Annotated in this window: 54 protein-coding genes (1 of these 54 only partly in view); 24 read left to right on the top strand and 30 right to left on the bottom strand. The window is 52.7% G+C overall.

From position 1 onward, the window contains the following. Positions 1–534: 534 nt before the first annotated feature. The gene (locus tag SGR01S_RS21685) at positions 535–1,386 is read left to right on the top strand and encodes a helix-turn-helix domain-containing protein (RefSeq protein WP_061808566.1); all 852 of its coding nucleotides are present in this window, start codon (positions 535–537) and stop codon (positions 1,384–1,386) included. Here SGR01S_RS21685 and SGR01S_RS21680 read toward each other — a convergent pair. The 4 genes from SGR01S_RS21680 to SGR01S_RS21665 all read right to left on the bottom strand — a co-directional run bounded on the left by SGR01S_RS21680 (position 1,376) and on the right by SGR01S_RS21665 (position 6,279). Then, positions 1,376–3,157, bottom strand: a complete 1,782-nt coding sequence (locus SGR01S_RS21680) for an ATP-binding response regulator (RefSeq protein WP_037424668.1) — start codon at positions 3,155–3,157, stop codon at positions 1,376–1,378. The two genes, SGR01S_RS21685 and SGR01S_RS21680, sit on opposite strands and share 11 nt — an antisense overlap. Next, complete coding sequence (locus SGR01S_RS21675; protein ID WP_037424670.1) at positions 3,154–3,648, bottom strand: putative pterin-binding protein; 495 nt, start codon at positions 3,646–3,648, stop codon at positions 3,154–3,156. The genes SGR01S_RS21680 and SGR01S_RS21675 overlap by 4 nt, the downstream gene beginning before the upstream one ends. Positions 3,649–3,954: 306 nt before the next feature. Further along, positions 3,955–5,307 (bottom strand): glutathione-disulfide reductase, encoded by a 1,353-nt coding sequence (gorA, locus tag SGR01S_RS21670; RefSeq protein WP_061808565.1) that lies wholly within the window; start codon positions 5,305–5,307, stop codon positions 3,955–3,957. A gap of 129 nt (positions 5,308–5,436) precedes the next feature. After that, a complete protein-coding gene (locus SGR01S_RS21665; RefSeq protein ID WP_061808564.1) occupies positions 5,437–6,279 on the bottom strand; it encodes a 23S rRNA (adenine(2030)-N(6))-methyltransferase RlmJ in 843 nt (280 codons plus the stop codon). A gap of 135 nt (positions 6,280–6,414) precedes the next feature. Between SGR01S_RS21665 and SGR01S_RS21660 the strand changes: the two genes are divergently transcribed. Next, the gene (locus SGR01S_RS21660; RefSeq protein ID WP_061808563.1) at positions 6,415–6,819 is read left to right on the top strand and encodes an ASCH domain-containing protein; all 405 of its coding nucleotides are present in this window, start codon (positions 6,415–6,417) and stop codon (positions 6,817–6,819) included. 12 nt (positions 6,820–6,831) lie between these two features. On the opposite strand, the gene SGR01S_RS21655 is transcribed toward SGR01S_RS21660, so the two are convergent. Continuing rightward, on the bottom strand, positions 6,832–7,731 hold the full coding sequence (locus SGR01S_RS21655; protein WP_037424675.1) for a LysR family transcriptional regulator: 900 nt from the start codon (positions 7,729–7,731) through the stop codon (positions 6,832–6,834). A gap of 110 nt (positions 7,732–7,841) precedes the next feature. Between SGR01S_RS21655 and SGR01S_RS21650 the strand changes: the two genes are divergently transcribed. The 6 genes from SGR01S_RS21650 (at position 7,842) to SGR01S_RS21625 (ending at position 15,250) form a co-directional block, all read left to right on the top strand. Continuing rightward, complete coding sequence (locus SGR01S_RS21650) at positions 7,842–9,278, top strand: amidase (protein WP_061808562.1); 1,437 nt, start codon at positions 7,842–7,844, stop codon at positions 9,276–9,278. A gap of 91 nt (positions 9,279–9,369) precedes the next feature. Next, complete coding sequence (locus SGR01S_RS21645; RefSeq protein WP_061808561.1) at positions 9,370–9,831, top strand: HIT family protein; 462 nt, start codon at positions 9,370–9,372, stop codon at positions 9,829–9,831. 4 nt (positions 9,832–9,835) lie between these two features. Next, complete coding sequence (locus SGR01S_RS21640) at positions 9,836–10,225, top strand: TonB family protein (RefSeq protein WP_061808560.1); 390 nt, start codon at positions 9,836–9,838, stop codon at positions 10,223–10,225. A gap of 122 nt (positions 10,226–10,347) precedes the next feature. Continuing rightward, complete coding sequence (gene prlC / locus SGR01S_RS21635; protein ID WP_061808559.1) at positions 10,348–12,390, top strand: oligopeptidase A; 2,043 nt, start codon at positions 10,348–10,350, stop codon at positions 12,388–12,390. An 8-nt stretch (positions 12,391–12,398) separates the two neighbouring features. Further along, a complete protein-coding gene (gene rsmJ, locus SGR01S_RS21630) occupies positions 12,399–13,151 on the top strand; it encodes a 16S rRNA (guanine(1516)-N(2))-methyltransferase RsmJ (RefSeq protein ID WP_061808558.1) in 753 nt (250 codons plus the stop codon). 200 nt (positions 13,152–13,351) lie between these two features. After that, entirely contained in the window at positions 13,352–15,250 is a 1,899-nt protein-coding gene (locus SGR01S_RS21625; RefSeq protein WP_061808557.1) for a bifunctional metallophosphatase/5'-nucleotidase, read from the top strand. A gap of 58 nt (positions 15,251–15,308) precedes the next feature. On the opposite strand, the gene SGR01S_RS21620 is transcribed toward SGR01S_RS21625, so the two are convergent. The 8 genes from SGR01S_RS21620 to uspA form a co-directional block, all read right to left on the bottom strand. Continuing rightward, complete coding sequence (locus tag SGR01S_RS21620) at positions 15,309–15,908, bottom strand: KpsF/GutQ family sugar-phosphate isomerase (RefSeq protein WP_061808556.1); 600 nt, start codon at positions 15,906–15,908, stop codon at positions 15,309–15,311. Continuing rightward, a complete protein-coding gene (locus SGR01S_RS21615) occupies positions 15,908–17,545 on the bottom strand; it encodes an FGGY-family carbohydrate kinase (RefSeq protein ID WP_061808555.1) in 1,638 nt (545 codons plus the stop codon). The genes SGR01S_RS21620 and SGR01S_RS21615 overlap by 1 nt, the downstream gene beginning before the upstream one ends. Positions 17,546–17,555: 10 nt before the next feature. Further along, a complete protein-coding gene (locus SGR01S_RS21610; RefSeq protein ID WP_061808554.1) occupies positions 17,556–18,509 on the bottom strand; it encodes an ABC transporter permease in 954 nt (317 codons plus the stop codon). 1 nt (position 18,510) lies between these two features. Next, positions 18,511–19,500: an ABC transporter permease gene (locus SGR01S_RS21605; protein WP_037426864.1), complete on the bottom strand. Its 990-nt coding sequence runs from the start codon at positions 19,498–19,500 to the stop codon at positions 18,511–18,513. Beyond that, positions 19,493–20,992 carry a sugar ABC transporter ATP-binding protein gene (locus SGR01S_RS21600; protein WP_061808553.1) on the bottom strand — a complete coding sequence of 500 codons (1,500 nt, stop codon included), beginning with the start codon at positions 20,990–20,992 and terminating at the stop codon, positions 19,493–19,495. Before SGR01S_RS21600 ends, SGR01S_RS21605 begins: the two co-directional genes overlap by 8 nt. 240 nt (positions 20,993–21,232) lie before the next feature. Then, positions 21,233–22,219: an autoinducer 2 ABC transporter substrate-binding protein gene (locus SGR01S_RS21595; protein WP_061808552.1), complete on the bottom strand. Its 987-nt coding sequence runs from the start codon at positions 22,217–22,219 to the stop codon at positions 21,233–21,235. A 339-nt stretch (positions 22,220–22,558) separates the two neighbouring features. After that, positions 22,559–23,902, bottom strand: a complete 1,344-nt coding sequence (gene gdhA, locus SGR01S_RS21590; RefSeq protein ID WP_061808551.1) for an NADP-specific glutamate dehydrogenase — start codon at positions 23,900–23,902, stop codon at positions 22,559–22,561. Between the two features lie 322 nt (positions 23,903–24,224). After that, the gene (gene uspA / locus SGR01S_RS21585) at positions 24,225–24,671 is read right to left on the bottom strand and encodes a universal stress protein UspA (protein ID WP_061808550.1); all 447 of its coding nucleotides are present in this window, start codon (positions 24,669–24,671) and stop codon (positions 24,225–24,227) included. A gap of 619 nt (positions 24,672–25,290) precedes the next feature. On the opposite strand from uspA, the gene uspB reads away from it, so the two are divergent. Further along, a complete protein-coding gene (gene uspB / locus SGR01S_RS21580) occupies positions 25,291–25,626 on the top strand; it encodes a universal stress protein UspB (RefSeq protein ID WP_061808549.1) in 336 nt (111 codons plus the stop codon). 73 nt (positions 25,627–25,699) lie between these two features. On the opposite strand, the gene pitA is transcribed toward uspB, so the two are convergent. Continuing rightward, positions 25,700–27,202 (bottom strand): inorganic phosphate transporter PitA, encoded by a 1,503-nt coding sequence (gene pitA, locus SGR01S_RS21575; RefSeq protein WP_061808548.1) that lies wholly within the window; start codon positions 27,200–27,202, stop codon positions 25,700–25,702. A 301-nt stretch (positions 27,203–27,503) separates the two neighbouring features. On the opposite strand from pitA, the gene SGR01S_RS21570 reads away from it, so the two are divergent. The 4 genes from SGR01S_RS21570 (at position 27,504) to SGR01S_RS24280 (ending at position 32,267) form a co-directional block, all read left to right on the top strand. Next, positions 27,504–28,703 (top strand): BaiN/RdsA family NAD(P)/FAD-dependent oxidoreductase, encoded by a 1,200-nt coding sequence (locus SGR01S_RS21570; RefSeq protein ID WP_061808547.1) that lies wholly within the window; start codon positions 27,504–27,506, stop codon positions 28,701–28,703. A 730-nt stretch (positions 28,704–29,433) separates the two neighbouring features. Continuing rightward, positions 29,434–30,471 carry a GNAT family N-acetyltransferase gene (locus tag SGR01S_RS24085; RefSeq protein ID WP_061808546.1) on the top strand — a complete coding sequence of 346 codons (1,038 nt, stop codon included), beginning with the start codon at positions 29,434–29,436 and terminating at the stop codon, positions 30,469–30,471. A 30-nt stretch (positions 30,472–30,501) separates the two neighbouring features. After that, on the top strand, positions 30,502–31,866 hold the full coding sequence (locus SGR01S_RS24080; protein WP_082797650.1) for an FAD-binding oxidoreductase: 1,365 nt from the start codon (positions 30,502–30,504) through the stop codon (positions 31,864–31,866). 179 nt (positions 31,867–32,045) lie between these two features. Then, entirely contained in the window at positions 32,046–32,267 is a 222-nt protein-coding gene (locus tag SGR01S_RS24280; protein ID WP_147284279.1) for a hypothetical protein, read from the top strand. Positions 32,268–32,302: 35 nt separating this feature from the next. On the opposite strand, the gene SGR01S_RS21555 is transcribed toward SGR01S_RS24280, so the two are convergent. Further along, a complete protein-coding gene (locus tag SGR01S_RS21555) occupies positions 32,303–32,749 on the bottom strand; it encodes a universal stress protein (RefSeq protein ID WP_061808544.1) in 447 nt (148 codons plus the stop codon). 355 nt (positions 32,750–33,104) lie between these two features. Here SGR01S_RS21555 and SGR01S_RS21550 point away from each other — a divergent pair, with 355 nt between their 5' ends. From SGR01S_RS21550 to SGR01S_RS21540, 3 genes are read left to right on the top strand one after another with little or no spacing between them, the layout of a single operon-like run. Next, positions 33,105–33,410, top strand: a complete 306-nt coding sequence (locus SGR01S_RS21550; RefSeq protein ID WP_037426231.1) for a DUF406 family protein — start codon at positions 33,105–33,107, stop codon at positions 33,408–33,410. 32 nt (positions 33,411–33,442) lie between these two features. After that, the gene (locus SGR01S_RS21545; RefSeq protein ID WP_051922626.1) at positions 33,443–33,742 is read left to right on the top strand and encodes a hypothetical protein; all 300 of its coding nucleotides are present in this window, start codon (positions 33,443–33,445) and stop codon (positions 33,740–33,742) included. Positions 33,743–33,769: 27 nt separating this feature from the next. Next, positions 33,770–34,105, top strand: a complete 336-nt coding sequence (locus SGR01S_RS21540; RefSeq protein WP_061808543.1) for an SMR family transporter — start codon at positions 33,770–33,772, stop codon at positions 34,103–34,105. Here the strand turns inward: SGR01S_RS21540 and SGR01S_RS21535 are convergent. Beyond that, positions 34,102–34,524 carry an Lrp/AsnC family transcriptional regulator gene (locus tag SGR01S_RS21535; RefSeq protein ID WP_061808542.1) on the bottom strand — a complete coding sequence of 141 codons (423 nt, stop codon included), beginning with the start codon at positions 34,522–34,524 and terminating at the stop codon, positions 34,102–34,104. The genes SGR01S_RS21540 and SGR01S_RS21535 overlap by 4 nt on opposite strands. Positions 34,525–34,669: 145 nt before the next feature. On the opposite strand from SGR01S_RS21535, the gene ctlX reads away from it, so the two are divergent. Then, positions 34,670–35,596: a citrulline utilization hydrolase CtlX gene (gene ctlX, locus SGR01S_RS21530; RefSeq protein WP_061808541.1), complete on the top strand. Its 927-nt coding sequence runs from the start codon at positions 34,670–34,672 to the stop codon at positions 35,594–35,596. Positions 35,597–35,610: 14 nt separating this feature from the next. Here ctlX and SGR01S_RS21525 read toward each other — a convergent pair whose 3' ends face one another. The 9 genes from SGR01S_RS21525 to SGR01S_RS21485 all read right to left on the bottom strand — a co-directional run bounded on the left by SGR01S_RS21525 (position 35,611) and on the right by SGR01S_RS21485 (position 44,634). Next, positions 35,611–36,222: a helix-turn-helix transcriptional regulator gene (locus SGR01S_RS21525; RefSeq protein WP_037426222.1), complete on the bottom strand. Its 612-nt coding sequence runs from the start codon at positions 36,220–36,222 to the stop codon at positions 35,611–35,613. Between the two features lie 2 nt (positions 36,223–36,224). Continuing rightward, positions 36,225–37,859: a PglL family O-oligosaccharyltransferase gene (locus tag SGR01S_RS21520; RefSeq protein ID WP_061808540.1), complete on the bottom strand. Its 1,635-nt coding sequence runs from the start codon at positions 37,857–37,859 to the stop codon at positions 36,225–36,227. Between the two features lie 24 nt (positions 37,860–37,883). Continuing rightward, complete coding sequence (locus SGR01S_RS21515; protein WP_037426215.1) at positions 37,884–38,423, bottom strand: fimbrial protein; 540 nt, start codon at positions 38,421–38,423, stop codon at positions 37,884–37,886. A gap of 17 nt (positions 38,424–38,440) precedes the next feature. After that, complete coding sequence (locus SGR01S_RS21510; protein WP_037426250.1) at positions 38,441–39,445, bottom strand: fimbrial protein; 1,005 nt, start codon at positions 39,443–39,445, stop codon at positions 38,441–38,443. 14 nt (positions 39,446–39,459) lie between these two features. Next, on the bottom strand, positions 39,460–40,074 hold the full coding sequence (locus SGR01S_RS21505) for a fimbrial protein (protein WP_061808539.1): 615 nt from the start codon (positions 40,072–40,074) through the stop codon (positions 39,460–39,462). Positions 40,075–40,085: 11 nt separating this feature from the next. Next, complete coding sequence (locus SGR01S_RS21500) at positions 40,086–40,841, bottom strand: fimbrial biogenesis chaperone (RefSeq protein WP_082797649.1); 756 nt, start codon at positions 40,839–40,841, stop codon at positions 40,086–40,088. A gap of 19 nt (positions 40,842–40,860) precedes the next feature. Next, positions 40,861–43,362, bottom strand: a complete 2,502-nt coding sequence (locus tag SGR01S_RS21495; protein WP_061808538.1) for a fimbria/pilus outer membrane usher protein — start codon at positions 43,360–43,362, stop codon at positions 40,861–40,863. A gap of 97 nt (positions 43,363–43,459) precedes the next feature. Continuing rightward, on the bottom strand, positions 43,460–44,017 hold the full coding sequence (locus SGR01S_RS21490) for a fimbrial protein (RefSeq protein WP_061808537.1): 558 nt from the start codon (positions 44,015–44,017) through the stop codon (positions 43,460–43,462). An 86-nt stretch (positions 44,018–44,103) separates the two neighbouring features. After that, on the bottom strand, positions 44,104–44,634 hold the full coding sequence (locus SGR01S_RS21485; protein ID WP_006317526.1) for a fimbrial protein: 531 nt from the start codon (positions 44,632–44,634) through the stop codon (positions 44,104–44,106). Between the two features lie 763 nt (positions 44,635–45,397). Here SGR01S_RS21485 and SGR01S_RS21480 point away from each other — a divergent pair. The 5 genes from SGR01S_RS21480 (at position 45,398) to fetB (ending at position 48,868) form a co-directional block, all read left to right on the top strand. Next, positions 45,398–45,811 carry a YuaE family lipoprotein gene (locus SGR01S_RS21480; RefSeq protein ID WP_037425084.1) on the top strand — a complete coding sequence of 138 codons (414 nt, stop codon included), beginning with the start codon at positions 45,398–45,400 and terminating at the stop codon, positions 45,809–45,811. Positions 45,812–45,813: 2 nt separating this feature from the next. Next, positions 45,814–46,950: an FKBP-type peptidyl-prolyl cis-trans isomerase N-terminal domain-containing protein gene (locus SGR01S_RS21475; RefSeq protein ID WP_061808536.1), complete on the top strand. Its 1,137-nt coding sequence runs from the start codon at positions 45,814–45,816 to the stop codon at positions 46,948–46,950. A 15-nt stretch (positions 46,951–46,965) separates the two neighbouring features. After that, positions 46,966–47,247: a FaeA/PapI family transcriptional regulator gene (locus SGR01S_RS21470; protein ID WP_037425078.1), complete on the top strand. Its 282-nt coding sequence runs from the start codon at positions 46,966–46,968 to the stop codon at positions 47,245–47,247. A gap of 183 nt (positions 47,248–47,430) precedes the next feature. Continuing rightward, positions 47,431–48,108 (top strand): iron efflux ABC transporter ATP-binding subunit FetA, encoded by a 678-nt coding sequence (gene fetA / locus SGR01S_RS21465; protein WP_037425075.1) that lies wholly within the window; start codon positions 47,431–47,433, stop codon positions 48,106–48,108. Beyond that, entirely contained in the window at positions 48,095–48,868 is a 774-nt protein-coding gene (gene fetB / locus SGR01S_RS21460; RefSeq protein WP_061808535.1) for an iron efflux ABC transporter permease subunit FetB, read from the top strand. Before fetA ends, fetB begins: the two co-directional genes overlap by 14 nt. A gap of 83 nt (positions 48,869–48,951) precedes the next feature. Here fetB and SGR01S_RS21455 read toward each other — a convergent pair whose 3' ends face one another. From SGR01S_RS21455 to SGR01S_RS24275, 3 genes are all read right to left on the bottom strand, one after another. Continuing rightward, the gene (locus SGR01S_RS21455; RefSeq protein ID WP_061808534.1) at positions 48,952–49,788 is read right to left on the bottom strand and encodes a TIM barrel protein; all 837 of its coding nucleotides are present in this window, start codon (positions 49,786–49,788) and stop codon (positions 48,952–48,954) included. 46 nt (positions 49,789–49,834) lie between these two features. Further along, positions 49,835–51,262 carry a sugar porter family MFS transporter gene (locus tag SGR01S_RS21450; protein WP_037425065.1) on the bottom strand — a complete coding sequence of 476 codons (1,428 nt, stop codon included), beginning with the start codon at positions 51,260–51,262 and terminating at the stop codon, positions 49,835–49,837. A 117-nt stretch (positions 51,263–51,379) separates the two neighbouring features. Next, positions 51,380–51,580 (bottom strand): hypothetical protein, encoded by a 201-nt coding sequence (locus SGR01S_RS24275; protein ID WP_130382313.1) that lies wholly within the window; start codon positions 51,578–51,580, stop codon positions 51,380–51,382. 245 nt (positions 51,581–51,825) lie between these two features. On the opposite strand from SGR01S_RS24275, the gene SGR01S_RS21445 reads away from it, so the two are divergent. Together SGR01S_RS21445 and iolB are read left to right on the top strand one after the other, a co-directional pair. Beyond that, positions 51,826–53,331, top strand: a complete 1,506-nt coding sequence (locus SGR01S_RS21445; protein WP_037425063.1) for a CoA-acylating methylmalonate-semialdehyde dehydrogenase — start codon at positions 51,826–51,828, stop codon at positions 53,329–53,331. A gap of 156 nt (positions 53,332–53,487) precedes the next feature. Next, positions 53,488–54,309, top strand: a complete 822-nt coding sequence (gene iolB, locus SGR01S_RS21440) for a 5-deoxy-glucuronate isomerase (RefSeq protein ID WP_037425061.1) — start codon at positions 53,488–53,490, stop codon at positions 54,307–54,309. A gap of 46 nt (positions 54,310–54,355) precedes the next feature. Here the strand turns inward: iolB and SGR01S_RS21435 are convergent, their stop codons facing one another. Both SGR01S_RS21435 and SGR01S_RS21430 read right to left on the bottom strand, forming a co-directional pair. Then, a complete protein-coding gene (locus tag SGR01S_RS21435; RefSeq protein ID WP_037425059.1) occupies positions 54,356–55,192 on the bottom strand; it encodes a MurR/RpiR family transcriptional regulator in 837 nt (278 codons plus the stop codon). Positions 55,193–55,388: 196 nt separating this feature from the next. Continuing rightward, positions 55,389–56,852, bottom strand: the 3' portion of a protein-coding gene (locus SGR01S_RS21430) for a bifunctional 5-dehydro-2-deoxygluconokinase/5-dehydro-2-deoxyphosphogluconate aldolase (RefSeq protein WP_061808533.1). 465 nt of this gene lie beyond the right edge of the window; the window shows 1,464 of its 1,929 coding nt (coding positions 466–1,929); its start codon lies beyond the right edge, outside the window — the gene reads right to left on this strand; the stop codon is at positions 55,389–55,391.

Here is a 56,852-nt window from a genome sequence, read left to right as displayed (position 1 = left end):
GGTCTGCTGTCGCAAAACTACCAGGACAACAGCGTCAACGCTGGTTTCACCTGGCGTTTCTAAAGATATCTGTCTGAGTGGTTACATGGGGTCAGCTTGCTGGCCCCATTTTTTTGTATTAACTCACGTACTCTGTGATGACCGTGGAGAGAGTTGGTGGGCGCATCGCGTTGCCGTTAAAAGGGCAATAAAAAACCGGGACCCTTGCGGATCCCGGTTCAAAACTGGGTAAAACAGATTAGCGCTTACGGCCCAAGTTTCGGAGAGAGTCTGGTGCATACATTCTCTCAGAATAACAACCGAAACGAGCTTTCCCTGGTGTCATTATGATTATTAGTGGTGCATTTTTACTGTTGTTATATTTTTATTGTGGTGTTGCTGTGTGTCTCTTCTGGTACCATGTTTGACTATATAATGTGGTATGTCAAGCAATGTTTAGATTGTACATTGTATGATATACCAGTTTTGGATCGCTTTTTTGCACGGCAAGTATGAAAACGACTGAAAAAACAGCAAAAAAAATCGAAGGAAAAAATGGATAATAATCACCAGAAATTCGATTCACAGTCGATTGCAAACCGGGTCAGAGAACTGTTTGTACATTATGGGATTGGTAAACGTCAGCATGCTAAAGAGCTCAGTCGGATTCTGGATCTCAGCTTTTCACATGCGCACCGTAAGCTGAAAGGGCAAAGCCCTTGGACGCTGGAACAAATTAGCAATGTCGCGGCGGCATTAGGGGAAAACCCAGCGGCGATAGTAGATACGGGCACGGAAAATGACATCTCTGCACAAACTGTTGCACGGGATGCCATCTTTTATGTCGGAGGCGTGGAATTAGCCTGCGTCGGCTATATCGGCCATGAGTTGGTTGGCGGGCGGACATCGGAATATGTCGCGTTACAACAGGCCGGGCAGTGGTGTCTTTATCGTTCAGATGATGCACCGCAAGGGCAGCGTTATTGTGTGGAACTGATTGAGCTTCGTCCTGCTGCCGTAGAAGACGAGCGGTTAAGTATTGCGGTACTCGACGACTCACACCAGGCAGCTGATGAACTGGCAAAATACCTTAACGGGCGTGGCTTCCATGCTGTCGCTTTTTACGATGTCAGCAGCTTCTGTTTGGCACTGCAACAAAGCCTGTTCGATGGATATGTGGTCGACTGGTTGATTGGTCAGGAAACCGCGGTTCAGTGCATCGAAACCATCCGTGCTTCGGACAACCCGGATGCGCCGGTTCTGGTGCTCACGGGCCAGTTGGGTACCGATCAGCGCGAATCGGAAATCGCCAGGGCAATGCGTGACTATGACGTGTTGGGTCCATATGAAAAGCCAGTGCGACTCCATGTTATTGAAGCCGCACTGTTGCGGTGTTTTAATCTTTAACCAGCAGTGAAGCCAGCGTCGTTGACAATGCGTCAAGCCGTACTGGCTTCATTAAATAGCTGTCGAACAGCGCCCGCTGCTCGGCAGATAGCTGTTCCGGGGTATAGGCGCTGATGCCGACAATCGGAATATGCCGATTGGGTCCACGCTGATTACGCAGTTGTTTAGCTAACGCAGCGCCATCAATACCCGGCATTTGCAGGTCTAACAGCAACGCGTCATAAGGACGCCTAAGCAGCTTTTGCAGCGCCCGTTCGGGTGAGTTGCACAGTTCATGTTGATAGCCCAGTTTGTCCAGCAGCGCCGCAAAGGCGTCACCCACGGATTTATTGTCATCCACCACTAAAATATGTTGCTGATTCTGTCTTAGGCTGCGGTGGTGCCGTGGTTTTTCGCCTTGCTCCTCGTCGTCGCTAATGTCGACAGGAATACTGACGATAAAGGTACTGCCTTTTTTGATCTCGCTGTAGACAGTGATCGTGCCATTGAGCAATGTCACCAGCCCATGCACAATCGCTAATCCCATGCCTACGCCACCATACTGGCGGGTATGAGATTGATCCAATTGAGTGAAGGGCCTGAATATTTGGTCAAGCATCTCCTTTTCGATACCAATGCCGGTATCAGTCACCTCAATAATCAACGAATTACCCGTGGGTTGGCGTCGTAGGCAACTATGCAGTGTGATGGTACCGCTTTCGGTATATTTGTACGCGTTAGTCAGCAGGTTAACGATAATCTGCCTGATGCGCAGTGGATCGGAATGAATCTGCAGATGGCCGCATTCAATTTCGCACAACAGCGTCACCTGTTCTTTCTGACTCAGCGTATTGATTTCATTCGCCGTTTCTTCGATCAGCCGTTGAGCGTCGAACGGTGCGAGACGCAGCTCCATCATTCCGCTGTCCAAATGGGCATAATCGGTTAGGTCTTTCATCTGGCTTTCAATTTGCTGCGCAGCAATCTCCAACCGTTGGAAAGTATCCGCATGTTCGGCCGACACCTTGGTGTTCACCAGCACATCAATGGCAGACATAATGCTCTGCAGCGATGTCCGTAGTTCGTGGCCAATGGCACCCAGAAAGGCATTTTTGGTGCGGGTGGCTTTTTCCGCCTCTATGGCTTTGGCTTGTTGCCGGATAGTCAGGCGCTGCTGGCGGAACATAATCAGCGTAATAGCAATGAGCGCAATCACTGAAAACATCACGATCACCAGACCATAAAAAATGATGTGTCGTTTTTCGATATAGTCTTCGTAGGCGGCGGTGCGCTGTTTCACTTCTGCGTGATCGGTCAGGTTGGCCATTTCAATCGAGTAGGGCTTTATTTGCCTCATGGCCTGCGAAATAAGTGAGAAATCAATCTTCGGACTGTTCAGCAAATTATCAATCTGATCCATTTTCCGGCGCATATGTGCGACAACCTCGGGGTAACCCGGTTCGGCGTACAGAGGTTGGGTCGACTCAGACACCGTTTCCAACACATAAAAACGGGAATAAAGGATTTCAAATTTAAGTCGCAGATCTTCGCTATCTACTTGTGGTGCGTTTTTCTGCTGTTCGACCAGCGTTTCAAACTCGGCTAGCTTGATAGAGAATTTTGCGATCGACCAGGAATAATTTTCCTGCGTGCCCGCAATAGCATACAACCCTTTTTTTGACAGTGTTGCGCTGTAGTAATACAGCGTCACCGCGGAGGCAACCAGAAAAAGGGCAGCAAAAATAGCCGGGATTGCCAGCCTGCTGCTGTTTTTAAACCCTGTGAGTTTCATTTAATCACGATCCTGTCCACTTGCCAGATAAAGCGTGAGTTGTAGAGCGGGGAATTCAACTCAGGCCCTGCGGCATCCCTGGGATAAACCAAAAACAGCGGTCCGAAGTTTCTGATCTTCAGCATTTCGCCGTCCATCTTGTAGGCCAAAATCATATTGTATTTCTCGACGTCAGACAGCGGCACGTCGATGTAGTAATCGTTTAACGCATAAAATGTCAGCGTACTGCCCTTGGCACCGACTCGCGCCAAAATGTCTGCCACGGAAATTCCTTCGAACTTTCTTTGCGGCGTCCAGGAGGTTGACGTGGTGATGCTGTGCACTGGCATTGCCAACAGTTGCTTATCGGTAAACAGATAGCTTTTCTTTACCGGGTCGGTGGTGTTTTGGATGTTGCCCGAGACTTCCAGAGTAAAACTCAGCGCGCTGGATTGGACGACCATCAACGCAAAAAATGCCAACGTGATGTTTTTGAATAGCTTGAACAGCATCGGGGTTCTCCAGTGTCGCGGATGCTTACATGAGCTCCGCCCATTGATCAGGCAAAATAATGGCAGAAAATAACAGTTTGTGTTGAAGGGAATGGTAAAGAGCACGAAAAGAAAAGGCCAGGGATTATCCTGGCCTCAGATATCTGACAGAGTTCTTTAGTTAAAAGTCCTGATGCAGGTACTAATAAAAACAAAGAATCATGTCTTGCGGTTTACCCCAAACATCCGAAAACCACGTTTTTCGGGTGTTTGTCATCAGATCAGGCCAAGGATTATCCTGGCCTTGGTTTACGCTGATTTTAGCGCTTAGCGCATGGTAACGAACTCTTCCGCGGCGGTCGGGTGAATCGCGACAGTGTTGTCGAAGTCTTTCTTGGTGGCACCCATTTTAATCGCCACGGCGAAGCCCTGAAGGATCTCGTCCATACCGAAGCCGATACCATGCAGGCCGACGATTTTCTCTTCTTTACCCACGCACACCAGTTTCATGCGGCACGGCTGACGGTGCTGCGTTACGGCGCTGTACATGGCGGTGAAAGAAGACTTATACACTTTCACGTTGTCCGCACCGAATTTCTCAATGGCTTCCGGCTCGGTTAAGCCAATGGTGCCGATCGGCGGGTGGCTGAACACGACGGTAGCGATGTTGCTGTAATCCAGGTGCTCTTCCGGCTTGTTGTTAAACAGGCGTTCGGACAGGCGGCGACCGGCGGCCACGGCAACCGGGGTCAGTTCAACGGCACCGGTGTTATCACCCACCGCATAAATGCCTTTAACGTTGGTATTCTGGTATTTATCGACGTCGATATAGCCTTTTTCGTTGGTTTTTACCCCAGTAACGGCCAGGTTCAGATTATCGGTCGCAGGTTCGCGGCCAATCGCCCATACCAGGCTGTCGACGGTGCATTCTTTGCCGTTTTCCAACTGCAGCGTCAGGCTACCGTCGGCGTTTTTGACGATGGCTTTCGGTACCGATTCGGTGTGCAGGGTTGGCCCTTCGGTATTCATGACTTCCACCAGCGTCTCGACAATCATCGGATCGAAAGTCCGCAGCGGTGCGTGTTTACGCACGAACAGGTGCGTTTCAGCCCCCAGTGCGTTCAATACACCGGCAATTTCCACCGCGATATAGCCCGCACCCACGATGGCAACGCGTTTTGGCATGGCATCCAAATCGAAGAAACCATCGGAGTCGATACCGTATTCTGCGCCTGGAATGTCCGGGTGGCTCGGACGCCCGCCGGTAGCGATCAGGATATGATCGGCGGTGATTTTCTCACCATTGACTTCAACGGTGTGGGCGTCGATAAAGCGTGCAAAGCCCTTGATCACGTCGACTTTGTTTTTGCCCAACACGTTGTCGTAAGAATTATGGATACGGTCGATGTAAGCGGTGCGGTTAGCGACCAGCTTTTTCCAATCAAACGCGTTGACGGTGGTATCGAAACCGTAATCTGGGCCGTACATATGAATGGCCTCGGCGATCTGTGCCGCGTGCCACATGACTTTTTTCGGTACACAACCCACGTTGACGCAGGTGCCGCCCAGTTCTTTGGCTTCAATCAATGCGCATTTCTGGCCATACATGGCTGCCCGGTTGATCGATGCGATGCCGCCGCTGCCGCCGCCAATTGCTAGATAATCGTAATGTTTGGTCATCTGGGATTTCCATGAATTGTGTGAATCGAAGAGCGTAAGAGTTTAACGCCTGATGCAGGTTTGTCGCAAAGATTGCGTCAATGGCTGTGATAGGTGGGGGAAAGGCGCGGCTGGCCGCGCCCCGGAAGCTTATTCCGGCACCACCCAGTTCACCAAATGGTGGCCATGGCCCGACGGCACCAATATTTTGTGCAGCCATGGCAGCACGTTTTTCATCTGTTGTTCCAACTTCCACGGCGGATTAATCACGATCATGCCGGAGGCCGTCATCCCGCGTTGGTCGCTGTCGGGTTTTACCGCCAGTTCGATCTGCAGAATATTGCGGATACCGGTGGCTTCCAGTTCTTTCAGCATACGTTTGATCTGCTGGCGCATGACCACCGGATACCACAGCGCGTAGGTGCCGGTGGCAAAGCGCTTGTGGCCTTCCTGCAGGCCTTTGATTACATCCTGGTAATCGGTTTTCATCTCGTACGGCGGGTCCATCAGGATCAGTCCGCGGCGTGACAGTGGCGGCAACTGTGACTTCAACTGTTGGTAGCCATCGGCGCGTTGCACTTTGGCGCGTTCGTCCTTTTGGAACTCACCGCGCAGCAGTGGGAAGTCGCTCGTATGCAGTTCGGTCAGGTGGATTTTATCTTGCGGGCGTAGCAACTGGCGGGCAATCAGAGGCGAGCCAGGGTAGTAGCGCAGCTTTTCGGTACGGTTAAAGTGGTGCACTACACTCATGTAGGCCGCCAGTTCTTCCGGCAGATCGTCACGTTGCCACAGCAGACCGATGCCTTCCAGGTATTCCCCGGTACGCTCGGCATGCTCACCGCTGAGCTGATAGCGCCCTGCACCGGAGTGGGTATCCAGATACAGGAAGGGCTTCTCTTTTTCTTTCAGCGACTCAATGATCAGGCTCTGAACGATGTGCTTGAGCACGTCGGCGTGGTTGCCGGCGTGGAAACTGTGGCGGTAACTTAACATGGCTTGTGGTAATTCCTTGTGCTCCCGACGGAGCGTGCTGAACAGAATAAAGGCTTATATTCTGCACAGTATAAACTGTCTGGACGGGAAAAACTGAAATGCGTTGCCGCAGGCCTTCTATAAGGGAACAGGACGATGACAGAACAGGCTATTTTGGCTAACTATTCAGGTGCAGCGCGCTGGTCATTCGGTGATAGCCCGGCGTTGGCGGATGAGCTGCTGCAATTGGTGCTCGACGGGCAAAAAACCGCAACCTGTGGCTCCTATACTGCCTATCAACAAGAGAAAGGACCGGTAATCGGGGATTACAATGTAATCCTTAATGGCCGGGGCGAGCCGGCCTGTGTTATCAGAACGCTCTCACTGAAGCTGATCCGTTATTGTGATGTTAGCGCCGAGATGGCGGCGTTGGAAGGTGAGGGGGATAAAAGCCTGGCTTTCTGGCGACAGGGGCATCGGGAATTTTTCACACGCGAAGGTACTTTTTCGTCACAGATGTGGCTGGTGTTTGAAGAATTTGAGTTAGTTGAAGTGCTATAGCCATGCCGTGAACTACTCCAGAGAAGTAACCACCTGATCGCGTAGCCAGCTATGGGCCGGGTCGAGGTGAGAGCGTTCATGCCAGACCATCACCATGTCATAGCCGGGTAGTTCAAGCGGTACCGGCCAGGTGCGCAGATCGCCCAGCAGTTCACCCAGCATGCGTGAAGGCAGCATAGCCACCATGTCGGATCTCGCCAGCAGGGTGGGGATAAACAGAAAATGTGGCAACGACATCACGACGCGTCGTGTTAATCCCTGCGCTTCCAATAACGTATCGATCTGGGTACGAAAACCGCCACCGTCCTGTGAGATCATGACAAATTCAAGTTGGCAAAATTGCTCCAGCGAGGGCGGTGTCTGCAATAACGGATGGTCACGACGGCCTACCAGCAGGTAATTCTCGTGAAACAGCTGGCGATGACGTAGTTCTGCGGGTGCTTCTTCGCGGGCCAGAAAACCCAGATCGATCACACCGTCGGCCAGATCGCGACTCATGGTTTTGGGTGATGCCTCACGGATCGCCAGACGGGATTGTGGTGCTGCCAACCGCAGTTTAGGCAACATCGGTAGCAGAATGGCATATTCGGCCGCGTCGGCGGCAGCCAACTGCCAGGTCATTTCGGCCTGCAGGGGATCAAACGGCTGTTCTGCTGCAACCAAACGGCCAAGATCGGCCAGCGTCTGGCGCAGCGGCGTCAACAGGCCGAGTGCGCGAGCTGTGGGTAACATACCGCGTGAGCCAGGCAACAGCAGGGGATCATGGTAAATTTCGCGCAGTTTGGCGAGCTGAATACTGACCGAGGGTTGGCTCAGGTTAAGGCGTTCTGCTGCCCGGGTCACACTGCGTTCCGTGAGCAGCACCTCCAGTGTGACCAACAAATTGAGATCGACTCGCTTTAAATTGTTGATAACTATTCCTCACATTAAACCTATCAATTTCAACTATAGCGCTGATCCTTCTACCGTGGAATGGATGTCGGAAAGCCGACGAAACGACTACGGATGATAAGGACGAGACGATGAAACTGAGCGAGTACGTTAACTACGATGCATTGGGGTTAGCCGAACTGGTACAGCGCGGCGAAGTCAGTGCGCAGGAGCTGCAACAGACCGCGCAGACCGCGGTTGAGGCGGTGAACCCAACGATTAATGCGGTGATAGAACATTGGTCGCAACCGCAACCGGAGGGTGAGGGCCCACTGTCAGGCGTGCCTTTCCTGATTAAGGATATCGCCATCAGTATGGCCGGGAAGTGTCTGGAGCTGGGTAGTCGATTGGCGCAGGGCAATATCGCGGCGGCTGACAGTTATCTGATGAGCAATATTCGTCGGGCTGGGCTGGTCACCTTCGGCCGCACCACCACACCGGAGATGGCATTCAGCACCACCACTGAAGCGGTGCTTTACGGCGCGACACGCAATCCCTGGAATCCGGACTTCAGTGCCGGCGGCTCCAGCGGCGGTGCTGGTGCGGCAGTTGCCGCTGGGATCGTGCCTATCGCTCATGCCACTGACGCCGCTGGATCGATCCGGGTGCCTGCCTCGTCGAATGGGCTATTCGGCCTTAAGCCGACACGTGGCCGGGTATCACATGGGCCGGCGATGGATGAAGTCTTCAACGGTTTTGGTGTCCAACTGGGGCTGAGCCGTACGGTGCGCGACAGCGCGGCCTTACTGGATGCCCTGCAACATCCGCATCCCGGAGAACCCTATTACACCTCACCACCGGCACAGCGTTGGCTGTCGCAGGTAACGTCTGAACCTGGCCGACTGCGCATCGGCATGATGACTCAGGCCTGGAACGGCGGGAAAACCGATCCACACATCGCCCAGGCCACGGCCGAGACTGCCGTGCTGCTGAGTGAGTTGGGTCATCAGGTTAGCGAAGTGGATATGGCGATAGGCGTCAGTTGGCAGGAGCTGGTGTGTGCTAATGCACAAATCTGGTGCGCCAATCTGGTCGGTTGGGTGGACGGTTTGAGTCAGGCGACAGGGCGGCCTATATCAAGCGAAACGCTGGAGCCGGAAACGCTGGCCTGTTACCGCTACGGTTTGGCTGCCAGCGCCGTGGATATGGTTGCAGCCCTTGAGGTACGTAACCGGGTGACTCGTGCCGTCGGGGCTTATTTTCAGCAGTACGACCTGCTGCTGACCCCGACCCTGCCCGACTTGCCATGGCGGCTCGGCCGTTACGGCACAGGGACAGCGGACATGAGCGGCCTGGAATGGACGGCGCACTTATTCGATCACTCGCCGTTTACGCCGGTATTTAATGTGGCTGGCGTACCGGCGATGTCGGTGCCCTTGGCGCACGAGAAGCAACACAATCTGCCGATAGGCATGCAATTTGTTGCTGGTTTTGGTCGAGAAGATTTGCTGCTGCAACTGGCTGGCCAATTGGAGCGGGCTGCGCCCTGGCAGCAGCGACGTCCCGCGATTTGGGCGGGAAATGCATAGCTATTGCAGTCAAACGGCAAATTATCCGCTATGTTGCTGAAAGACTTTTTGCGGTGGGCCGGGTGGCTCGCCGCAGCATTCAGGAGGCGTGATGAGCTGTGTATTTTGTGAAATGGTGGCAGGCAGGGTGCCATGCCATAAAATTTGGGAGGACGACAGCCATATGGCGTTCCTTTCCATCTACCCGAATACCGAGGGTTTCAGCGTAGTGATCCCCAAAGCACATCATTCCAGCTACGCCTTTGCCGTACCGGACGAGGTGCTGAGCGCACTGATGCTGGCGACCAAGCGAGTCGCGCAGTTGCTTGACCGGGCGTTTGATGACGTAGGCCGTTGTGGCATGGTGTTCGAGGGTTTTGGCGTTGATCACTTGCATGCCAAACTGATCCCGATGCACGGTACCGCCGCACTGGAGCAGTGGCAGCCGATTGAGTCGAAATCGGTGAAATTTTTCGACCGCTATGAAGGCTACCTGTCTTCTCATGATGCCGCGCGTGCCGATGATGATCATCTGGTCGCGCTGGCGGCGAAGATCCGTTCTCATCAGGACTGAATGGATGAAAACGGAGATAAAAGGGCTGTGTGCAGCCCTGCTTTATCTGGCGGCATTTCAGGCCCAGGCGGACGAGAGTTGTGCAACCGATAAGCCGGACAATCCTCCGCGCAATCTGTTTGCGGAATTATCCGTCGACCCCGATAAAACGCGGCAAGAGGAGAACAACCAAGGATTTATGGTGCTGTGTTACGACATTGATGAGGCGGGCAAAGTGCAAAATATCCGGGTGATGGAAGCACAGCCCGAGCGCATGTTTGATAAAGCCGTTTTTATCGCAATGAGCAAATGGCGCTACCCGACCAACGAGCCGATCAAGGACCACCGTATTACCCTTCGCTTTAAGCATGATGACAAAGCTAAAGTGACGCCGAGCACGGTACCGTTCCGCTAGATGGCACTATCTATCAACGCTCAGCCATTGATTTTCCTGCTGCTTGGCTCCATGTTAGATATTCATACGCATTTTAAGGCCTGCCCGCTGCGGCGGGCCCCAACGCTAATCAGGACTGCCCTATGACAAATCCGTTGCTGACCCCGTTTTCCCTGCCGCCGTTTTCCGCTATTCGCCCTGAAGATATCGTGCCTGCGGTGCAATCCGCGTTGGCCGATTGCCGCGCTGCGGTAGAGCGCGTTGTCGCGCAGCCGGGGCCATTCACCTGGGATAACCTGTGTCAGCCATTGGCGGAGTCTGACGATCGCCTGTCGCGTATCTGGTCGCCGGTGGGGCATTTGAACTCGGTAAAAAACAGCCCGGAACTGCGTGCCGCCTATGAGCAGGCGCTGCCGTTGCTGTCTGAATACGGCACCTGGGTGGGGCAGCACGAAGGGCTGTACCAGGCTTATCGCAGCCTGAAAGAAGGCGCTGCATTCAATGACCTGACCGCGCCACAGCGTAAGTCGGTAGAAAATGCGCTGCGTGATTTTGAGCTGTCAGGTATCGGCCTGTCACCGGAAAAACAGCGTCGCTACGGCGAGATCGTCGCGCGTCTGTCCGAGTTGGGTTCCACTTACAGCAACAATGTGCTCGATGCCACCATGGGCTGGAGCAAGCTGATTACCGATCAAGCCGAGCTGAGCGGCCTGCCGGAAAGCGCGCTGGCCCAGGCTCAGGCGATGGCGCAGGCCAAAGAGCAGGACGGCTGGTTGCTGACGCTGGATATGCCGAGCTATTTGCCGGTACTGACCTACGGCGACAACCGTGCGCTGCGTGAAGAAATGTATCGCGCGTTTGCTACGCGTGCTTCCGATCAGGGGCCGAATGCCGGTAAGTGGGACAACAGCGAAGTGATGGCGGAAACGCTGGCACTGCGCCACGAACTGGCCCAGTTGTTAGGCTTTGACAGCTACGCTGACAAGTCGTTGGCGACCAAAATGGCGGAAAACCCGGAGCAGGTGCTCGGCTTCCTCAGCGATCTGGCCAAACGTGCTCGTCCTCAGGCAGAGCAAGAGCTGGCCCAGCTACGCGCCTTTGCCAAACAGCATTACGGCGTGGATGAGCTGGAAGCCTGGGACATCACCTATTACGGTGAAAAACAGAAACAACACCTGTTCTCGATCAGCGACGAGCAACTGCGCCCGTACTTCCCGGAACAGCGCGTAGTGGAAGGGCTGTTCGAAGTGGTCAAACGCATCTACGGCATCACTGCCAAAGAGCGCAAGGATGTCGATACCTGGCATCCCGAAGTGCGCTTCTTTGACCTGTTCGATGCCAACGGTGAACTGCGCGGCAGCTTCTACCTTGACCTGTATGCGCGTGAAAACAAGCGCGGCGGGGCGTGGATGGACGACTGCGTCGGCAGCCTGCGTAAGGCTAACGGCGAGCTGCAAAAGCCGGTCGCTTACCTGACCTGTAACTTCAACCGTCCGCTGGGCGACAAGCCGGCGCTGTTCACCCATAACGAAGTGACCACGCTGTTCCACGAGTTCGGCCACGGTTTGCACCACATGCTGACCCAGATCGACACCGCAGGCGTTTCCGGCATCAGCGGTGTGCCATGGGATGCAGTCGAACTGCCAAGTCAGTTTATGGAAAACTGGTGCTGGGAGCCGGAAGCACTGGCGTTTATCTCCGGTCATTATCAGAGTGGCGAACCGCTGCCGAAAGAGATGCTCGACAAGCTGCTGGCTGCCAAAAACTACCAGGCGGCGCTGTTCATTCTGCGTCAGTTGGAATTCGGCCTGTTCGACTTCCGTATGCATGCTGAATACAGCCCGGAAAAAGGCGCGCAGATCCTGCCAACATTGGCGGAAGTGAAGAAAATGGTGGCGGTGGTGCCTTCACCAAGCTGGGGCCGTTTCCCACATGCTTTCAGCCATATCTTCGCTGGCGGTTACGCGGCGGGCTATTACAGCTACCTGTGGGCGGAAGTGCTGTCGGCGGATGCCTATTCGCGCTTTGAGGAAGAGGGGATTTTCAACGCTGAAACCGGTAAATCCTTCCTCGACAACATCCTGTCGCGTGGCGGTTCGGAAGAGCCGATGGAACTGTTCAAACGCTTCCGTGGCCGTGAGCCGCAGCTGGATGCTATGCTGCGCCATTACGGTATTAAAGGATAACCCCACCGGTGAGCGTGTGTTTATTGTGTGAAGAAGGCGCCGATCCTGGCGCCTTGTCTATTCTGGCGCAGCGCTGGCAGTTAACTTCGGACGACGAGGCGCTGATGGCGCTGGTCTTGACGCCCGAACGGCTGGAGCTGCGTAAGCGTGACGAACCTAAACTCGGGGCGATCTACGTCGATTTCGTCTCCGGCACTATGGCCCATCGGCGCAAATTTGGCGGCGGGCGCGGTGAAGCGGTGGCGAAGGCGGTCGGCATCAAGGGCAGTTACCGGCCTGACGTGGTGGACGCCACCGCCGGTCTGGGGCGCGATGCCTTTGTGCTGGCGTCTCTGGGCTGCCGGGTGCGGATGCTGGAACGTAACCCGGTGGTGGCGGCATTGCTGGATGACGGGTTGCAGCGCGGCTATCAGGACGCAGAGATCGGCCCATGGTTGCGCGAACGCATGACGCTGTTGCATGCCTCCAGTCTCACGGCGCTAGGTGATATCGATCCACGGCCAGAGGTGGTGTATCTCGATCCGATGTACCCGCACAAGCAGAAAAGTGCGTTGGTGAAAAAGGAGATGCGGGTGTTCCAGTCGCTGGTGGGCAGCGATGATGACGCCGATGGCCTGCTGGAACCGGCGCGTCGCCTGGCGACCAAGCGCGTAGTGGTGAAACGCCCGGATTACGCCCCGCCGTTGGCTAACGTACAGGCACATGCGGCGTCGACAACCAAGAGTCACCGTTTCGATATCTACATGCCCTATCCCGGTTAATTTGGGCGCAGCATGCTGCGCCCCTGCAAGCCGCCTTGATACAACGCCAATTATTTAGGGCATAGAGATAGAGGGTGAAATAGGGAGGTATTCATTGATCCACCTCCCAATTTTATTTTTTACCTTGCAAAGATACTGGCAAGCTTGTGTCCCAGATCGCATGATTCCTTTTCGTTTCCCTTCCTATAATTAAATAAATAATGAAAAAGACACTCCTTGCTGTTTTGCTTTGCCTGGGTACCTCTGCGATGGCCTCTGAACCTGTCAATATCACCATTCTTGGCACCTCTGATCTGCACGGCACCTTTGTGCCCTGGGATTATTCTACCGACACCGCCAATCTGGCCGGCAGCCTGAGCCAAATTGCCACTCAGGTGCATCAGGTGCGCGCCCAGCAGCCGAACGTGATTCTGGTAGATGCCGGTGACACCATTCAGGGCAACTTTGTCGAGACCTTTAAGAACGACAAAACCAGCCCGATGATCCTCGGCTTTAACGCGCTGAACTATGACGTCTGGGTGATGGGCAATCACGAATTCGACTTCGGCCTCAAACCGCTTTCCACTTCACTCAATCAATTCAAAGGCACGGCACTGGCCGGCAATATTCTATGGGACAGCGGTAAACCCTACCTGCCGGCGTATAAAATTATCGAACGCCAGGGGGTGAAAATCGGCATTATCGGCATGGATACGCCGATGACCGCGGAATTCGCCAAAGGCACCGACCGGGTGAAAGGGCTGAACTTTACCGATCCGGTCCAGGCAGTGAAGCAAGTGATCCAGCAGATCCAGGGGCAGGTGGACGCCATCGTGCTGGTGGCACACATGGGGATCGACAACGAGAATCAGCGGCCGGGGACCGGCGTGGGCGATATTGCCCGGGCTAACCCGGAACTGGCGGCGATCGTCGCCGGGCATATGCACGTAAAAGTCGATAAAGAAGTGATTAACGGTGTGATCGTCACCGAACCGGACAAATATGGTCGTGCGCTGTCACGCATCGATCTGCAGTTTGAGCAGCACAACGGCAAGTACGTGCTGATCAACAAAGACAGTTACACCTACCCGATCAAAGGCATCACGTCGGATAAAAAGCTGGAAGAGATTTACCAGCCATACCACAAGATCCTGCGGGCCAATGCCAACCGGCCGATCGCCCAGCTCAGCGGCCAGGATCTGGTGCCGCCGGATGCGGTGAAGGGCATTCCACAGGTGCACGTACAGGATACCGGCATCAGCAAGCTGTATCAGGAAGCCGGGCATTACTATGCGCCGCAGGCGCAGGTGATCGCGTTGCAGATTGATAACGACCGGCCGAAGCTGAACGTCGGTACCATCACCGCCAAGGACATTGCCTTCAACTACCAATATGCTGGTGGCGAGATCACCGTTTATCAGCTCAGCGGCAAAGAACTGAAGAAGTACATGGAATGGTCGGCGGGTTACTTCAATCAGCTGCATGACGGCGACGTGACTTACAGTTTTAACCCGCAGCGCCGCGCGTCGAAATACTCGACCAATGATTTCTTCGATGGCGTGACCTACAAAATCGACCTGCGCCAACCCGCCGGACAGCGTATTCGTGATCTGCAAATGGCCGATGGCACGCCGGTGACGGACAGCACCCCAATCCGTCTGGGGATGAACAGCTACCGTATGGGGCACCTGACGCAAAAAGGCGGCGCACTGGAAGGTATGCAGTTCCCGGTGTTGTCAGACAGCAAGGTGGATTACGGTGAAGAGGCCGGTACCATCCGCAATCTGACCATTCGTTATCTGACCGAGGTGAAAAAAGGACAGTATCAGGGGCAGGCGGTGCAGCGCTGGCAGTTGGTCGGGCTGGAAGGTTATGATCGTGAGCGCAAAATCGTCGAAAAACTGCTGAACGACGGCAAAATCAGCGTACCCACCAGCGAAGATGGGCGTTACGGCAACGTGGCGTCATTCAACGTGAAAGGGTTGCTGTTCAGCGAGCCGAAAGCGCGTCAGCAGCAACAGGCCGCGCTGCAGGCGCAGTTGAGTGCCGCCAGCGATCCGCTGGTTAAAAAGCGTTTGAGCGATCAGTTGGTGATTATCGAGGCGATTAATCCGGCCTGATGAACTCTGCATGGGTAAGGGCTCAGCATGCTGGGCCCTTACCATAACCGACCAGCAGTTAATGCCCCTGCAGTAAACGCTTGCCGACATCACCACCCGGATGAACTGCCAGCAGCGTTTCTTTGTTGTAGCCACTGCGTTCCATCAGGCAGGCACAGGCCGCATCGAAAATCGCCAAAACCAGCACGATAGAAGTAGTTGCCAGCATATTCAGTGGATCTATCTCATTTTCTACCCCGGTGCGGATCACCAGCTGTGCTGCCTGGGCGATAGCCGAATCCGGATTCTCCGTCACACCAATCAGCGGCACACCCTTGGCCTGCAGCGTCGGCAACAGTCGGGTCAACTCGTCGGAATTGCCGCCGCGCGAAATCAAAATCATCAGATCATCACTGCGCAGAAAACCCAAATCGCCATGCGCCGCGTCGGTGGCATTCAGGTAAATCGCCGGTCGTTCCACGCAGGCTAGCATATGGGCAATCTTGCGCGCCGCGATGCCAGAAGTACCGACGCCGGTGACCACAATTTTTCCCCGGCACTCCGACAGTAGAGTCAGCAGCCGTTGCCAGGTCTGTGGGTCGATGCGCTGGCCCAATTGTGCCAGCTCCCGGCTGTAGATTGCCCAGGCCTGCGTTGCACGTTGCCATTCCTGCTGCATCAGGCGTCCTCCTGCATCAGTTGGCGGTATTTCATATGGTCGTTATACAGCTCATGGAACACGCGGTATTTACGATCGTAATAGCGTTTGATCTTGTTGGTTTGCGGCGTCACGGTTTTACCGATACGGCTCATGGCACTCATCGCTTCCGGCAGGCTGTCGAATACCCCGGCCGCCACGGTGCCCATCATCGCGCCACCCAACAGCATCGCCTCGCTCTCCTCCGGCAATAGCATGGCACAGCCGGTAGCATTGGCATGTTCCTGCACGAAAATCGGGTTCTTGGTGCCGCCGCCGCTGGCCATGATGGTATCGATGCTGTAACCGCTTTGGTTCATGGTTTCGATAATATGGCGGGTACCGAGCGCTATGGCCTGGATGGTGGCCAGATAGTGCAACGCCATGTCTTCCGGGGTGCGTGACAGCTTCAGCCCGGTCAGGGTGCCGGTTAGCGTCGGATTGGCACGCGGCGAGCGGTTGCCGTGGAAATACGGCAGCATATGAATGTCTTTGGTCAGATAGGCAATATCCTCCGGCTCGCCCGCCATACGGCGCAGCAGGGCATTCAGCACCTCATAGATGGTCTGCCCCTGGGTTTTTGCCTGCGCCAGCAGCTCCTGATAACAAGGATGTGACTGGATGATGTGGTCAATCAGCGCGCCGGTGGCGGACTGCCCGCCTTCGTTCAGCCAGTATTCCGGCAGAATGGCCGAGTAATACGGCCCCCATACGCCGGGGATAAAGCGTGCGGTACGCGACATCGCCATATGACCGGTCGAGGTGCCGCCGATCAGTGCGACGCGGCGATTAAAGTCCGCCACTTCACCGGAAGCCCCGGTAGCCCCCAGCGTGCCGAGAGTGCCGGCGTGGGCATCAATGATCGACACGCTGACCGCGGTGCCGGCAATCAACCCCATCTCACTGGCGGCGCGCTGGGTCAGGCCGTGGCCCAGCGGTTCACCCATCATTTTGACGTCGCTGCCAATTTTGGCGGCGTCGTGTTCCAGTACGTCTTCCAGTCCAATCTGTTTGAAATAGCTTTTGTCCCAGCGCTGTTCATGGCCGAGATAAGTCCATTTGCACACCGTCGAACACAGCGAACGGGTGGCGTCCTGAGTGGCGCGCCAGGTGAGGAAGTCCGGCAGATCAAACAGGTAACCGGCGTTGGCCCAGGTGGTTGGCATATGCTGCTTCAGCCACAGCATTTTGGGGGTCTGCATTTCCGGCGAGATGATACCGCCGACGAAATCCAGCACCCGGTGTTTGGTGGCGTTAATACGCTCGGCCTGGGTGATAGCCCGGTGATCCATCCACACGATAATGTTCTGTTCGGTACGGCCGGAAGGGCTGATGGTCAGCGGCTTCCCCTCTTTGTCCAGCACCACCAGCGAGCAGGTGGCGTCGAAACCCAGCCCTTTAACCTGAATCGGGTTGATGTCGGCCTGATTGACCGCATCACGCACCGCGTTGCACACTGCCTGCCAGATATTGTCCGAGGACTGTTCAACAAAGTCGGCCTTCGGCCGATACAGGTCGATAGACCGGCTGGCCTGCCCAACCATATGGCCGTTGAGATCGAATACCCCAGCGCGCGCACTTCCGGTGCCGACATCTACGCCAATAAAATAGCTCGCCATTATTTTTCTCCTAGGCTTTTCGATTCTGTAACGCGATAAACAAGATCAGCACCGCGCCCCACAGGGCCATGGTCAGATAGCTGCTGACGCCCAGCAGGTTGAGGCCGCTCTCCAGCATTTGCAGCACAATCAGTGCCAGCACCAGGCCAAGTACCCGGCCAAACCCGCCGTCCGGGTTAATCCCACCCAGCACCGAGGCCAGAATGGTCACCAGCAAATAGGATTCGCCGTAGCCGGCCTTGGCCGAGTTGAACTTGGCCATCATCAGCAACGCCGCACCCCAGCCGAGCAGCGCGGACAGCACATACACCGCGATTTGCACCCGGGCGGTGTTCACCCCGCTGAAGCGGGTAGCCTGCTCGTTGGAACCGATTAAATACAGGCTGCGCCCCAGCGTGGTGTGCTCCAGCAACAGCCACAGGCCAACGGCGACCAGCAGGAATAGCAGCAGCGCCACCGGAATGCCGAGCAGGCTGCCATTACCGAGATACTGAATGGCCGCCGGGAAGCCGGAGATCACCGCGCCGTTGGACAACAGAATATTCAGCCCGGTGATCAGCGTCATGGTGCCGAGTGAGGCGAGGATCGGTGAAACGCCGACCCAGGCAACCAGCACGCCATTAAGCGCGCCAATGGCGACGGCGACCAGCAGCCCGGCGAGCAGTGCCAGCACCAGAAACAGCGGCTGATCCGGGTGGCTGACGATAATTGCCGCCATCACCAGAGAGCAGGCGTTGGCCCCGGCGATAATCGACAGATTGATGCCGCCGGTGAGCATGGTAATACCCATGCCGAGCGCCAGCATGCCGAGGATCGGTAACTGTGAGGCGATCGACTGGAAATTCCCCAGACTGAAGAAACGCGATCCTAGCAGCCCGGCGAACAGCAGCCCCACGACGATAATGATCGCGCTTTGCAGACGGATGATCCGATCATTCGGGATCAGACGGGTTAACTGGGTCATGTCATAGCTCCTTGGCCAGCTTACGTTTTTCATTCCAGGCGGTGCTGCTGATGCTGATCAAAATGATCGCGCCGCTGAACACTTGGTGCCAATAGGCCGATACGCTAAGCAGCGTCAGACCGTTCTGCAGGAACGCCAGCAGCACCACGCCCAGTAGCGTACCGGTCAGCGAGCCGCGACCGCCGGTCATGCTGGTACCGCCCAACACCACCGCCGCCAGCACCGTCAACTCAAAACCTAGTAAGGAGTTGGGTGCGACCGACTGGGTGATCTGCGCCTGCACCACGGCGGCAATGCCCGCCAGAATGCCCATGTAGCCGTAAACGTAGAAGTGCAGTCGCAGCAGGTTCAACCCCAGACGCGATGCCGCATCGCGGTTGCCGCCCATGGCGAAAATCTGGCGGCCAAGGCGGGTGAAGTTCATCAGCACGCCGGTGACGATAATCACCGCCAGCAGGCACAATAGCGGCAGCGTCAGGCCGTAGTCATAGCCGTCGGCACCCTGGAACGAGAACCAGCTGATGCCGTCCATAAACCAGTCGGGGAAACCGTACAGCCAGGTGCCGTTGGTGGTGTACACCAGCAGGCCGTAGAACAGGTTTAGCGTGGCGATGGTGATGATAATTGCCGGCACTTTCAGCCAGTAGACCAGAAAACCGTTCACCAGCCCGAGCAGCAGGCCGACGCCTATCGCCAGAGCGAACGCCAGCGGGAAACCGCCGCCGTGCTGGATCACCCAACTGGCCATCACGTACTGGGCGATAGCGGTGATCGCCGGGAACGAAATGTCGATGCCACCGGCAATTAGCACCACGAACAGGCCGCAGGCGAGAATGCCGAGAATGGCATAGCTGGTGGCCACATCGGTCAGGTTGCCCAGCGTCAGAAACTCGCTGGTGCTAACGCTTAGGCCGATGGCCAGCAGCAACACCAGCAGGCCAAGATAAAATTCGTGCCGCCCGGCCAGGCGGGCCAGTAATGACTTATCCATTCACCACCTCGGCGATCTGTTGTTCGGTACTCTGGTGCGGCGAAAACTCGGCGATCAGCTCGCCTTTACGCATCACCATCACCCGATGGCTGTTGTAATAGGCTTCCGGGATCTCGTCGCAGATCATCAACACCGCCATGCCGAGCGCGGCCAGATCTTTGGCGATCTGGTAGATCCCCTCTTTGTTGGCGATATCTACCCCAACGGTGGGGGAGTCGAGGATCAGGATCTTCGGCTGCGTGGCCACCCACTTGGCAATAGCGATACGCTGGGCGTTGCCGCCGGACAGGGTTTTGACCGGTAGCGCGCTGTCGGAAACCTTAATGTTCAGATCGCGGATCAGCCGGTTAACCAGTTCTGTCGCTTTGGCGTGATCCAGCAGCCCGATCGGGGTATGCAGTTGATCAAACACCGTGACAATGGTGTTGTCGTAGATTGATTGCTCCATGATCAAGCCTTGCGTCAGACGATCCTCAGACACATAGCCAATGCCCTGTCGCACCGCTTCACGGTTGTTATGCAGACGTACCGGCTGGCCGTCAATCCTGATTTCACCGCTGTCCGGGCGTGTCATGCCGAACAGGCTAAGGCACAGTTCAGTACGGCCCGCGCCAAGTAATCCGACGATCGAGACGATCTCGCCGCCGTGCAGTGACAGATTGATATTCTGATATTTTCCGTGTCGGCTCAGGTTACGCACTTCGAGCAGCGGCGCACTCTCGGCTGTGGGCCGTGGGGGTAACTGGCTGTAGTGGAAGCGTTGGCCAGTCATCAGGAACGCCAGCTCATGGCTGTCCAGTTGGCTTGCGGGATAAGTTCCGACCAGTTTGCCGTCGCGCATCACGCTGATACGGTCGGCGACTTCCATCACTTCGTCCAGCCGGTGGCTGACAAATACCACGCAGATGCCTGCCGCTTTCAGCTCGTTGACCACCCGCAGCAGGCCGTCGACCTCCTGACGTGTCAATGAGGCAGTAGGCTCATCCATGATCACCAGCCGCGCTTCGGCGGCAATGGCACGGCAAATCGCCACCAATTGGCGATCGGCAATCGACAGCTTTTCAACTTTCTTGTCGGGATCGATATGCACGCCGACACGCGCCATAGCATCCAGCGCCGTCTGACGCATCACCCGTTTGCGTACCCAGAAATGGCCGCCGGGCAGGTAGCGGTGAATGGCAATATTTTCCGCCACCGTCAGATTGGGGAATAACGACAGATCTTGATAAATCACCTGAATACCATAATAACCAGACAGCTGCGGCGTCAGGGAATGAAAGAGTTTTCCTTCCAGTGAAATATTGGCGCCTTTTTCCGGCTGATAAACGCCGGAAATAATTTTAATTATGGTGCTTTTGCCACAGCCATTTTGCCCGGCCAGGCAGTGCACTTCGCCAATATTCAGCGTCAGGTTGATCTGGTCCAGTGCCAGTACGCCCGGAAACTTTTTACTGATATTTTCCAGGCTTATAAATGCGGTGGATAAGGTCATGGCATTAACCTATGCAGGTTCTTATACCCGTCATCTTTCAAGTTCCAGCGTTGTTATCTGCACTTGCTCACCCCAGTTACTTAACTTTTGTAAGCGCCTGGAGATGAGCAAGCTGGCCGTCTAGCTGCAATTTGAAAGCTATAGGGTATTGTTATAATAGTGATTGAAACTCGGGGCGCGATAGGCTGCGCACCGACGTTATTTAATGATTTTCCCGGTGTGGCGCAATATTACTGAAGGTTAGAAGCCCAGCGATTTGGCATTATCTTTAGTTACTTCAAGAATTTTATTAAACCGAATCACTTTCTTATCCATATCGACGTCGGCTTTACCCAAACCTTCAATCGACAAGTCTTTGGTCACTTCCTTACCCTGCAACAGTTGATCGGCCACCGTCACCAGCGCATAACCGGCGTCTTTCGGATCCCACAGCAGCGCTTTCTTGATGTCGCCGCGCATCAGGTAAGGGGCGGCCTGCGCCGGCATGGCGATGCCGACCACGGCAATCTTGTCCTTGGCGCGTTTCTTGGCGACCGCCTGACCGGCACCAATCGGGCCGAGGGAGCCGAAACCGATAATGCCTTTCATCTGCGGGTAGGTTTTCATCAAATCCAGCGTGGTGGCGTAGGATTTGTCGATGCTTTCCGCCACCGGCAGACGTGACGTCACTTCGAACATGTCCGGATATTTGGCTTTCTGGTACTTGATGGCGGAATCCGCCCAGGCGTTATGCAATGGCACGGTCAGCGAGCCAACATAAATGGCGTAGCCGCCTTTGCCGCCCATGTCTTTTGCCAGTTCATCGACGTTGGCCTGCGCATACTTCTCACTGTCGATGGTTTCAATGTCCCACTGGCCAATCTGCTGATCCGGTGATTCATGGGTCAGTACCACGATGCCTTTCTCACGTGCTTTCTTCAGTACCGGCTCCAGTACCTTGGCGTCGTTAGGTACTACGATGATGGCGTTAACGTTTTTGGCGATCAGATCTTCAATCACTTTGACCTGTGCGGCGGGATCTGGCGTAGAAGGCCCGGTCTGATAGGCATTCACGTCGAGCTTTTTTGCCGCGTCATTGACGCCGACTTCCATACGGTTGAACCAGGGAATGCCGGTCACTTTGGCAACCACGGCAATTTCGAACTTTTCAGCAGCTAAGGCAGGTGTTGTCGATAACATGCACGCAGAAACCACACATGCATTTAATAATGCGAGGTTAAATTTCATTTCGCTGTACCTTTTTTATCTGTAGGGGTGGTTGTTTTTCCACCTGAGCAGATTACAAAGGAAAGGAAGAGGGGACGTAACCCGAAGTGGAAAATTGTGAGCCATGCACATTGAGGTAAAATTATGGCGGTTTTAATGTTAATTAAATGTTTAATAATTTCGTAGTGGTAATTTTACTACGTAAAAACATCATTAAATTAACATTTAATTAAATTTAAATTAACAAAATAAAAACAAGGTGAGTATCAATGCGGGGATTTTTTGCGGTAAAAATGCCGACCTGATGGTCGGCATTGAAGCATTTAACTGTTGTGTGAACAGGATCACTTTACGGCGATGTTAGAGCACACCTTGTGCCAGCATAGCGTCGGCTACCTTGACGAATCCCGCGATATTGGCACCGTGTACGTAGTGAGTTTGCTTCCCTTCACCGCCGTATTCCACGCAGGCTTGATGAATATCCGCCATGATATGTTGTAAACGTACATCCACTTTCTCTGCCCGCCAGCTAATACGTGCGGCATTCTGAGCGATCTCTAAGCCAGACGTCGCCACGCCGCCGGCGTTGGCAGCCTTGCCTGGGGCAAACAGCACGCCAGCGTCCAGGAATGCATCAGTGGCTTGAATGGTGGTCGGCATATTGGCGCCTTCAGCCACGGCTTTCACGCCGTTGCGGATCAGCATCTGCGCGGCGTCCAGATCCAACTCATTTTGGGTGGCGCACGGCAGGGCGATATCCACCGGTACACTCCAGGGCTGCTGACCGGCCAGGTAGGTCAGGCCGCGCTCGCGGGCATAGTCTTCTACACGCCCATAACGCTGATTCTTGATCTCCACCAAATGGGCCAGTTTTTCGGTAGTGAAACCGGCTTCATCGACCAGCGTACCGCCAGAGTCAGAAACGGTGATCACCCGTGCATCCAGTTCCAGCGCCTTCTCAATAGTGTACTGCGCCACGTTGCCTGAACCGGAAACGGCAACTCGCATGCCTTCAAAACCTAGCCCATGGCGTTGCAGCATGGCATCGGTGAAGTAAACCAGCCCATAGCCGGTGGCCTCTGGGCGAATCAGACTGCCGCCAAATGACAGCCCTTTGCCGGTAAACACGCAGGCAGTGTTGTTGGACAGTTTTTTCATCATACCGCTCATAAAGCCAACCTCACGGCCGCCGACACCGATGTCACCTGCAGGTACGTCAGTATCTGGCCCCAGATGGCGATACAGCTCTGTCATCAGTGCCTGGCAGAAACGCATGATCTCCGCCTGGCTTTTTCCTTTTGGATCAAAGTCAGAACCGCCTTTACCCCCGCCCATGGGCAAGGTGGTCAGCGCATTTTTGAAGGTCTGCTCAAAGCCAAGGAATTTAAGAATCGACAAATTCACTGATGGGTGGAAGCGCATACCACCTTTGTATGGCCCGATGGCGGAGTTGAACTGCACGCGCCAGGCGCGGTTGACCTGAACTTGCCCGCGATCGTCCACCCAACTGACACGAAACTGGATGGTGCGCTCTGGTTCCACTAAGCGTTCCAGTAGAGCATATTCGCGATAGCGTGGGTTGCGCTCGATAAATGGCCACAGCGAAGTGAAGACCTCTCTGACTGCCTGCAAATATTCCGGCTGATGGGGGTTATGGTGCTGTAACGAAGACAGGAATGACTCTACCGATACGGTATTTTCCATGGATAGCTCCTTTATACCCGTTGTCTTTCAGGCTGTAGCGTTGTGATCTGTGCTCGTGACTCCCTGGTTACTTACCTAGGTAAGCGCCTGAAGATTCACGAGCTGGCGATCTGGCTACAGCCCGAAATTCAGAGGGTAATACTATGAAATTTCCCCCACTATTTTTATAGATATTGGTTTGGGTAAAGCGTGGGGAATGATGTTGTGTCTTTAGCGACTATATCATTGGAGGGCGGTTGATTATCAAGCGATTAATGATAGCTGCGGAACGAAAAACGCCCGCAAAAGCGGGCGTAGGGTAATTAAGTTAGTGTGTGCTTACTTATGATTTGGGTTTTTCGTCTTCGTCACGCAGCGGCACGATCAACATGTCGATATGTACGGTGTTGATCAATTGGCGTGCGGAGGACATCAGCTTGCTCCAGAAATCCTGATGGTGACCACAGAGTACCAGGTCCATATCGTATTTCTTGATGGCATCGACCAGCACCTGTGCCAAATCGCCACTGCCGCTCAGGGTTTCAGTAATCGGATAGCCGGCATTTTGTGACAATTCGGTCAACGCGTGGTGCGTTTCTTCCGAGATACGTTTCTGCATGTCGCCGAGATTAACGTCGATCAGGCCGGTATACAGGTCGGAATAGTTAACATCTACGTGGATCAGGGAAACTTTGGCGTTGTACGGGCGCGCCATAGATACGGCTTTTTCCACCAGAATTTTACTCTCTGGGGATAGGTCTACCGCGATCAGAATGTGTTTGTAAGCCATGAGAATACTCCTTCCATATAATGCCGATTAAAAGGTTAGCAGGCATTCAGCGTACCAGCCTGGCGCTTCAGGTTTACCTGCATTTTATCATTCAGATAACATAATGATATGTTGGGGCGATCACACTGCACCGCATCAAAAAATCTCTTTATCTCTGCTCAGTCAGTTTTACACCCACCAGGCAGGAAATCCTACCGCCCATAGGGTTGTGTAAAGGTTGACCGATTGAAATATAAGCATTCTTGAACAGAGTATAGTCCCAAATACCTCTTTGGGCAGAGGAAAAGACCGTCAGTGCTCTCTAGGGTGGTTATCAGTTATAACCAATAGGCGGATGACAAAATGGTGGGTTGCGGTAAATTTTATCTACTGCTCAGGCCAGTTTGTGTTTCGTTAACCTACAATAATGACTATAGGCCTTATCATTTCTCCTCTGAGCTAAACCTGCGCGATATGCACCCGCATGGCGATAGGTTGTCTCCAGAGGCGGTGGGTTATGCGCGGCCTGTGCGGTGCCAAGGGGATCGGAGCGGTAGGCTCCCGCAGTAATGAGTGTATAGAGGTAGGGCAGTTGGACCCGGCGGAGCGCCGTGGATAACAACGCCTTGAGGAGGCAATCATGATCAGTACCGTCGCGCTGTTTTGGGCTCTGTGTGTGGTGTGTGTGTTAAACATGGTGCGGTATTACTCTTCTCTGCGTGCGCTGCTGGTGGTTTTGCGCGGCTGCGACCCGCTGCTGTACCAATATGTCGACGGTGGCGGCTTTTTTACCGCTCATGGCCAGCCGAGCAAACAGATAAGGTTGGTGCGCTATATCTTCTCGCAGCGTTATGTCGAGCATCATGATCCGGAATTTATCCGCCGCTGTGAGCGGGTGCGTGGGCAGTTTATGCTGACGTCCGCCCTGAGTGGGCTGGTATTTATCAGCCTTATCGCACTGATGATCTGGTATTGAGGCCGTCTGTTTTCCGCGTAGCAGACAAAGAAAAGGCGGCCACCAGGGCCGCCTTTCTCATGGAGCAAACTGCTTAGATCAGCTTAAGCGCCAACCAATACAGTGAACCGGAAAGCAGAATCGAAATCGGCAAGGTCAGTAACCAGGCCAACAGGATATTCTTCACGGTTTTGCTTTGCACGCCGCCGCCGTCCACGATCATTGTCCCGGCGACTGCCGAAGAAAGTACGTGGGTGGTGGAAACCGGCATGCCGGTGTAGCTGGCAACACCAATCGACAAGGCTGCGGTCATCTGAGCTGACACGCCTTGAGCGTAAGTCATGCCTTTCTTACCGATTTTCTCGCCAATGGTGGTCGCCACGCGCTGCCAACCAACCATCGTACCGAGTGACAACGCCAGAGCAACCGCGACGATAATCCAGATCGGTGCATACTCAACGGTTTGCAGCAGATCTTGACGCAGGTTTTTCAGGAAACGTTGGTCCTGGCTAGAGGTTTCAGGCAGCTTAGCGATCTTGTCTGCGGTATCTGTTACGCACATCAGCAGGCGGCGCAGGTGGCTGCGCTGATCTACCGTCAGTTGATCGTAACTTTGCAGATTGTTCAGCAAGCCGGAGGCAAGCTGAATCGCTGGCATAGCGCGGGCACTGTCACAGTGGAACTCGACGGGTTTATCCGGCGATACGTCCTCATCCGGGCTTGGCACCAACGGAGTGAGAGCGACCACGCGCGACAGGGCATCGCTGTGTTGCTCGTAATATTGCTGCAGGTGGGCCACGGCATCACGCGTACGGGTGATGTCATAACCGGTTGCATTCATATTGAGCACGAAGCCAGCGGGTGCAACGCCGATCAGCACCAGCATGATCAGGCCGATACCTTTCTGACCGTCGTTAGCGCCATGCGAGAAGCTGACGCCAATAGCCGACAGGATCAATGCGATGCGCGTCCAGAACGGCGGCTTACGTTTGCCGTCGACCTTTTCACGTTCCGCAGGGGTCATGTGAATACGCTGGCGTTTCTTGGTGCCACTCCAATAGCGGCGCAAGGCAAACACCATCAACCCGGCGACCATCATGCCAACCAGCGGCGAGATGAGCAATGACAGGAAAATACCAATCATTTTCGGGACGTTAAGCGCATCCACCACCGAAGTGTGTGTCATCAGTGCGTTGGTCAAACCCACACCAATAATTGCGCCAATCAGCGTATGGGAGCTGGAGGCCGGCAGACCGAAATACCAGGTGCCGAGGTTCCAGATGATAGCCGCCAGCAGCATGGAGAACACCATGGCTAATCCGTGTGCTGAACTGACGTTCAACAACAGATCTGTTGGCAACAGATGAACAATGGCGTAAGCAACACTCAAACCGCCGAGCATAACGCCAAGAAAGTTAAACAAACCAGCCATCACGACCGCAAGTTGCGAGCGCATGGCACGGGTATAGATTACTGTAGCAACCGCATTGGCCGTGTCATGAAAACCATTGATGGCTTCATAAAACAACACGAACAACAATGCGAGAATTAACATCAGGCCGGTATGGAAATCCAGGCCAGCGAACAAATGCAGCATAAGCGTTACGCCAGTTTGTGGACATGAACGCCGCGCATTATCAGTGACAACCGGGGCCGGGGAAAAGGAAAATATGACGTTTTTTTGATTTAGATATGACGAAATGATGGCGTTGTTATGACAAAGATATGAAATATCAGCGCGTTATGCTGTCTGGCCCGTTGTAATATTTTCTTACTATGGCGTTGTCGGCGTCATGGCTTTACAATCTGCCGCCGTAAAGTTGCCGGTTACCGGTGGCGAAACGGCGTAATATGGCGGCCTTTTGTCGCGATTGTGGTTTTTATTCAGAGAGGCGCAGGTGGAACAGTTTGATGTCGTGGTAATAGGTGCGGGCGCAGCGGGCATGTTTTGCGCGGCTCAGGCAGGGCAACTCGGTTGCCGGGTGCTGCTGCTCGACAACGGCAAAAAACCGGGGCGTAAAATCCTGATGTCCGGCGGCGGACGCTGTAACTTTACCAATATGTACACCGAACCGGCTGCTTACCTGTCGAATAACCCGCATTTTTGTAAATCGGCACTGGCGCGTTACACCCAGTGGGATTTTATCGATCTGATCAACCGCTATGGCATCGCCTACCATGAGAAAACGCTGGGACAGCTGTTCTGCGACGACTCGGCGCAGCAGGTTGTCGAACTGTTGGTTAAAGAGTGTGAACTGGGCCAGGTGACGACGCGCCTGCGCAGCGAGGTGCTGAGTGTGGAAAAAACCACGGAAGGCTTCGAGTTGACACTGAATGGCGAGAAAGTGAGCGCCCGCTCACTTGTGGTCGCGAGCGGCGGTCTGTCGATGCCGGGATTGGGCGCTTCACCGTTCGGCTACAAGTTGGCCGAACAGTTTGGATTGAAGGTGCTGCCAACACGCGCCGCGCTGGTGCCCTTCACGCTGCATAAACCGCTGTTGGAACACCTGCAAACCCTGTCCGGCGTCTCTGTGCCTGCGGTGATCACCGCCGAAAACGGCGTCAGCTTCCGTGAAAGTCTGCTTTTCACCCATCGTGGTCTGTCTGGCCCGGCGGTATTGCAACTGTCCAGTTATTGGCAACCCGGTGAGTATGTAAGCGTTAACTTACTTCCTGCGCTTGATCTGGCGGGCTTCCTAAATGAGCAACGCCAGGCACATCCTAACCAAAGCCTGAAGAATACTCTGGCGCTGCATTTGCCGAAGCGCCTGGTGGAGTGCTTGCAAACGTTGGGGCAATTACCGGAAGTTACGCTGAAGCAACTGAACCCTACGCAGCAGGCGGAGCTGGTAGAAACATTGCAGAATTGGCGCGTTCAGCCGAACGGCACCGAAGGTTACCGTACGGCTGAAGTGACACTCGGCGGTGTAGATACTAAGGAACTTTCCTCTAAGACTATGGAAGCGGCAAAGGTGCGAGGCCTGTACTTTATCGGTGAAGTGGTGGATGTGACAGGGTGGCTGGGGGGCTATAACTTCCAATGGGCCTGGAGCTCGGCTTGGGCGTGCGCACAAGCGCTGGCTCTTGTGCAGAAATAATGAGTTAAGATATTTTGGTTTAATATTTATTGGTATATCAAAACAATCACAGTAAACATATAAAAGACGGGTTTAATTAATTCGTTATTTTATATGTTTTTTGTTTTTCATTGGGTAATACTCTTATTTAAAATAAGTGGATTGTTAGCGTGATATTTTTATTCTACTTGCTGGTTGGATTTATATCTTAATTTCAAACTGACGTTTTTTAATTCATCTACATTGACTGGCTAATGATTTAGAGGGTTATTGCACTCTTTTTATGATTAAAGTAGAACTTGAAAGTTCTAGAGTGTTGAATTATTTCGCGGCGGAATTTAACTTAAAAAATGCCGATCTTGCTAATGGATAATAGTGTAACTAATTGCATTAATTATTATCACTTATGTTTGTTAACTTAATTTCATTAAACCAGTTTGTACTTTTACTGTTGTGTATCTATACCTGATAGACCCACAAAGAAATAGGTAATAACTGTCCTATTTTTTGGGTGATAAAATAAAACACTTTGATGCATCGTCATCGTGAGGGGGTTCTGCAGTTTACGCCTTAGGTGCTATGTCTTGAGAACCCTGGCGGTAAGGCTATCAGGCGATGTGCCTGTATGCTGTGTGGATCCTTTAGTGGGATATGCGTGAAAAGTAATTCCATGATTTCAGCTAAGTGATTTGAAACGAATTTTTGCAAAAATCCAGAGTGGGATTTCACTAAATAAATCTCGGGAGAGCAAATGGAAATCACGATAAATATTTATTCATCAATCAAGCAGATATCGCAGGAAGAATACGAACAGTTGCATCTGCATAGGAATGGAACGGTATTTTATGACTGGCGGTTTCTTTTAGCCGCAGAGCAGTCCCCGCTACTGGCAGTAAAGAAAACTTATTATCTGGTAGCCTATCATCATGGGAAATTATTGGCGTTACTCCCTGTTTATTTGCAAGATTTAGCCGTAGTCGATCCGTTCAGGCGGTTGGCGGAAAACGCCGGTGTTTACGATCAGGGTAATGATACCGGGCTTTTCAGCCATATCATGCATTGCTATGACAGCATGATACCCAGCCGTGAGAGCTCACCGGAATTGCATAAAGCGTTGTTTTTCCGATTGCGTGAACTAGCCATTGAAGAGGGTGCCCGTTATTTTGGTCTGTTAAACGTGTGTGAGCCTTCTTTGCTGCAGCATGCCAGTGAACTGGCGCTAAATATCAACTTTATGCTGGATCGTTGGTATATTGATTTGACTGAATATGATGATTTTGAACATTTTGTTGAGAAATTACCCGCTGACGGGCGTCGTGAAATGCGGCGGCAGTTGCGTAAGTTTGATCCCCAGAAATGTACTTTATCAATGCTCTCTCCCCCTTTCGATGAGCGTCTGGAGCAGCTCACCGAATTATGCCATCAAACCACCGCCCGCCTCGGCACGCCCCAGTATTTCCCGGCGGCACCTTTGGCCCATTTTTGTCGGTTGTGCGGTGACCTTATTCGGCTCTCTTTGGTTGAGTACGAGGGGGCGTTGATCGGCGGCGTTATTTGTTTCCGGCAGAACGACACGTTGCATATATGGTCCGCCGGCATGCGCTATGACCTGGTTGAATTTAGTCCCTATACGCTCGCTTTTGCTCATGCTTACCAATACGCGTTTGCACAAGGGTTCGCCCGCGTTGAAGGCGGCCGGCTTAATGAAAAAATCAAAACCCGTCTTGGTTTTCGGCCTGAACGCTTATATGCCATCACCAGTGATCGGCTTAATCATCTTTCCGTGTAGTAAATGGCTCAATTCCGATTGGAGTGATCTATGAAAGACAATGCCTATTGTGCTGATGCTTATCGCTGTTTTGTCCATCATTTACAGGGGCGTATCCGCTCCCGCTATCATCCAGAGTATTCCGGGTGGTTGCGACAATCTACCTGGAATCGGCGGGAGTTTGGACGAATGCCTGAAATGATCGTCCGTGCTGAAACGGTAGCGGATGTGGTGGAAACTGTGCGCTTTGCCGAGCGACACCGCCATCCCATCAGCGTAAGGGCGGGCGGGTACAGCTATGGGGGCGGTCTGCTGCGTGATAACAGTATCTTACTGGATATCTCCGCATTGCGTGAACTCGAGATCGAACCTGGGAATGCCATGGCGAAAGTGGGACCGGGTTTGACTAACCGGGAATTAAGCGCCGCTTTGAAAAAACAGGGGCTGGCATTTCCTACCGGACATGACGGCAATACGGCAATCGGGGAATTTCTGTTAGGCGGCGGCATGGGAATTAATTCGGCTGCCTGGGGGGGAATGAGTGTTTTCAATGTCGAAGCCGTAGATCTGGTGACTGCCGATGGGCAACTGCGTCATGCCAGCCGCAGTGAATATCCTGAGCTGTTTTGGGCGGTTCAGGGAGCTGGGCCCCATGCGTTCTTTGTGGTGGTATGTTTTTATATCAAATGTTATTCGTTACCACGTTCGATAACTAACTGTATGTACCAACTCCCTTTTAATACTCTGGAACTGTTGCTGGAAATCATTAAAGGGAAAGATTGGGATACGCGTTTGCAAATTGCGATTGTTCTTTCACGCCCCGAGAAAAACCAGCCCAAGACGCTAATTCTTAACACTCTGGCGTTTGCGGACAGTGAGGAGGAAAGTGCAGCATTGCAAGCGGGGCTTATACAGAATATTCCGGTCAATTTGATCACTCTGTTGGCCAAAACAACCTGTAAAGGTTTTGACGACATTCATCAGCAATATGCCTCCATGCAGACGGGACGTCGTTTTCGTAGTGACAATATCATGACCGATCAAATTCAGCTGGCAGCGGCAGTACTCGATGTTTTCCTGCCGGAACAACCGGCTCAGGATGGTATTACACGGCTGGTGTGGCGGGGTAAGCAAACCTTCCCTGATGCTGCTTATGCCGTTAAAGGACAGTTTCTTGTATCGACTTACCTGCAGTGGGATGACGCAAAGGACGATGACGCCAATCACCGCTGGTTAGTGCATCTGTATGATCGGTTGGCCGCATTATCCTGCGGATACTACATCAATGAATTCGATTTGGAGGCGCGCTCAGGTAACGTTGAGCGTTGCTATACGTCGGAAGGTTGGCAGAGACTGAACACGCTGCGTCAGCATTATGATCCCGCAGGTATTTTTGTTGATGTCAGACGTGCATAGCGAGATATGTGGTTAAGGGCTTTCCTCGCTGCCGGGGCGCTGATCAACCGCGCCCGGCCTCGAGTGAGGAATTTTACGCTGTAGTAGGCACTTGGGCATTGATACCTCTCACCAATATCGGCACTTGCGGGCAATCACGTTTGGGGAGAGTAACGATCGTCTGAGGGGATTCCAGGTGCATGGCGTGCTTTCCGTCAAAATGGATAGCGACAATTTTAAAAGCAACAGCGCCAGGTTCCCGTGGCAGCATTATGTTTCCTGAAATCACCGCACTAAACATCAAGATGAAACCTGAATGGCGTTTTTGGCTGCATCTTAATGTCGATGTTCTTGATCAGACAATTATACTGGCGCTGATCGTCGAAATGCTGGAGGCGATGTTCCGCCTCCGCAAAGACTGAGTGACCCAGGGTTTGCGCCCCGAAAGTAATGGCGCTCAGCTATCGATTTTCTCGGGCAACGACACCAGCAAAACATCGGTTTTGGCATTGTTGATCAAATGGCGGGACGTTGGCATGAGTCGGCTCAGGAAATTATGCCGATGCCCGCAGATCAGCAGTTCGATATGTTTTTCAAACAGGATTTTTTCGATTTCCCGATTAAAGTCACCGACGACCTCCAGTGCTTCAACAATCGATGACGTATCATAGCCACCATCGCGTAGAAATTTTTTTAACAGGTTAACGTCATCGTTAATCACTCGGGTTTGAAAGTTATCCAGACGATCGATAACTACGCCAGAATAAAGCTCACCGACATCGACGCCGACATGCACTACATACAATTTAGCCTGGGTGGCATTGCTGAGGGAAAGGGCGCGGTCGAGCAGTTTCTTGTTGTTGTCTTTCAAGTCCAATGCCACAAGAATATTTTTATAAAGCATACGACTCTCCTTTTCTATTATGATTATCTTGATAATAGAGTCTACCCAGAAGGCATTTAAATCAAACCTGAATAACCGGTTATGATGACTACTTTTTTATATTAACGTGGGCGTTGAATTCGATCGTTAACAATGTTTATTATCAATCATCGAAAGCAAAGCAGTCGCAAAACGTAAATTCAAAGGAGGTGGTTATCCGTTAATCCTAGGTAGCGATGGCGTTAAGTATGCAATTTGTGAATCCAATTTTCTGGTTTTGGGGGAACGATGATTTCCGACTTTTGTTCCCTCATTTTTTTAACGCAAAAAGTTAATTATTAACATGATGCCAACAACATGCTGACGAGGAAAATAAATGAAAGATCTATTGGATAAATGCAGCGATAAAGGGTGCTCCATTGATATTGGGTCAGTGCTGGATAATGAAAATTGCACGGTCACTGTGACTAACCGTTTTGATACCTATGAGCAGGCAATGGCGCACTTTGAAGAGATGGAAATCAGTGCCAACAATGTGGCATCAGAAAAGTATCCCTGTCATATGGCACATACCATTAAGATATTGAATAAAAAGTACATTGCCAGAATTGATATGACGTTTTCCTGCCAGGCGGAGGCGATTATCTTTGAGTTGGAGATGCAACATCGTATCCACGACTAACCCATTCCGTTCCATTTTTTAGGTTTGATATCATGAAAGATATGACCATAGCGATCGTCATTTGTGAAAGAGAGCTGACTCGTTTTATTCAGGGGCGTATTTGTGACATTAATCAGGGGACGGAAACCCCACGCTTGGCCGTGGCTTTTATCCAAAAATACGGTAGAGGTATGGCAGATGCATTGTCCTCTATCTATGGAACGGCCGTGGCCGGTGAAAGCATTATAAAAATCACTGAAGGTAAATTAAGCCTGATAGATCCGGATTGGAGTGAAAAAGACAAAGAACGTTTTCGTGCACGCCCTGCCGATCTGAAATTAACCCCGCCTTAACTTACATCTAAATTATCAGGAAGGATAATGCAATGGGTTATGCTGCTTCTGGCTATTTCATTTGAAGTAACAGGAACCATTTTTATTAAGTACGCGCAAGTTTATCAGTGCAATAAACTTCACCTTATTACACTGGTCGCGATATGTACGTCCTACTTCTTCTTTGCCAAAGCAATCAGGAAAATCCCTTTGGGCATTGCTTATGCGCTTTGGGAAGGCATTGGTATTTTGCTGATCGCATCACTGAGCTATCTGTTGTTTCAAGAGCCGATATCGGTGTTTAAGTTGTTGGGTTTTTTACTCATCATCTGCGGCATCGCCTGTTTAAAATTTGGGGTGGTCAAACACCCCAGGGGTGGCTAGGCCTTGTGTGTTGACAGCAGGATGCTGGTCTCGGTGCTGGAGATGCCGGTGATGCGGCGGATACGCCCCAAAATTTTATCGAAGTTCTCCAGGCTGTCGGTACGGATTTCCACCAAAATATCCCATTTGCCGTTGGTCGTATGCAGGGTGAAGACCGAAGGTTCAATACGCAATTGCTGCAACACACTTTGCGCCTTGGTGCCTTCAACTGCCACAGACATCCAGGCGCGAATGCGGTTATGTTCCACGCCCGGCTTTATACGGATGGTATAGCCGGTAATGATTCCCTGTGCTTCCAGCGCCTCAATTCTTTTTTGTACCGTAGCACGCGAGACGCGCACCTTGTTGGCGATCTCGGTAATCGAAGCACGGGCATTTTCACGCAGCAGTAAGAGGATCTGGCGGTCGGTATCATTCATGTTGTCAAAGTGTCACTGGCTAGTGTCGATTTGTAAAAATATAGAGCAATTTAGTCATTTTTCACACTGTTTGGCGCCAAGTTGATTATCCATAATGGTCTCGCGCCAGCCCCTGGCTAATCCTCTGAACCCGGTGACAAAGACCATGCAAACCACCCAATCCGTTTTTATGATCAGGCCATCTGACTTTGCAGCCAATCAAGAAACCAGACACAGCAATTTTTTCCAGAAATTCACGGAAACAAATGAGAATCACACGGCTGAGGCGCTAGTGGCCTTCAACCATTACGTCGAGGCTCTGCAACAGGCGGGCATCGATGTCAGGGTCATTGATGAGATACGTGGGCAGGCGACACCAGACGCGTTATTTCCCAATAACTGGATTGCACTGTTGGGAGACGGCACCCTGTTCACTTTCCCGATGGAAGTGGAGAACCGGCGACGGGAACGCCGCCAGGATATTATTGCGCAGCTCGCTGATGACTTTGTGATTAAAAGGTGTGTCGATCTCTCCGGCCACGAACTGACGGGGTGTTTTCTGGAAGGTACCGGATCGCTGATTTTGGATCACGAGCACAAGCTGGCTTATGCCTGCCAATCTTCCCGTAGCTCACCTAAAGTGGGACGAGAGTTCGAACAGCATTCCGGTTATCAGATTGTCTGGTTTGATGCTGCGGATCGTCATAACCGGCCTATCTATCACACTAATGTGATGATGAGCGTTGGCGCTCAATATGCCATCGTGTGCCTTGAAAGCATCCGCGGGGTGGCGCAAAAAAATGACCTGATCGCCATGCTGCAACGCAGTGGAAAAACCATCATTGACGTCAGTTTCGCCCAGATGGAGGCATTTGCCTGCAATGTTTTGGAGCTGCGTGCGCAAGATGGCAACCCGGTTTACGCCATGTCGACCCGTGCCTGGGCCAGTTTTACACCACAACAGCAGGCACTGATTGGCGGTTATGCCCGGTTGGCACTGGGGTCTATCGACATCATTGAAGATCTTGGCGGCGGCGGGGCACGATGCATGCTGGCGGAGATTTTCCTGCAAAAGAAACGGGCCGTGATGTAACCCTACACATTGTTTCAGTTCAACCCCATCTGATTAAGCAGCATTTTATGCAACTCGGTGCTTTTGTGGACATTCAGTTTACGCATTGCCGAGCGTTTATGGGCGCTGATTGTCTTTTGGCTGCGGTGAAGCATGCCAGCGATGGTACAGGCAGACATACCGGTGCTCATCAGCCTCAGTACTTTTTTTTCACAGCTGCTCAAGGCGGCGATGCGGCATTGCCGGCATTTCCAGATACCGCTGGCGTGCAATGCCACCCAAGGCTGTTGGCAAAAACGTTCCAATGACATTTGCAACGTGTTGCGGATAACCGTAGGGGTATCGCGTCGATTAATGCTGAACAGCGCAGGGTGAGCATGCAAATAGCGGGTATCGCGATCGTCGAGGATCAACACGGTCATTTGCCGGTGGCGCGGCGTCTGGTGCGGGCTTTGGTAGCAGCGGGCGCAGCCACAAGTGTCTTCGAGGGTACGAAACACGATCTCGATCGGCTCCAGATTTTGCAGATCAACCGGATATGCCCGACTGGATGCGTTCAGATCATGCAGATATTCTTCCAGCAACAGCCGTAAACCGAATTGATAAAAGTTATCACTGCCCAGCAGGGTGAATCGGATATTAAGCATGATTACTCCTCAAAACGCATATCGTGTGGAAATAACCGGCGTGCCTGATGTTGCAGATCGGCGGCCCGCTGTGGCTGTTGCAATAACCGACTGACAGCCATGAGATTGATGTAGATATTGGCGTCCGGCCGCACGAGGATCTCGTTTTCCGCCCACTGCTGATAGCGCAGTAGCGTCGCGGTATCGCGGGTTTGTGGGTATTGCAGTAGCCGCTGCAACTGCACATCGTAGTCATAGCGTACCTGCCAGGGCGTGGGTGCCATCACCTGGCTCATGGGCGCAAATTGCCGCAGGCCGGTTTTTTCCACGGCGGTAATAATCAGTGCGCTATGCAGGCCGTTGAGCAGATAAGGCAACATCAGTACAGCCACTCCCGCAGCCAGCAGACGCAATGTCAGTTGTGAGCGGGGCGGTAATCGCAAGCGGCGGCGCACATCGCTCGTGCGGAGAATCACCAACAACAACACGGCGTGAGCAGCAGAAAGGTAAAGTGGATATTCCACCATCATATGTAACAGGATGGGCAGCGCCGCCATCCATGGCGCAGGGCGCAAAGGCAGAGCGCGCGTGCGTTGCAGCAAGTGCCAAAATCCCCAGCAGATCACGGTAACGCCGCTCAGGCTCAACAGACCGCCTTCAATGCCCCACAGCAATATTTCGTTGTGCGGATGGCTGATAGCGACACTTTCCATGCCCGTGCTATGAGTGGTGTAAAAGTGATGCAGGAAATCGTGCTGAAAATGCCCATAGCCCCAGCCAAACCATGGGCGCTCGGCGATCATGCGCAGCGCTTCCTGCCAGTAAGTCAGTCGGTAAAAAATCGGCTCTGCGACGGTGATTACCCTCGTCGCTCCGTTGAGCATCACCAAAAGTATCCCGGTAGCCACCCCGGCGATCAGTAGCAGTAGGGCAGCGGTGGCGCGGCGACGATTGAGGCGGTACAACATCCACAGTTGCAGTGGCGACAGCAGCAGTGCCGCCAACAGGCCGACGCGTGAGGCGATAACGATCAGTAATAGCGGTGCTAAAACCAGAATAGAGGCGCTCAGCCATTGCAGGCGATATGACATGCGGCGTTGGTTACTCAGCAGATAGAGTGCCAACGCCAAACCGGTGGCCATAAAACTGGCCATCAGGTTCCACTGTTGGAAGATACCGTAAGGGCGGTTTTTCAGGCTGTTGTAACCGATCCAGTTACCCGGTTGCAGCAGAGTGTATTGCACCAGACCGAACAAGGCTTCGATCACCGTCGCTGCCAGTAACAGAATCAGCAGGTTGCGCCTGCGTACGCGATCGAGTGGAATTTGCAGCAGTGCGAAGTAGGCGAGCACGCCAAGTACCAGTCCCATCAGACGCGGCAGGGCTTCACTCAGCCAGGGCTGCTGTGTCCATAGCAACGGCAATAATAAAATCAGGCCGCCCAACGCCAGTCGGTTAAAAAAGACCGAGGTCACCAACGGTCGCTGACTAAATAGCATCGCACCGAGAATCATCAGGGCGATGAATATCCCACCGACCAGATTCCACGGCAGATAAAAGCCACTGCCGCCGCGATTGGGCCAGTAAATGTGCATGGCGATCAGGCAATAAAACGCCACCAGCCCGAATAACCAGGCTGCTTTTGATTTGGACATCATCACTTCTTCCTGCAGACGCCGGGCTTATTGGTAAGCCAGTACGAAATTGGCTACCGAGCTGAATTCACCCTCGGTAATGGTTTTATTCTGTATCGCGCTGGGATGACCTTGCACATAGGCAGTGAAATTCAAAATATTAGCGCCGTCCTGCAATGCCACCGCGCTGGTGGCCTGGTTCAAATCAATATCTGCTCCCTTGCTGTCAAACAGGGCGATGGCAGCGCCGTTGGTACCGTTATTAATCGCCAACTTGCCCGGTAACTCGCCGTCTTCGGTACCGCTAAAGGTCACATTGACGGATTTGAACACCGTTGTTTTACAGTCGGTCAGTTTGATGCTGAACGGTACCGGAGTGCTATGGCCGTAGCGATACAGGGTTTTGACGATCACGGTGTCCATCTCCACCACCTGATCGGCTGATTGTGGTTCGATATTGCACGGCCGGCTCACGACAGTGCCGTGAAACTGCAATGGCGAACCGACCAGCTCGGTGTCCGCCTGGGTGGGCAGCGCTGCAAACAATAAGGGTGTGCAACTGAGTAGTGCTAAAGCACGTAAACGCATCGTCTTTTCTCCCTGAGCTACTCGAAGGCTGCCACAATGGTGGCTGAGGCGTTAAATTCCCCTTCCGCGATTTCCTTACCGCCGTTGGCCAACGGTGCGGCAACTAAATTCCAACTACCGCCATTACCGATATTGGGTACCGGATAAAACTCATTTGGGATCACTAATTGGCCGTTATGTTTGATCTCGATACCGAGATCGGATTTGTCGGTTTTAAACGCGTTATTGGTAAAAGGCGCCGGGGTGCCGGATACCGCCAGTTTGATATTCAGTGTGCCGTCCTCGAAGCTGCCACCTTCACACTGAAAGCGTACCGGTATGCTTTGTGGATAGCTGGCACCGTTCAGGTTGCTGCCGCTGATTTCACCGAATTCGACGTTGATCAGTTGGCCTTCATTCACCACGCATTTATCCGGCACATATAAAATGGCGGACTGAATAAACACCTGGGCCATCGGGTTAGGACCAAAACCTGCGTCTGTTGATCCTAACCGGCCATACATCTCGATGATTTGTCGGTCATTAATCTGCACGCCGTTGATGATTTTTTTGCGTACCCGGAACGTGATTTTGCCTTTGGAGCCGCTGCCGTAATTATTGACCTGCAAATAAGGCGGTCGGCAAGAATGCTGGTTTAACAGGTTGGACTCGTTATAAAACGGCACCGTGATATAGGCATTTTTATTGCCGGCGATCCAAACTTCGGCTTTTAAATCCAGAAAGTCATTAAGCTTTAAATAACCGTTGCCGTATTCGGAAGGCGGTAGTGCCGAATCCGACTTATAAAAGTGCGGGCTGGTAGGAATAGGCGTATCGCAATAGACTTTACCGGTATAAGTGCCGCCCAGATCATAGGGAAACAGCTTGGTAAAGCCGACTGTATTAGTAATGTTGGTTTCGTTCAGATCGATATAAAACTGTTTTGGGCCGCCGTCTGGCGTCACATAGCCGTTAGCCCAAACCACGGGGGCCGACAGCGTCAGTACCAGCGGCAGGCAAGTGTTCAGGTAGGTTTTTTTCATCGCGTTTTTGAACCTCACAGGTAAATCACCTGAATGTGCGCCACGCCGGAAAAGCCGGCCGCCATCACTGCCCGCTGTGTTGACTCCACGCTGGCGCTGAACCACAACGTATTGCTGCCGGGTTGTAGAATGTAGGGCTGGCTCTGTTGGTTAAGTGACAGCGCACGTCCCTGCTGATCCTTCAACCGAAGGCCAATACCTTGCACGCCGCCGTTAAGTTTCAGCAGGTCCGGGTTGTTGATATCGCTGTCGCCGAGAAACACCAGCGTGGCCGCTTGTTCACCTTTTAAATACAGCTGTCCGGCATCGCCGTTTCGCTGACCGGCGGGGTTATCCGCCAGTGCTTTGGCCCCCAGCAGACAGTTGCGGAACGAAAGGCGAAAACGCACCGGCGTACTTTGATCGCCGGCATTTTGGAAATCACGTGCGTTGACGTCGCCCAAATCAATGGCCTGATCCTGGCTGTCCGGCGTCAAGCTGCAGGGGGAACTGAGCAGTCCACCATGAAAGCTGACGGTGCCAGTGGTGCCTTGGATTACGCCCAGTGGTGTCGCCGCCGTTGCACTGCCTGTGAACAGCAATACGCCGAGCAGCAGGGGCCGCAGACGGCCGCCGGTGAATTCAGCCATGCGTAATCTCCTTATTTTTTCGCATCGGGCACGGCGTTGCAGACGCTGCCGTTACAGGCAAAGCGCAGCTCCGGGTGGCCGCCGTAGTCATTGATATAGGTGACGACAAAACTGTTGAGGCCATTGTCGCGTAGCTTGAGCGTTTCGCTGGATTTCGGTTTCAGCATGACGGGCTGGAAATCGCTGAGTGCGCCGCCGCCCTGTTTCTGCGTCTGACGGGTCATACCGGTCAGAGTGATATAAAACGGCGTAGGGTTTTCAACGGTGAAGCCCCCAGCGCTTTTGTGGAACACCAGCTTTTCCTGCCACACCTCACCTTTTGGCGCGACGATAGCCTTCGGCCGGTAAAACAGTTTGATCTGGGTTTGCAGGGCTAACTGCATCACATTGGTTTTGCTGCTTTTCGGTGGGATCTCACGCAGATTGAAATAGAACACCGATTCGCGATCCTGCGGCAGACGGTCAGCCTCAGGGGTTTTGGTGATGCGCACCACACTCCGTTCGTTGGCCTCAACCCGCTGCAACGGTGGCAACACCACCAGAGGAGAAGTGATTTTCTGGTGCTGCTCGTTCTCTAGCCAAGACTGGGCCAGGAAAGGCAGTTCCTTGTTTTCGTTGACGATATTCAGGCTGATGGACTTCGCATCACTCAGATAGACTGCACGTGTGCGATCCAGTGATATCGCCGCATTGGCAACAGGTGCTACAGCGGCCAATGCCAGGCCCAGTGCGGCCATTTTTGCTAACGGGGAGTTATTCATAATCATCAATTCTCTGTGTTACGGATTACAGTTTGGCGCACGGCAGCAACAGCTGGTCCAGCGGCTTGGCGGCGCCCGGTATGACAATGCGGCACTGGCGCTGACCTTCCCAGGCGACATCCAGTTGTTCTTGCGGCTGTACACCGGTCAGATAGACCGAGCCGCCGTCGTTCACTACTGCCACTTCGCGACCGCGTTCACTCAGCACCGTGGCACCAAACGGCGGCTCGCTGCCGTCGGCAAGTTTGATGGTGGCCAGCAGTTTGCTGCCTTTAACGACTTCAAAGTGGCGGTAACCGATGGCACCTTCGGTCAACGTGCCTTGCACCACTGCGCGGGTGGCTTCTACGTCGTCAGCCAGCGTATTGACGTCGATGCGGGTATCCGTGTTGTAGTAGCTGGTGATGTCGGAGATCACCGCCAGGCCAAAGCGGTTACTGTAGGCGCGGCCGTTATTGATTGGCACCCCGGCAATACCGTCGGTATCCAGCATCATCCGGCTGCCGCCGTTACTGGAGTTCTGATGCGCGGCAACGCCATGTCGGGTAGCGGTAATGCCACTGCGGAAAGTACCGCCAATCGACGAGTAGCTGTCTTGTTGGTAAGAGGCGCTGGCGTTAAGTGAGCCAAACGATGCGTTATGGCTGTAGTAGCCACGGGCCAGTGATTTACCGGATTGGTTAAAGCCGCCGCTGACTTGCCAGGTATTGTTCGGGTCGGTGTAATCGTTGTAGGACGCCATCTGAGTAACGTCGCTATTGCTGGTTTGCAGCGAGTAACCCACCCGACGGCGATCGCCAATAGGCACACTGAAATTCACCATCACACTGTCATCGGTACGGCCATGATAGGTCGTGCGGTAAGCCGACAGCGATGCAGTGATGTTGCTGATATTGCCGACGTTGAACAATTTACTGGCGGACAATCCGTAACGGTCCTGCGCTCTCGCATCCCAATAGGTTTGGTGTGAATAGGTCAGGTAGGCGGTGATCGCTTTGGCGCTGTCTTCCGCCATAAAGGTTTTGCTGGCGGTAATGGTGTACAGCTCTTTCTGGCGCCCGTCGTAGCGTTCATCGTAGTCACTGTAGCGCTCTTGCAGATACTGCGACATGTTCATGAATTTACGCTGTGAGAAGCGGTAGCCGGCGAAGGTAATCTGGCTGTTCAACTCATCGAAACGTTTGGCGTAGTTGACCTTGAACGACAGACCACTGGCGGTCGGTTCATTGGGCAGGCGGGCGATGGATTGAGTCACATCCAACGACATGGCACCAAACACATTTAGGTCACGGCCCAGGCCGAGTGCCCAAGCGTTGTAATCACCGCCAAGCAGTGCCCCGCCATACAGTGACCAGGCGCTGGTCAGCCCCCAGGAGAAATCACTGGCGGAGAACAGCGACCCCTGCATGCGATGATCGTAAGCTGAGGGTCTGCCTACGGCGACGTTATAGCGTACATAGCCAGGGCGCGTCAGATAAGGGATGGTGGCGGTATCTACCTGGAAAGTTGATACGCTGCCGTCCTGCTCTTCCACTTTTACATCTAAACGGCCGCGTACCGAACTGTTGAGATCCTGAATGGCGAACGGCCCGGCGGGCACGGTGGTTTCATACAACGTGCGGCCTTCTTGCGACACGGTGATTTTGGCGTTGCTTTTGGCAATACCGCGAACTTCCGGTGCATAACCCTGCAAGTTCGGTGGCAGCATACGTTCGTCGCTGGCCAGATTCAGGCCGGTAAAACGGTAAGAATCGAACACGCCCGAGTCGAGGAAAATTTCGCCAAGGGTCAGTTTGGCGGCCTGCATCGGTAGCGCGCGATAGGCGTAGATTTGATTCCAGTCGAAATTACTGTCGCGCTCGCCGGCCTGCTGGTTGTAATTGGCCTGATAATCGGCGCGCAGACGCCAGGCACCCATGTTGGCACCTACCGTCCCGTAACTGCTGAGGTTTTCTGCGGTGTTGTTATTGTGGCTCTGTTTACCGACCTGGCCGCTGATGCTGTAGTCCAGTAGCAATCCGGGGATGCCGTCATCCCATTGTTCCGGTGGGGTCCAATCCGGATCGGAATATTTCATCCAGGCCTGTGGGATGGTGATCGCCAGAAAGCCTCCGCCAATACGGTCGGAAATAGTCGCCCCTTTGATGCCACTGATATCGGCACAGCTGTTGTTATGCCACAGGGTGATTTTCTTGGCGGCTTCTTCTTTAAGCGCCATTTTTTCTACCAGATCGGGTGGCAGGCAGACACGGGAGCGATCCTGTTTATCCGACGACGGATAATAGTGAATGCTGCGCTGTGGCAGGGTTTTCTGGTTGATCTTAATATCCAGCAGATAGGCGCCGGGCATGACGTAATCGGCGTCGGAAAAGCGTGATAAATCCACTTTGCTGCGATCGCCAATATCTAATACGTCGGTATTAAATTCCGTGGCGGAAAAAGCCGAATGCACCCAGAGGAAAGATAGAATGACGGTGAGGGGTATTTTTTTCCGTGTCAGTAATGACGTCATAGAATAATCACTCATGGCAAATCCGCGCCCAATAGCAGGTCATCCTGTACGACCTGAATACGTAATACGTGATGTCATTCAGTGCCAAAATCGGCACCCGCCTAACAAGGCGTTACAGATAAGACAGGGTAAATTTTGCCAGTGAGTTGAATCCGCCGGCTCGGGCCCTATCAGGGTGAATGCGTAGCTGGGCGCCAAAGCGCAGCGTATTGTCGCCAGCAACAATCTGGTAATCCGCTGTGGTGCTACCTAAAGGGATCGGGGTACCGGCTGCAGTCAGCAGCTCAATGGCTACACCCTGTGCTTCACCATAAACACCCAATAACGCAGGATCCCGACTGTCTGCGGTACCGTCGAAAGTGACCGTGGCAGCGCGATAGATAAAGTCGGGTTTTACAATGCTGGCCAGTTCGCAGTTCACCAGCTTGATCTCAAAATTGCGTCGGCTGCCAATCAGTACCGGCTGTGAATCTAAGGAGGCATCGGTCATGGATACCAGCCCGAAATCGACGGTCTGATCCAGGCTTTCACTGGCAATTCCACATGGGGTTTCGACGATTTCGCCGCCCAGACTGAGTGTGCCGTGGCCCTGATTTTTTGCCGCTGCCTCCGCCCCCGCGCTACAAACGCTGAGCGCGATAAGCAGTACGCCCCAAATTGGGTTTGTCATGCTGGCGTCTCCCTGTTGCCGTTGGTCCCGTTACCCAATATCCGTGCAGGTAAAACGGGGACACCAAAACGGCGTCCCCGACGGGATTACAGGTATGCCAGAGTGAAGTTTGCAACGCTGGTGAACTCGCCTGGAACCACGGCGCCAGAAGCGCTGCTGCCTTGCAGATAGGCGGCGAATTTCAGAGAGTTGTTACCTTCGGTCAGGCCCTGACCATCGGTCGCTGTACCCAACTCAACATCTTTGGAGTGCAGGTTGTCATAGATCATGATGCCAGCGCCGGTAGCAGTACCGCTCAGAGCCAGCAGTTTGCTGTTATCTGGATCTGGGGTACCTGTGAAGGTCACTTGGACGTTCTTCATGGTCGCGATAGAGCAGTCTTTCAGTTCAATGCTGAATGGCTCGGAGCTGGATTTACCTTCTTTAGCCAGCAGACGGCTGCTGATTTGGCCCATTGGTACAGTCTGGTCAACAGATTCCGGTGCTACGCTGCATGGCGCATCAATAATTTCACCGGTAAAAGTAACTTTACCGCTACCCTGGTTAGATGCGGCATGAGCAACAGATGCAGAAGCGAAAGCAATCACGGTTGCCAGCATTAATTTATTCAGTTTCATTTCTCAAGTTCCTGTAGAGAGTATTTAAATAAAAAGAACAGCACATCTAAATCCCCCACAACAGCGGCAACGTCATGTCGCCGACGCCGTAGTTGGAGCCAGATCCTTTTGCTCTGGGCAATACGCCACCATCCGTTATTCATGAGTGAATAACGAAAGTTTTTGGAAATCGTAAAATCGAAATCCTTAAAAGAAAAATAGGTATATCACCATAGCGTCTTGCTGGGATTATTCTTGCAAATAATAGGCGTGATTGGGAATAGCTTTTATTAATTTAAGTCAAATACAGAATATAAAACCAAAAGGAAAAAGAAATATATATGATTGAAAATCAATAGATCGTATACAAATATTATCCAGAATAAATGACTATATAAATGGCAATATGCGAGATATTAGATCGCCAGAATTAGTGTTCACACTACAATTAACAATATTGTTTTGATAATATCGCCATCAGGCAGCAGATGATGAATTCTGGCTGTTAATCATAGGTTAAAAGTTAACTCTTTGTTTTGAAAGGTAAGCAGGTCAGTAATACTGGCTTGGAATGCGGCTTTTATTCATCGTTGCGACGATAATTTCTTTTCAGTGATTAACAAAGCTATAACAATGTCAATGTGGGTAGGATTATTACCAATATCCGCCAGTCATTGCGATTTTTTGTTATTTAACTCGTTAGGATTAATCAGAAACAGTCAGATCTAGCAGGGCTTCGCGACATAATAATGACCTAAGTGATAATTAAGAGATGATAAACGGAATGATTACCATAATTAATGATTCAATGCGCCGATCTGTAGTCGCTACATCTGTGCTGATAATGTCTTTCTTACTGTTGTCAGGTTGTGCAGGGAAAAACAGTGTTGGTACTGTTGCTGTGAAAAATGTTTCACAGAACAATCCTAAGGAAAAAACCGATGAGCAACGTATCGCGCTCTGTCAGCAGCGGGTTAATTCACTTAAGAATATTAATCCGCAAAGCTATCAGAAACGGATTGCTTATTTTAACGGGTTGCTGACCAACGCTTCTGGATATGCTGGTATTCGTAGCAATGTTGATGAAAGCACACGTAAGGCGATAGACGCGCTTTATAAATATAAAACTGAGAAATTCTGCGCTGACGTTGAACATGAGTTGATGTCCGATCTGTCCAGCCGGGTGGAGAGCTTATAGCTATGAGAAAGTGCGCGGAAGGAGCCGCTGCTTTGCTGTTGTTATTAACGGGACAGGCCGCGGTTGCGGGTGATGACGGTATTCCCGCGTTGTTGAAATTTGCCGAGCAGCAGGCGGTACCGGTTGTAGAAAAAGTCCCGCCGACGTCTCGGCAACCGGCTATCGCCAAGCCCAAACTTACCACTTCAATGGGGGGGGAGAGGGCTCGGTTGGCCGCACTGAATCAGACCCTACAGCAACAGGCTGACACTATCAGCCTGCTTGAACAGAAATTAGCGGCTCAGACTTCTGTTCCCATGCCGGTAACCAAGGAACCCGCTGTGGATATCAAACCACTGGTAACGGCGCTGAAGGGGATCCGTCGGGCCATCGCACCCCCTCCGGAGCTGATAGCAATGGCGGCATCCCTGGCTCGGCAACAACGGGTAGCCACAGAGCAAGATCAGCAGTTGCAGCGGCTTAACCATCAGTTGGCAGCCCTGCGACAGTCGCCAGTGCTGGCCAACGATCTGGATAAACAGGCCTATGCCGCTGGCGTTTCGCTCGGGCGCGACATCTTACAACTGCAAGAAGAGAACCGTCTGCTGGGTATCGATGTCGATCGCTCACGCTTGCTTGCGGGAATTGCGGACACACTGACGGGCAAGCCGCGACTGGACGATGCGGCCGTTGACAGCGCGTTGCAGGCAGCAGACGAAACGCTTCAACGGGTTCAGCAGAAACGGCAGCAGTCTATTGGACAGGAGGGCAAGGATTACCTCACCGATTTTGCCAAACAACCTGGGGTGCAAAAGGATGCGCTCGGTTTCTATTACCGCGTGGATTATGCCGGTATTGGTCAGATAGCCGCAGATGACAATGTCGATATTGTCGTGCGCGAGAGCCTGCCTGATGGACAAGTGATTAAGGATATGGACGTCGCCGGCACAGTGATCTCACAACCTTTAGCGAAATATCCCCCGCTGTTTCGCGCAGCTATTAGCAAATTGAATAAACACGGGTCCATTACGCTGGTGGTCCCACCTGCGCTGGCGTATGGCGATAAGGGGAGTCCACCCGCTATTCCACCGGGAGCAACCATGATTTACACCCTGCGCGTGGCCGACGCGCTACCGCAGGACAGGAGTAGACGAAAGTAACTCAAGGAGAACGCGATGGCCAAGGTGCCGATAACATATGAAATCAGGAAGTCACATATGCTAAACGTGTTACGAAAACTGTGTATGGAACGTGCCGCTGGGGCGGGAGGGCATCATCCGCCCGAGCCGGAACACTGGCCTAAAACCAGGGAACTGGCGGATAAATGCGGTGAGAATATTTACACCACGCGCACATTATTATTGGCGTTGGAAAAAGAGGGTAAAGTGAGCTGTACCCACCGAAGTATCAATAACTCGTTACGCTGGTATATTTGCGTATCGCCAAAAAAAGTGTAATTCCTTTCCTGCCTTGTGTTTTTGACTACCTTTCACAGCGGATTAATATAGGGCTGTGGGGCTACCAGCTCCTCAGCCCGACTCCTTTGTTACGACTAATGACCAGCCATTGCCAGTGTGTTTTTCCAAGCCCTATACTGGTCACCTGAGTACAAATATTGATATGAGGGATACGGGCTTATAATGAAGGAAAGCAAAGAACTACTGTTATTGGATGATATTCATTATCAAATAGGCGAGCAGGTTATTCTGGATTCCGTCTCTTTCAGCCTGAATCAGGGTGAATTTAAACTGATTACCGGGCCGTCTGGTTGTGGAAAAAGCACCCTGCTTAAAATCGTCTCCTCTCTGATCGATCCGACCCGTGGAAAAATTATTTTTGCCGGTAAGGCCATTACCGATATACCGCCGGAAGAATATCGCCAACAGGTCTCTTACTGTTTTCAAACACCTTCACTTTTTGGCGACAGTGTGTTTGACAATATTGCTTTGCCTTATCAGATTCGTAAGCAAAAGCCGGATGAGCAAAAAATGCGGTCTGACCTGGAGCGTTTCGGGTTGCCGGAGAATATGCTGAAAAAAAGCGTTAACGAATTATCGGGCGGAGAGAAACAGCGTATTTCTTTGATCCGTAATCTGCAGTTTACCCCCAAAGTGTTGTTGTTGGATGAAATTACCAGCGCGTTAGATGAAGATAACAAACGTAACGTCAATGAAATTATTCATCAGTTGGTTGCGCAACAGGGTGTCGCAGTTCTATGGGTGACACACGATAAAGATGAAATCAAACATGCGGATGATGTGATTACCTTAAGTGCACACGGCGCTCGGGCACAGGAGAAAACCGATGAATCAGCATAACATCAGCAATGAATCCTTAGCCCTGTCGATGGTATTGGTGATTATTGCCATTTTAATCAGCCATAAAGAAAAACTGGCGCTGGAAAAAGACATTATCTGGAGCATTTCCCGGGCGGTGGTGCAGCTGATTATTGTCGGCTATGTACTGAAATATATTTTTGATGTGAACAACGCCATTCTTACGGTGCTGATGGTGCTGTTCATCTGCGTTAACGCCGCTTACAACGCGAAAAAACGCAGTAAATATATCGATCATGCGTTTGTGACGTCGTTTATTGCCATCACCACTGGGGCAGTATTAACGCTGGTGGTGTTAGTGCTGACCGGTTCGATCGAGTTCACTCCCATGCAGGTGATTCCAATTTCCGGCATGGTTGCCGGTAACGCGATGGTCGCCGTCGGGCTGTGTTACAACAACCTTGGGCAGCGTTTTAAAAGCGATCAACAAAAGATTCAGGAGATGCTCAGTCTGGGAGCTTCACCGAAGTTTGCCTCGGCGGCGTTGATCCGTGACAGTATCCGCGCGTCGTTGATCCCTACGGTGGATTCGGCCAAAACCGTTGGGCTGGTCAGTCTGCCGGGGATGATGTCCGGCTTAATCTTCGCCGGTATTGATCCAGTTAAAGCGATTAAGTACCAGATAATGGTGACCTTTATGCTGCTTTCTACCGCTAGCTTGTCGACGATTATTGCCTGCTATCTGGCGTATCGTAAGTTCTACAATGTTCGTCATCAATTGGTGGTTAGCTCGTTGAAGTAGAGCCTATGATTTAATGGTAGGGGCGCAGCGTGCTGCGCCCGGTTAAATCGGGTCGAGCATGCTCGACCCCTACGCTACGACCATTACCCTTGCAGCAGGGCGATACTTTGGCGGATTTCACGTTCAATATCCGCCTCTGACCAGCTGTCCAGTTGTGAAGAGAATGGCTCAAAGGCATAAATGCCGGTGTAGCCGAGGCGTTCCAAATTCTGCACCTGTTTTTTGCTTTCCAGTCTGTCTTTGTCACTCAACATGATACGTTCTTCGTCGCTTAACGTGTTTTTGGCTTGTGGATCCTCCACTCCGGAAAGGTGCACTAAACCAATACCGTCGATCTGAATTTGCGCATCAAACTCAGGCTGTGCGACATCGCTCAAATAATGGTGGAAGGTATCCAGCACGATTTTGTACGGTGCGCCGGAATCACGAATGAGGGACTGTGTCAGCAACGATGAGCGCAGAGAACTGATGCCGAACCCCAGTGGTTCTACATAACCCTGCACGCCGTATTTCGTGAACAGTGGTGCCAGTAGCTTCAGGGCTGCCAATGTATCTGTTTTTTTCTGCTCTTCGCTGCGTGAATCGCCTGCACTGCAATGCGGACACAGCACCAATGCCTTGCTATGAATAGCCTGAGCTTGTGACAACAGTGCCTCGGCGTTTTTCAGCAACGTGACCTGATCGTCCAGTAGGTTGAACATGCCGAGGGCATTAATCGTGATAATGTCGATACCGTATTCTGCTGCCAACGCATTTAATTGTTCGTTGCTCAGGTTATCGGTCACCTTGCCGCTCGGCATATCGTTGCGCAGCTCTACTTTACTGAGCCCACACTTTTTCACCAGGCTGAAAAATTGTGCCAAATCGAGATTTGGCGCGATCTTGCGGTTGATGCAAAAACGGTCTGGCGCAATGGTCATGATGCATTACTCCTGAGAAGGTTGAGAAAACCTAAGATTCACCGACTTAAAGCGGCGTGCGTTGTGTTTCGGGTTGTGCTTGGCGATAGCGTTTTGCCATCACCACGTCTTCCATTTTTTCCAGCGATACACCTTTAGTTTCAGGAATATAGCGGCCAATAAACCAGTAGCTGAACAGGCAGCAGGCGGCGAAGATCCACATCGGGAAGGCGCCGTGGAAGCTCGAGAATAGGTAAGGATTGTCGTTGATCATCGGGAAGGTCTGTGACACGACAAAGTTGGCCAGCCACATACAACCGACGGCGATGCTCATACCCTGCGCGCGCATACGGTTAGGGAAGATTTCTGATACCAATACCCATGCACCCACACCCCATGACAGCGCGTAGAACACCATAAAGAACAGCATGCCGAACAAGGCGAAATAGCCGGTGGCTTGTGTGTAGAGCGCGTAAGAGGTGATCAGCAACCCGGCGATAGCGCCGAGAGTGCCGTAACGCATCAGTGGGATACGACCGATGCGATCCATCAGCATGGCACCGATCACAGAGCCAACCAATTGCAGTACACCGATCCAAATGGTTTGGAATAGCGCTTCCTGGGCATTTTCGGTGACGGTTTTTAGCACCATCGGTGCGTAATACATCATTACGTTAACGCCGGTGACCTGCTGCAACATGGCGATCATGCAGCCAACAAACAGAATGAAACGTACCCGTACGTCACCGTAGCTCAGCTTCTGTTGATGTTGCTTCTGGTCTTGATGCAGTGAATCTTTGATTTCCAACAACAACTTTTGCGCATGGGTGGCATTGGATATTTTGGTCAACATGGCCAAAGCCTGATCGTCACGACCAACCATGACACTCCAGCGTGGCGATTCTGGAATGATAAACACCAACATCAAGAACAAAATACACGGGATGACTTCTGAGCCGATCATCCAGCGCCAGCCCATTTCTACCAACCAGGCTTCACTGGCGATGCTGGCGATTTTGAAGTTAACGTAGAAAATTACGATCTGGCCAAACACGATGGCAAATTGCTGCATGCTGAGCGCACGACCACGCATGTCTTTTGGAGAGACTTCCGACATGTACATTGGGGAAACCGTGGCGGCGATACCGACGGCCAAACCACCGATAATGCGGTAAATCACAAACCAGCTGAAGGTGGCAGCCAGAGCCGCACCAATTGCCGAAATGGTGAACAGCACTGCTGCCAGCATCAAGGCTTTTTTCCGGCCATAGCGCGCGGCCAGCGGCCCGGCACCAAAAGCCCCGACCACACAACCGATGACCACGTTAGAGACCGCCCAGCCGGTTTCGACCGGGCTGAGATCAAAATAGGCTTTTAGCGCTTCGATTGCGCCGGAGATCACGGCGGTATCGTAACCGAACAGAATGCCGCCAAGTGCCGCAATGCCGCAAATTCGCAATATGTACCCGGTATTATGCTTACGCTGATATGACATGTGTTGCTCCGATTTTTATCCTGGCTTCCACCCGCGCAGTAGGTTGTAGGGAAGAGGGAGGCGGAAGGGTGTGAACCGTGCCTGTCATTAAGGCGGTGATATTTGAATGCTTCTTCTCTAAACAAGAACATTTATTTCATAATTAGTGAATAATGAAATATTGATTTTTAGATCCAGTTCAAAAAAAAACGCAAACACCCTACAAGCGATGCAGTGCCATCTTTGAGCAACAGTTTTCAGCGTATTGCCGACTAGAGTGCCTATTTCTGTATAAAAGTCAGGGCTAATCACCACGGCAATACGAATAGGTGAAATCACAGGTTTTTTCCTGAAATGTAATCGTCTTGCTAATGATCTGGCAAAACTGCGACCTCTCGCACTAAAAACAAATTTTCTAAAATAATTTATTTGAAACTTTTTTTTCAATGAAATAGAGTTTGCTTCATCAGGTCAGGATTTAGCCTGCTTATGGGTATAACCCGGTAAGCGGTGTGATGAAAACGCTACGGCGTGCGGTACTGCGCACACTGTCCGGCGACAGCAGACTTAAAAGAGGGCGAGACATGAAAACCGTGGGTAACTTTATTGGCGGGCAGGTGTGCCTGAGCAGCAGCAATCAAACCGTCGACGTGCATAACCCGGCTACTGGGCAGGTTGAACGTCGGGTCACGCAAAGCACCGCCGCCGAGGTAAAGCAGGCCATTGATGTGGCCCACCAGGCGTTTGCCGATTGGTCACGCACTACACCGTTACGCCGTGCGCGCATCATGTTCAATTTTAAGGCGCTGCTGGAACAGCATCGTGACGAACTGGCGGCGTTGATCGTCAGTGAGCACGGCAAGGTCTATTCTGATGCCTTGGGTGAGCTGACCCGTGGGATTGAAGTGGTTGAGTTTGCCTGTGGTATTCCGCATTTGATTAAAGGCGAATATTCAGCGGATGTTGGCAGCGGCGTGGACAGTTTCTCGCTGATGCAGCCGTTGGGTGTGGTGGCGGGTATTACCCCGTTCAATTTCCCGGCAATGGTACCGATGTGGATGTTCCCTATTGCGTTGGCTTGCGGCAATACTTTCGTCCTTAAGCCACCGGCATTAGTGCCTTCGGCATCGGTACGGATGGCGGAATTGCTGAAGGAGGCAGGCCTGCCGGACGGCGTGTTCAACGTCGTGCATTGCGCTAACGAAGACGCCGCGCAGCTGTGCACCGACCCGTACATTCAGGCAGTAAGCTTTGTAGGTTCGTCGGCAGTGGCAGAACATATCTATACGACGGCCAGCGCCCACGGCAAGCGGGTACAAGCCTTCGGTGCCGCAAAAAACCAGGCCATCATTATGCCGGATGCCGACTTGGATGCGACAGTCAATGCCCTGATGGGCGGCGCATTTGGCTCTGCCGGTGAGCGTTGCATGGCGTTGCCCGTTGCCGTGGTCGTCGGTGATGACACGGCCGATAAACTCATTGCCAGATTGAAACCCTTGATCGCTCAATTGCGCGTTGGCCCTGGGATTCAGCATGGCGGTGAAGAAAACGAAATGGGGCCTTTGGTTTCCTCAGCGCACCAGAAGAAGGTTTTGGGTTATATCGATCTGGGCGTCGAAGAGGGCGCAACGCTGGTCGCCGATGGCCGCAATTATCAAGTGTCGGGCTACCCGGATGGCTACTATGTTGGTGGCACCCTGTTCGACCACGTCAAACCGAACATGCGTATCTACCGCGAAGAGATCTTCGGACCGGTGCTGGGCATTGTCCGCGTACCGGATTACCAAACGGCGATCGATACGGTAAACAGCCATGAATTTGGCAATGGCAGCGCTATCTTTACCAGTAACGGCCACTATGCACGTCAGTTTGTGCAAGAAGTACAGGCTGGTATGGTCGGGGTTAACGTGCCGGTACCGGTTCCTATGGCATTTCACAGCTTCGGTGGCTGGAAGCGCTCGGTGTTTGGGGCGTTGAACGTTCATGGTACTGACGGCGTGCGCTTCTATACCCGCATGAAAACGGCCACTGCTCGCTGGCCAACGGGGCAGCAGACGGTGTCTGAATACAGTATGCCGACGTTGGGTTAAGGTTCTATGCTTGAGCCATGCCAATACTCTATGGATTTCGAGTTGTAGCTCAGCGGCCAACTCAGTTGCGTGGCCCACGGATGGGGCCACGCAACTGAGTGCAGGTAACAACGCTACAGTTTGAAAGTCGACGGGGAGTTAATTCGGAGGATCACTATGTCTTCATTACTTGCCAAGTGTCAGCAGCCGGATGGTCAGGGCCGCATTCAGCATGTCACCCCAGAGAATGCCGACTGGCGCTTTGTTGGGTTTGATGTTTATCGCCTTGAAGCCGGTCAATCGCTGCGGTTGGAAAGCGGCGACAAAGAGCTATGCCTGGTGCTGGTCGCCGGCATCGCTTCCGTTGCCACCTTGCGAGCGGAATACCCGAGCATCGGCAAACGCATGAGCCCGTTTGAACGTACACCGCCTTATGCGGTATACGTGCCGCATCATGACAAGGTTGAAGTGCGGGCGGAAAGCGCCCTGGAGTTGGCGGTCTGCAGTGCGCCGGGTAATGGGCATCTGCCGTCGCGGTTGATTACTCCGGCGGAGGTGGGTGTCGAACGTCGTGGTAAAGGGCGTAACCAGCGGCTGGTACACAATATTCTACCCGATAGCGAACCGGCAGACAGCTTACTGGTAGTAGAAGTGTATACGGATGAAGGCAATACCAGTTCGTACCCTAGCCACAAGCACGATCAGGAAGATTCGCCGGATGAAACCTATCTGGAAGAGACCTACTATCACCGGATTCAGCCGGAACAGGGTTTTTGTATGCAGCGGGTGTATACCGACGATCGCTCACTGGATGAGTGCATGCCGGTGTATAACCGTGATGTGGTCAAGGTACCGCGCGGTTACCACCCCGTGGCGACGTTAGCCGGGTACGACAATTATTATCTCAATGTGATGGCGGGGCCTGTACGGCTATGGAAATTCACGTGGGAAAAAGACCACGCATGGATTAACACCGACGGCTACCCAGCGGCCAAATAATCTTTATCAGGCCCGGCTTGCCGGGCCTTGTTGATCTATGAGCGGGTTACTCTTCTTTGGCGTTATTCAATGCCAGCGACACTGCCAGAGTCTGCGCTAGACACATTGACGCGACCTGAGAACGGAATCCATCCACCTGGGCTTCACGTACGACAAAGCACACGTCGCTAAAGGCGGCTAGCGGGCTAACCTGGCTATCAGTAATGGCGATCTGCTGCGCACCGCTCTTGGCACCCAGTTCAACCAGTTCCAGCGCTTCCTGTGCATAGGGGGAGTAACTGATGGCGATCACGACGTCATTAGGTTTCACCATGCTGAGCTGTTCGGTAAACATACCGCCCAGCCCGTCGATCAGGAACGCCCGGCGTTCCAGGTGGCGCAATGCATAGGTGAGATAGGAGGCGACACTGAATGAGCGGCGCAGACCAATCACGTAAATATTCTCGGCGTTGTTCAGTAACTCAACTGCTCGATCCAATTGTTCGGGGCTGGTTTGCATTGCCAACTGTTGCAGTGCCTGGGAGTTCACCATGGTGAAAACGTTAAGGATTTCTGCCGGCTTTTCCGGTGCGACATTATCGTCGGTAGAGGTCTGACGAAACAGGCGTGCTCGTTCGGTATAGTTGACGGTTTCTTCCATCAGGTGCTGGCGAAAAACCTGTTTCATTTCGTTGAAACCGCTGAAGCCAAAGGCATTGGCGAAGCGGATCAGGGTGGACGGTGGGACGCTGGCCTGTGCGGCAATGGAGGCGACGGTATCGAAAGCAATGCTGTTACTGTTATCCAAAATGTAACGCGCCACCTGTTTTAAACGCTTGCTCAGCGTTTCATAGCGGTGGCGGATTTCGTCCTGTAACAGCGAAAGTTGAGTTGGGTTGTTCATCCATTCGGCTCGCAGTGGGGGCTAAGGCGTATCGGCCTGACGCCTGAGTTATTGACAAGACATTCTAACAGATGGAGCGGAAATTTCATTTCACCAAAAAGCGATTTATTCGATTGCAAGTTGCGTTACTTCACAGAAAACAGGCAAAAAATCCCCTTAAAGCGGCGAAAATCCGTTTAAGGGGAGGGTTCTGCGATTAATACTGGTGGGAGGTTGGGCGGTATTGACGCCAGAAACCAATCAGTGTCAGGTATTTTTGTTTCACCTGTTCAATTAAAGCCACGTCGTCCAGTTCACCCAGCAGCCAACGCCGTGAAGGCTGTCCGAAGATGGTGCGGCCTACGGCAAAGCCTTTCACCCAACGCGCGTCGGCAGCCGCGGCGAAACCGGCTTTCAGCGTTTCTTCCGGTGAGTCCAACCCCAGGATAAGTACGCCACGACAGAAAGGATCGTTAGCGTCGATCAAGGCGCCGATCTGTTGCCAGTTCTCTGCACTCAACGGTGGTAATTTCCACCAGTCAGGCTTAATGCCTAATTGATAAAAGTGTTGCAACATCTCCAGATAGTAGCTTTCGTTTTTGTCGGCATTGCTTTCCGGCAGGATCACCTCCAGCAGCAATTCGTGGCCAGACTTGCAGCAGCCGCGATATACGTCGCTAATCAGTTCATCCTGCTCGCGGCGCAGGTCGACGGCGTCATGTGGGTGGTAAAACACCAGGCATTTCACCACGTGTTCTTGCGGCCAGTCGATCAGTTGTGAGCCGATATTACCGTGCTCCAGCCGCAACGGACGTGAACCGGGCAGTTCGACCGGTCGGCCGATCCACCAGCCTTGGCCGGTAATTTCGTTCAGTGCTGCCTGACCATAGGTGGTGTCGGCCAGAATACCGCTATTACCTTGTAGACCAGCGACTTCGGCAGCCTGTTGCGCTGCGGCCAGTAGCAGGGTTTTCAGTTTAGGAATGCGTTCTTCGCTGACGTTGGCTTCGCGAGCCATATCCGCCAACTGTTTACGGTGATCGAAAGCAAACACGCACAGCTCGGGCCACTGCTGTTTACGGGTAGTGACCCGGTGCAGATGGTTAAGCCGCTCATCACGGTCAGGGCGTTTCACTTCCCGTTCGCGCTCTAGATAATCATCCAGTTCCTGTTTGCTGGGCATTGCAGGTGCACAACCGTGGCGCGACACCACCAGTGCGCCACAGGCATTTGCATAACGACAGGCTTGATCCCAACCTTCGTCATTCAAATAGCCGCGTAGCAAACCAGACATAAAGGCATCACCTGCGCCTAACACGTTCAGGACTTCAACCCGCACGCCGGAATGCAGTTTTACCTGCTGCCAATCGGCGGCGATCTCGCCTTCAAACACCGAACAACCTTGAGCACCGCGTTTACAGACCAATGTGGCTTGCGTCGCTTTGCGCACATTTTTCAGCGCGGTCAGGGTATCGGTACTGCCACCGGCAATATGAAACTCTTCTTCAGTGCCGACGATCAAATCAAAATGGTGCAGCACTTCTTGTAGCTCGCGGGTCACTTTCTCTGACTCGACGAAACGGGTTTCACCGTCGCCCAGAGACGTCAGGCCCCACAGTACCGGCCGGTAGTCGATATCCAGCGCAGTACGCAAACCGTGGCGACGGGCGTATTCCAGCGC

It is taken from the genome of Serratia grimesii NBRC 13537 (genome assembly GCF_001590905.1).
Lineage (GTDB): Bacteria > Pseudomonadota > Gammaproteobacteria > Enterobacterales > Enterobacteriaceae > Serratia > Serratia grimesii.
This window is presented reverse-complemented; position numbering and strand designations above follow the sequence as displayed.

Bases quoted from the DNA above. Each gene is read 5' to 3' on its own strand.
- SGR01S_RS21685 (WP_061808566.1), top strand. From the start codon at position 535: ATGGATAATAATCACCAGAAATTCGATTCACAGTCGATTGCAAACCGG.
- SGR01S_RS21680 (WP_037424668.1), bottom strand. From the start codon at position 3,157: ATGAAACTCACAGGGTTTAAAAACAGCAGCAGGCTGGCAATCCCGGCT.
- SGR01S_RS21675 (WP_037424670.1), bottom strand. From the start codon at position 3,648: ATGCTGTTCAAGCTATTCAAAAACATCACGTTGGCATTTTTTGCGTTG.
- gorA (WP_061808565.1), bottom strand. From the start codon at position 5,307: ATGACCAAACATTACGATTATCTAGCAATTGGCGGCGGCAGCGGCGGC.
- SGR01S_RS21665 (WP_061808564.1), bottom strand. From the start codon at position 6,279: ATGTTAAGTTACCGCCACAGTTTCCACGCCGGCAACCACGCCGACGTG.
- SGR01S_RS21660 (WP_061808563.1), top strand. From the start codon at position 6,415: ATGACAGAACAGGCTATTTTGGCTAACTATTCAGGTGCAGCGCGCTGG.
- SGR01S_RS21650 (WP_061808562.1), top strand. From the start codon at position 7,842: ATGAAACTGAGCGAGTACGTTAACTACGATGCATTGGGGTTAGCCGAA.
- SGR01S_RS21645 (WP_061808561.1), top strand. From the start codon at position 9,370: ATGAGCTGTGTATTTTGTGAAATGGTGGCAGGCAGGGTGCCATGCCAT.
- SGR01S_RS21640 (WP_061808560.1), top strand. From the start codon at position 9,836: ATGAAAACGGAGATAAAAGGGCTGTGTGCAGCCCTGCTTTATCTGGCG.
- prlC (WP_061808559.1), top strand. From the start codon at position 10,348: ATGACAAATCCGTTGCTGACCCCGTTTTCCCTGCCGCCGTTTTCCGCT.
- SGR01S_RS21625 (WP_061808557.1), top strand. From the start codon at position 13,352: ATGAAAAAGACACTCCTTGCTGTTTTGCTTTGCCTGGGTACCTCTGCG.
- SGR01S_RS21620 (WP_061808556.1), bottom strand. From the start codon at position 15,908: ATGCAGCAGGAATGGCAACGTGCAACGCAGGCCTGGGCAATCTACAGC.
- SGR01S_RS21615 (WP_061808555.1), bottom strand. From the start codon at position 17,545: ATGGCGAGCTATTTTATTGGCGTAGATGTCGGCACCGGAAGTGCGCGC.
- SGR01S_RS21610 (WP_061808554.1), bottom strand. From the start codon at position 18,509: ATGACCCAGTTAACCCGTCTGATCCCGAATGATCGGATCATCCGTCTG.
- SGR01S_RS21605 (WP_037426864.1), bottom strand. From the start codon at position 19,500: ATGGATAAGTCATTACTGGCCCGCCTGGCCGGGCGGCACGAATTTTAT.
- SGR01S_RS21600 (WP_061808553.1), bottom strand. From the start codon at position 20,992: ATGACCTTATCCACCGCATTTATAAGCCTGGAAAATATCAGTAAAAAG.
- SGR01S_RS21595 (WP_061808552.1), bottom strand. From the start codon at position 22,219: ATGAAATTTAACCTCGCATTATTAAATGCATGTGTGGTTTCTGCGTGC.
- gdhA (WP_061808551.1), bottom strand. From the start codon at position 23,902: ATGGAAAATACCGTATCGGTAGAGTCATTCCTGTCTTCGTTACAGCAC.
- uspA (WP_061808550.1), bottom strand. From the start codon at position 24,671: ATGGCTTACAAACACATTCTGATCGCGGTAGACCTATCCCCAGAGAGT.
- uspB (WP_061808549.1), top strand. From the start codon at position 25,291: ATGATCAGTACCGTCGCGCTGTTTTGGGCTCTGTGTGTGGTGTGTGTG.
- pitA (WP_061808548.1), bottom strand. From the start codon at position 27,202: ATGCTGCATTTGTTCGCTGGCCTGGATTTCCATACCGGCCTGATGTTA.
- SGR01S_RS24085 (WP_061808546.1), top strand. From the start codon at position 29,434: ATGGAAATCACGATAAATATTTATTCATCAATCAAGCAGATATCGCAG.
- SGR01S_RS24080 (WP_082797650.1), top strand. From the start codon at position 30,502: ATGAAAGACAATGCCTATTGTGCTGATGCTTATCGCTGTTTTGTCCAT.
- SGR01S_RS24280 (WP_147284279.1), top strand. From the start codon at position 32,046: ATGGCGTGCTTTCCGTCAAAATGGATAGCGACAATTTTAAAAGCAACA.
- SGR01S_RS21555 (WP_061808544.1), bottom strand. From the start codon at position 32,749: ATGCTTTATAAAAATATTCTTGTGGCATTGGACTTGAAAGACAACAAC.
- SGR01S_RS21550 (WP_037426231.1), top strand. From the start codon at position 33,105: ATGAAAGATCTATTGGATAAATGCAGCGATAAAGGGTGCTCCATTGAT.
- SGR01S_RS21545 (WP_051922626.1), top strand. From the start codon at position 33,443: ATGAAAGATATGACCATAGCGATCGTCATTTGTGAAAGAGAGCTGACT.
- SGR01S_RS21540 (WP_061808543.1), top strand. From the start codon at position 33,770: ATGCAATGGGTTATGCTGCTTCTGGCTATTTCATTTGAAGTAACAGGA.
- SGR01S_RS21535 (WP_061808542.1), bottom strand. From the start codon at position 34,524: ATGAATGATACCGACCGCCAGATCCTCTTACTGCTGCGTGAAAATGCC.
- ctlX (WP_061808541.1), top strand. From the start codon at position 34,670: ATGCAAACCACCCAATCCGTTTTTATGATCAGGCCATCTGACTTTGCA.
- SGR01S_RS21525 (WP_037426222.1), bottom strand. From the start codon at position 36,222: ATGCTTAATATCCGATTCACCCTGCTGGGCAGTGATAACTTTTATCAA.
- SGR01S_RS21520 (WP_061808540.1), bottom strand. From the start codon at position 37,859: ATGATGTCCAAATCAAAAGCAGCCTGGTTATTCGGGCTGGTGGCGTTT.
- SGR01S_RS21515 (WP_037426215.1), bottom strand. From the start codon at position 38,423: ATGCGTTTACGTGCTTTAGCACTACTCAGTTGCACACCCTTATTGTTT.
- SGR01S_RS21510 (WP_037426250.1), bottom strand. From the start codon at position 39,445: ATGAAAAAAACCTACCTGAACACTTGCCTGCCGCTGGTACTGACGCTG.
- SGR01S_RS21505 (WP_061808539.1), bottom strand. From the start codon at position 40,074: ATGGCTGAATTCACCGGCGGCCGTCTGCGGCCCCTGCTGCTCGGCGTA.
- SGR01S_RS21500 (WP_082797649.1), bottom strand. From the start codon at position 40,841: ATGATTATGAATAACTCCCCGTTAGCAAAAATGGCCGCACTGGGCCTG.
- SGR01S_RS21495 (WP_061808538.1), bottom strand. From the start codon at position 43,362: ATGAGTGATTATTCTATGACGTCATTACTGACACGGAAAAAAATACCC.
- SGR01S_RS21490 (WP_061808537.1), bottom strand. From the start codon at position 44,017: ATGACAAACCCAATTTGGGGCGTACTGCTTATCGCGCTCAGCGTTTGT.
- SGR01S_RS21485 (WP_006317526.1), bottom strand. From the start codon at position 44,634: ATGAAACTGAATAAATTAATGCTGGCAACCGTGATTGCTTTCGCTTCT.
- SGR01S_RS21480 (WP_037425084.1), top strand. From the start codon at position 45,398: ATGATTACCATAATTAATGATTCAATGCGCCGATCTGTAGTCGCTACA.
- SGR01S_RS21475 (WP_061808536.1), top strand. From the start codon at position 45,814: ATGAGAAAGTGCGCGGAAGGAGCCGCTGCTTTGCTGTTGTTATTAACG.
- SGR01S_RS21470 (WP_037425078.1), top strand. From the start codon at position 46,966: ATGGCCAAGGTGCCGATAACATATGAAATCAGGAAGTCACATATGCTA.
- fetA (WP_037425075.1), top strand. From the start codon at position 47,431: ATGAAGGAAAGCAAAGAACTACTGTTATTGGATGATATTCATTATCAA.
- fetB (WP_061808535.1), top strand. From the start codon at position 48,095: ATGAATCAGCATAACATCAGCAATGAATCCTTAGCCCTGTCGATGGTA.
- SGR01S_RS21455 (WP_061808534.1), bottom strand. From the start codon at position 49,788: ATGACCATTGCGCCAGACCGTTTTTGCATCAACCGCAAGATCGCGCCA.
- SGR01S_RS21450 (WP_037425065.1), bottom strand. From the start codon at position 51,262: ATGTCATATCAGCGTAAGCATAATACCGGGTACATATTGCGAATTTGC.
- SGR01S_RS21445 (WP_037425063.1), top strand. From the start codon at position 51,826: ATGAAAACCGTGGGTAACTTTATTGGCGGGCAGGTGTGCCTGAGCAGC.
- iolB (WP_037425061.1), top strand. From the start codon at position 53,488: ATGTCTTCATTACTTGCCAAGTGTCAGCAGCCGGATGGTCAGGGCCGC.
- SGR01S_RS21435 (WP_037425059.1), bottom strand. From the start codon at position 55,192: ATGAACAACCCAACTCAACTTTCGCTGTTACAGGACGAAATCCGCCAC.